The following is a 57430-nucleotide window of genomic DNA, read 5'->3' as shown; positions in this document are numbered from 1 at the left end:
CGTCCCACGGCCTCGACCCGGACGTGGCCGAGATCGTTTCGGTGGACGCGGCGGTGGTCGCCCCCGGGCAGCAGTCCCGGGAACACTCCGCCACCCTGGCGATGGGCGACGGTGTGGGACCGTTCGACTACCACCTCACCCGCAACCTGGCAGCGATCGCCCGGGAGCACGACGTGGATCTCGTCCGGGACGTCTTCGACTACTACCGTTCGGACGTGGCGGCGGCGGTGGAGGCGGGCGCACACGCCCGGGTGGCGCTGCTCGGGTTCGGCGTCGACGCCACCCACGGTCACGAGCGCACCCACCTGGAGGGGCTGCGCCACCTGGCCCAGTTGATCTGCCTCTACCTCCAGAGCGATCTGGTGTTCCCCGAATGGGACGCCGAGCCGGAGGGCGACCTGGCCGACTTCCCGTCGCTGGCGGTGCAGCCGGCCAACGCGGACGGCCCCCGCGAGGGCCCGATCGGCATCGCCCAGAGCGCCTGACAGCGGGGGCGGCCGGCGGTGTGATCGAAATCCGTTGCCGGTGGGCCGGCGGCTGGATAGCGTGGCGGTACACGGGAAAGGAGGTGGTCCAGACTTGTATAGCAATCGGACTCGTGAGGTGGCTGTCCGCTAGCCGCTGTCCTCGACAGTGACAGCTCGTCCCTCGGGACGGGCACGGTAAGAATCGTCGAGACCGTGTGGCAGCGGTGCGGCGAAACCACGACAGCCACCCGACCCCCGGGGTGCCGGCCCAGTCCAGCCGGCCCGCGCGTGAGCGCGGAAGCCCCGGGGGTCGCTTCATTCGCACCGGAGGCGGCCGTGTCCATGCGCGAGCTGGTGGTGCTCGGCACGGCGAGCCAGGCACCCACCCGGGCCCGCAACCACAACGGGTACGTGCTGCGCTGGGACGACGAGGTGATCCTCTTCGACCCCGGCGAGGGTAGCCAGCGGCAACTGCTGCACACCGGCGTCACCGCCACCGACCTGACCCGGATCTGCGTCACCCACTTCCACGGCGACCACTGCCTCGGCCTGCCCGGCACCATCCAGCGCCTGTCCCTGGACCGGGTGCCCCATCCGGTGGCGGTGCACTTCCCGGCCGGGGGTGCCGACTACTTCGCCCGGCTGCGGCACGCCAGTTCCTTCCATGAGACCGCCGAGCTGGCCGTGGAGCCGATCGAGGCGGACGGACAGCGGATCGAGTTGCGCCACGGGACGTTGGAGGCGCGCCGGCTGCGGCACCCCGTCGAGACGTACGGCTATCGGCTGCTGGAGCCGGACGGGTGCCGGATGCTGCCGGAGCGGCTGGCCGCGTACGGCATCGCCGGGCCGGCGGTCGGTGAGCTGCACCGCACCGGCCACCTCGACCTCGACGGGCGCCGCGTCACCCGGGACGAGGTGAGCGTGCGCCGACCGGGGCAGCGGTTCGCCTTCGTGATGGACACCGGGCTCTGCGACGGTGTGTACGCCCTCGCCGAGCACGCCGACCTGCTGGTCATCGAGTCGACGTTCCTGGAGTCGGAGGCCGCGCTCGCCGCCGAGGTCGGGCACCTCACCGCCGGCCAGGCCGCGCGGGTGGCGGCCGAGTCGGGGGTACGCCGACTCGTCCTCACCCACTTCTCCCAGCGGTACGCCGACTCGGTCCGCTTCGCCGACGAGGCCCGCCGGCACTTCGACGGGGATCTGGTGATCGCCGAGGATCTGGCCACGGTTCAGGTGCCGCCCCGACGGGTACCCTCGGCTGAGTGACCGTCACGCTGCGTCCGGCAGAGTCGGCCGATCTCATGCCGGTGGGCGCCCTGCACCAACGTTCCCGGGTCGCCGCGTACTCCTCGTTCCTGCCGCCGGAGGCGCTGGCCCACCCGACACCGGAGGCGATGGGCGAGTACTGGGTGCAGCGGTGGACCTGGGAGCGGGCCGACCACCTGCTCACTGTGGCCGAGCGGGACGGCACGCTCGCCGGCTTCAGCTACCTGGGCCCCGACGACGAGGGTGACCCGGCGACCGGCCTGCTCAACGCCATCCACCTGGAGCCGACCGAGCGGGGTCGCGGCGTCGGCCGGGCGCTGATGGTCGACGCCCTGGCCGGCATGCGGGCCCGCGGCTGGCGCCGCGCGGTCCTCTGGGTGCTGCGCGACAACACCCACGCCCGCCGCTTCTACGAGCGCGGCGGCTGGCACCCCACCGGCCAGAAGCGCGACGACACGATCGGCACCACCCTCACCCCCCAACTACGCTACGCCCGCCCCCTCCAACCCCTTTAACTGTGTTGATCATGAGGTTGGCGGCAGTGTTCGATCTCCACGATGCCGCCTACCTCATGATCAACGCGGGTGGGTGGGGGTGGGTTGGGGGTTAGCGGGCGCCCAGGTGGGCCAGCAGGTCCTGGCGGGTGAGGACGCCCTTGGGCTTGCCGTCGATCAGGACCAGCGCGGCGTCGGACTTCTCCAGCAGATTCACCGCCTCGCTGACCGGCTGGCCGCCGCCGATCATCGGCAGCGGGGGTGCCATGTGCCGCTCGATCGTGTCGTGCAGCTGCGCCTGGCCGGTGAATAGCGCGTCGAGCAGATCCTTCTCGGCGATCGAGCCGGCCACCTCACCGGTCACCACCGGCGGCTCGGCCTTCAGCACCGGCAGCTGCGAGACGCCGTACTCGCGCATGTAGTCGACGGCGTCGCGGACCGTCTCGGTCGGGTGCACGTGGACCAGCTCGGGCAGGCCGCCCGGCTTGCCGGCCAGGGCCTCGGAGACGGTGGGCTCCGAACCGGAGGCGTCGAGGAAGCCGTAGCGGGCCATCCAGTCGTCGTTGAAGATCTTGGAGAGGTAGCCCCGACCACCGTCCGGCAGCAGCACCACGATCACGTCGTCCGGGCCGGCGGCGCGCGCCACCTCCAACGCCGCGACGGCCGCCATTCCGCAGGAGCCACCGACCAGCAGCCCTTCCTCGCGAGCCAACCGCCGGGTCATCTCGAACGACTGCTTGTCGGAGACCTCGATGATCTCGTCGGCCACGTCCCGGTCGTACGTCTCCGGCCAGAAGTCCTCGCCGACCCCCTCGACCAGGTACGGCCGGCCGGTTCCGCCGGAGTAGACCGAGCCCTCCGGGTCGGCGCCGATGACCTTGACGGTCCCGCCGGACGCCTCCTTCAGGTAGCGCCCGATGCCGGAGATCGTGCCGCCGGTACCCACCCCGGCCACGAAGTGGGTGATCCGTCCCTCGGTCTGCTTCCACAGCTCCGGGCCGGTCGTCTCGTAGTGCGAACGCGGGTTGGCCGGGTTGGCGTACTGGTTGGGCTTCCACGCGCCGGGGATCTCCCGGGCCAGCCGGTCGGAGACGTTGTAGTACGAGCGGGGGTCCTCCGGTGCCACGGCGGTCGGGCAGACCACCACCTCGGCACCGTACGCCCGCAGCACGTCCTGCTTGTCCTGGCTGACCTTGTCCGGGCAGACGAACACGCAGCGGTAGCCCTTGAGCTGGGCCACCAGAGCCAGGCCGACGCCGGTGTTGCCGCTGGTCGGCTCGACGATGGTGCCACCCGGGCGGAGAATTCCCGCCGCCTCGGCGTCCTCCACCATGCGCAGCGCGATCCGGTCCTTCACCGACCCGCCAGGGTTGAGGTACTCCACCTTCGCCAGCACCGTCGCCTGGATGCCCTCGGCTACGTTGCGTAGCCGTACCAGCGGCGTGTTGCCGATCATTTCGACGACGTTGTCGTAGTACTGCACCTCGTTGTGCCCTTCTGCTGCGGCGCCGGCACGCCAGGCCGGGCGGGTGAGTCAGGTGGAATTCCCGCCCAGGGTACGTCGGTCAGGGCACCACGTGGCCGGGGACCACGGTGCTGCGACGTGCCTCCCACTCCAGGAAGCGCTCGGTCTCGGCGAGCACCGCACCGGCCAGCCAGGTGACCATCACCGCGTCGTCGATCAGCCCGAACACCGTGAGGAACATTTCCGGAACCGCGTCGATCGGCGAGACGATGTACGCCGTGGCCGCGGTCATCATGGCCAGCCGCAGCCCGCCGTCGTACTGGCCACGGGCGGTGGCCGAGATCATCCTGGGTAGCGCCCCGATCCGGGCGCCGAGCGACGGCCCGCCCCGGGCACCGGCGGTCATCGCCCGTGCCAGGGCCACGAACGCGGCACCTCGCTTCAACGTCTTAGCCATCGTCGTGCTCCTTTCCACGTGCAGCGTGACGCCCCGCCGCAACACCGTCCATCCAAGTACCCAGCACGGTCGTTTTCCAGGCACCGGAGCGCCGCGACGACGACAGCGGGGCGTCAGACAGGCGCGCTAGTGTCACGGTATGGGGGTCGCTGGTTCTGTCGTACCGGATCGTCCGCGCTGGCAGCGTGCCCTGCGGGTGGCCCGTGTGGCGGCCATCGGCACGGGCGCCACGGTGGCGGCCGCAGCGGCGACGACCGGTGTGCTCTTCGGTCAGGCCCGGCAGGCCCGGCGCACCATTCCGATGGCCGAGGCGCCGCCACCACGCTGCGACGGCACCTACGGCGCGAAGTTCCCCGGACCCGCGATCACCATGGTCATTCTCGGCGACTCGTCGGCCGCCGGTTACGGAGTGCACCGCCGCCGTGAGACGCCCGGCGCGTTGCTGGCCACCGGCCTGTCCCGGCGCCTCCAGCGTCCCGTCCGGCTGCACCGCTTCGCGGTGGTGGGTGCCATCTCGGCCGGCCTGAAATTCCAGGTCGAGGCGGCCCTGGAGTGCAACCCCGACGTCGCGGTCATCCTCATCGGCGGCAACGACGTCACCAACCGTACGCCGCCGACCCTGGCCGTGCGCTACCTCGTCGAGGGGGTCCGGGCGCTTCGCTCGGTCGGTGCCGAGGTGGTCGTCGGGACCTGCCCGGACCTGGGTGCGATCCGACCCATCCAACCGCCGCTGCGATGGTTGGCCCGCCGCTGGAGCCGGCAACTCGCCGCGGCGCAGACGGTCGCGGTGGTGTCCGCCGGCGGCTGGACCGTCTCCCTCGGTGACCTGCTCGGTCCCCGGTTCAACGCCGAACCGGGACGGATGTTCGCCTGGGACCGCTTCCATCCCTCCGCCGACGGATACGCGGCGGCAGCCGCCGCGCTGTTGCCGACGGTGCTCTCCGCCCTCGGGCACGGTGCCGAACGCAGGCCTTCGCCAACGCGCCTGGAAGGCGTACGGTCTTTGCCGAAGGCCGCGCAGGAGGCGGCTCGGCACCCGGGGACGGAGGTCAGCGGTACGCAGGTCCGGGGCAGCGAGAACGGTCCGGCCGGCCGTTGGGCGCAGCTGCGCCGGCGAGGGCTCTTCGGTGTCGGTCCGACGCCGCAGCCAGCGCCCACCGTCGACTCACCCGCAGTGGAAGGATTCTCATGACCGAGCGGATCAGGGGCCGGTACGGCTCCGACGCCGGCCCGAGGGTGGCGCCATGACCGGCCTCCCTCCCGGCACCCGGGTCGCCGCGCGGGTCGCCCGCACCGCCGCGTTCTCCCTGCTCGCTGGCGCGCTCGGCGGGGCCGCGGTGCTCGCCGGAGAGGCCGTGGTGGCTCGCAACCGCCGCTACGCCCAGCCGGAACTCGGCCTGGCCCTGCGGGCGACCGTCGGTCGGGCCGGTGCCCCGTCGCTGCGCCTGGTGCTGCTCGGCGACTCCTCCGCCCTCGGCGTCGGTGTGGACCGTCTCGGCGACACCATCGGCGGACAACTGGCGGAGCTGCTCGCCGAGGGACCCAGCGGGCGTCAGGTCCACCTGTCCAGCGTCGGTGTCTCCGGATCGCGCTCCACCGACCTGGCCACCCAGGTGGCCCGGGCGTTGCTCGGCGAGCGGCCGGACGTGGCGGTCATCCTGGTCGGCGCCAACGACGTCACGAGCATGCGCCGCCCGACCGAGGCCGCCGCCTACCTCGGTGCGGCCGTGCATCGGCTGCGTCAGGCCGGTGTCGAGGTGGTGGTCGGCACCTGCCCGGATCTCGGCGCCGTACGCGCGATCGCGGCACCGCTGCGGCAGGTCGTCGGATGGATGGGGCGCCGTGTCGCCCGGGCGCAGACCGGTGCGGTGCTCGACGCCGGTGGCACGGTGGTCGACCTGGCCACCGAGACGGGCCCGGTGTTCCGCGCCGACGCCGGCACCTTCTGTCACGACGGCTACCACCCCTCCGCCGACGGTTACCGGGTCTGGGCGCACGCCCTGCTGCCCTCGGTGATCGCCGCGGCAGCCGTCACCCCGCGCCGCTGACCGGTCGGCTCACCTGTCGTCGCTGCTCACCTGTCGTCCGGGTGCGCAGGGTGACATTTCCCGGCCGGCAGAAAACTTCCGCCGCAAGTTACCGGCGAGTTAACGTGACCGTATGCCGATTGAGTCGTCCCGCGACGCCGTCATCGTCGCCACCGCCCGCTCCCCCATCGGCCGAGCCCACAAGGGGTCCCTACGCGATCTCCGCCCGGACGATCTGGCCGCCACCATCGTGCAGGCGGCCCTGGACAAGGTGCCGCAGCTCGACCCGCGACAGATCGATGATCTCTATCTCGGGTGCGGCCTGCCCGGCGGCGAACAGGGCTTCAACATGGCTCGCGTGGTCGCCGTACTGATGGGCCTCGACGGCCTGCCCGGCGCCACCCTCACCCGCTACTGCGCCTCCTCGTTGCAGACCACGCGGATGGCCATGCACGCGATCCGGGCCGGCGAGGGCGACGTCTTCGTCTCGGCCGGCGTCGAGATGGTCTCCCGGTACGCGCGTGGCAGCTCCGACGGCCTGCCGCCCGAGGCTCAGGCCCTGCTCGGCGGCTGGGAGAACCCCCGCTTCGCGCAGGCACGCGAGCGGTCCCAGAACCGCACCGAGGCCGGCGCGCCGGTCTGGACCGACCCGCGCGAGAAGGACGCCCTGCCCGACGTCTACCTGGCCATGGGACAGACCGCCGAGAATCTCGCGCAGGTGTACGACGTGAGCCGCGCGGACATGGACGCCTTCGGCGTACGCAGCCAGAACCTGGCCGAGAAGGCGATCGCCGACGGCTTCTGGGCCCGTGAGATCACCCCGGTCACCACGCCGGACGGCACGGTGGTCAGCACCGACGACGGCCCCCGGGCCGGGGTCACCCTGGAGGCGGTCTCCGCGCTCAAGCCGGTCTTCCGCCCCGACGGCCGGATCACCGCCGGCAACTGCTGCCCGCTCAACGACGGGGCCGCCGCGGTGGTCGTGATGAGCGCGCAGCGGGCCGAGGAACTGGGCGTCACCCCGCTGGCGCGGATCGTTTCCACGGGCGTCACCGCGTTGTCGCCGGAGATCATGGGCCTCGGTCCGGTGGAGGCGAGCCGGCAGGCACTCGAACGCGCCGGCATGACCATCGACGACGTCGACCTGGTCGAGATCAACGAGGCGTTCGCCGCTCAGGTGATCCCCTCGTACCGCCAGCTCGGCATCCCGGAGGAGAAGCTGAACGTGATGGGCGGCGCGATCGCCGTCGGTCACCCCTTCGGGATGACCGGCGCCCGGATCACCGGCACGCTGCTCAACGCCCTGCAGTGGCATGACGCGACAATCGGCCTGGAGACCATGTGCGTCGGCGGCGGACAGGGCATGGCGATGGTCATCGAGCGCCTGAGCTGACACCGCGACCGACGGGTGTGTCGGGTCAGGAACTTGCGACGATCCTCGCGCTGCCCTGGCCCGACGCCACGACCGGCATCCGCTGGGCAGTCGCCCGGTCGAGCCGTCGTCGAGGCCTAGAGCGCGGTCCGGGTCGCGGCCACCTCGGTGGCGGCCCGGGCCAGGGCCTCCTCGCTCGGGTCCGCGGCGAGCAGGTCGGCGGTGACCACCCGGAGCTGGTCGGGCAGGGCCAGGTCGTTGTCGAGCCGGGGTACGGCTCGTCGTGGCTGCCCTTCCGCGTCCGCGGCGAGGTTGGCGACCTCCTGCACCAGCCGGTGCACCAGATCCGCCCGGGACACGTTGCCGACCGACGCGGCGGCCGACCATCGTGGCTGCTGCCAGTGGCTGACCTGCCGTACCAACAGCTCCACCCCCCGCGCGACCTCCACCCCCCGCTCGCTCCCACCTCCACCCGCCACCCCCCGCACTCTACGCACCCACTCCCAACCGACCGTCGATCATGCAGTTGTGGTCGTCGATTTCTCCGCTTACGCCCGACCTGTGCGGTGCCACAACTGCATGATCGGCGCAGAGGGAGGGTGCCGGAGGGGAGCGGCACGGTGGGGGTGGGGGTGGGGGTGGGGGTGAGACGACGGCGCCCGCCCCGGGGTGGGGCGGGCGCCGGTCGGTCGTGGGGCGGCGAGGTCAGTCGTCGCCCTGGAAGTAGCTCAGCAGGCGCAGCATCTCGATGTAGAGCCAGATCAGGCTGACCAGGATGCCGAACGCGGCCACCCAGGAGTAGCGCTGCGGCAGGCCCATCCGGACGCCGTCCTCGACCTCCTTGAAGCTGAGCACGAAGCTCAGCGAGGCCACCACGATGCAGACGATGCTGAATCCGATGGCCAGCGGGCTGCCGTCACGCAGGCCGGTGTTGACGCCGAAGAGCGCCAGCACCAGGTTGATCAGCATGACGGCGAACAGGCCCGCCATCACCGCGATCATGCCCTTGACGAACTTCGGCGTCGCCCGGATGACCCGCGCCTTGTAGAGCATGGCCATCACGAAGAAGACACCGAAGGTGGCGGTCACCGCCTGGAGCACGATGCCGTCGTACAGCGATTCGAAGAACTTGCTAAGCGCTCCGACGAGCACACCCTCGACGACGGCGTACGCGACGACGAGCGCCGGATTCGCCATCCGGGAGAACGAGATGATCAGGCCGAGCACCAGGCCGACGACGGCGGCACCGATCCAGGCGACGCCGAGCAGCGCGTCGGGCACCAGCGCCCAGGCCGCCGCGGCGGCGACGCCGAGGATGGCCAGGAGGGTGACCGTCTTGACCACCACGTCGTCGATCGACATGGGGGTGACCGCCGGCGGGGCCGACGGGAAGCCCGGCGCGCCGGGGTAACCGGCCTGCGGCGGGACCTGCTGGGGGTAGCCGGGCTGTCCGTACGGCCCGGACGGGGCGTACCCGGCGGCCCGCTCCCGCTCGGCCGCCTGACCGAGCCGGGCGAGCACCGGGTTCGAAGTCTTCACTGTCTGGCCTCCCTAAGGGGGTCGTGGCACGTCAACGCGCGCTACAAGAGTAAACGCCCGGCACAGCCCGGTGGTGATCGGAAGGCTGAGCGAACCCTGAGAGTGCCGGTTGGGGGGCGTGGGTGACGTCACCACGAGGCTTTGCGGACGCCGGGTAGTTCGCCGCGGAGCGCCATGGCCCGGAAGCGGACCCGGGACAGACCGAACCGGGACAGCACGCCCCGGGGTCGTCCGTCGACCATGTCCCGGTTACGCAGCCGTACCGGGCTGGAGTCGCGGGGCAGCCCGGCCAGGCGGCGCACCGCCTCCGCGCGCGCTGCCGGGTCGGTCTCCGGGTGGGCGATCATCCGCTTCAGCTCGGCACGCCGCTCGGCATGCCGAGCGACGAGTTCGGCCCGGCGGGCCTGCCGGTTGCTCAGACTCCTGCGTGCCATGTCAGCGCGCCTCGCGGAACTCGACGTGCCGGCGCACGATCGGGTCGTACTTGCGCAACGTCAGCCGATCCGGGTCGTTACGACGGTTCTTCCGGGTCACGTACGTGTAGCCGGTGCCGGCGGTGCTGCGTAGCCGCACGATCGGGCGTACGTCGGTCTGCCGGGCCATCAGACCGACACTCCCCGGGCACGCAACTCGGCCACGACCTTCTCGATGCCCTTACGGTCCACCGTCTTCAACGCCTTGGCCGTCAGGTTCAGCCGGACCCATCGGCGCTCCGAGGCCAGCCAGTAGCGGTGGCTCTGCAGATTCGGGTTCCACCGACGGCGGGTACGCCGATGGGAATGGGACACGGCGTTGCCGAAGCTCGGCTTCGCGCCGGTGACGTCACAGCGTCGGGACACGGTTCCTCCTCAGGGATCAGCACCAGGAGTTGTCGGTAACGGTTTTCATTCTTACATAGCCCGCACGGTCGGCTCTTCGACCGGGTCCCGGACGATCTCCACCGGTACCGTCGACCCGAGCCGGTAGCCGACGCCCCGCACGGTGCAGATCACCGGCAGGTCATCGCCGAACTTGGCGCGCACCCGCCGCACATGGACGTCGACGCTGCGCACGCCGGTGTGGAGGTGACCCCAGACGCCGTCGAGCAGTTGCGTCCTGGTGAACACCTGGCGGGGGTGCTCGGCAAGGTGCCACAGCAGGTCGAACTCCCGACGGGTGAGCACCACCTCGCGATCACCCAGGTAGACCGTCCGAGCGGTCGGCAGGATCCGCAGCACCTCCCCGCCTGACGCCGAAGGCACCCCGCGGGCGCTCGGGCTGTCCTGCCGGGGCGGGGGCACCCCACGGACGCTCCGACGCCCCTGCCGCGCCGCGAGCCGCCCGACCAGTCGCAGGAACCGAGCCACCTCGGCGTCGACCGGGCCCGCGAGCAGGGGCACCCGGACCGTGACCACCACGCCGCCGTCGTCCGGAAAGACCGATGGGGCCGTCCGGGTGGACCTCGCTCGCCACGCCTCAGTAGTCACCTGCCTATAATGACAACCGTTTTCAACTATCGTCGAGGGGGTTCTGATGTCGACGTCACCACTCGCACCGGCCGGCAGCGGCACCGCGGCGGCCCGCGTCCGCCCGTCGTTGACCGTGCTCAGTGGCTTCTGGCCCGGGGCGACGTACGCCGTTGCCCGGGCTCTGCTCGCCGCCGATCCGGCGTTGCTGCTGGTCCGGCACGACCTGGCCGACGTACGCGTCGGCGGCGTGCACCGGGTGGTCCGCGACAGTTCCGGTGTGCTTGAGGACGAGCGAATCTCACTGGCCCACGGCTGCGTCTCCTGCACACTGCGCGAGGATGTGCTGCCCACGCTCGCCCGGCTCGCCCGCGCGCACCCCGACCGGGACCTGATCCTGATGCTGCCCGAGGTGGTGGAGCCCGAGGCGGTCGCCGCCGCCTGCACGCACTGTCTCGTCGACGGCGCGCCGGTCACCGACCTGCTGCACGTCGACTCGTACGTCACGGTGGTCGACGCCGAGCACCTGCTGGACGGGCTCGCCAGCACCGACGACCTCAGGGCCCGCGACATCCACGCCGCCGAGGACGACGACAGGTCCCTCGCCGACGTCATCGTCCGCCAGATCGAGTACGCCGACACCCTGGTGCTGTGGGGGCGGTCCCGCGACGGCGACTACGACACCGGTCGGTTGGCGGTGCTGCTCGAACGGATGACGCCCTGGGCGACGCAGGTCCACGTCGGCGACGACGTCGTCGACGCGCAGGCGCTGACCCGCCAGCTACGTCGCACCCACCGGCACCGCCCCGAGACCCCCGGGGTGCTGGTACGCGGCCTGGAGGGACACGTCCTCGGGGTGCACGAACCGCACCCGGACTGCGGGGTGGTCTCGGTGGACTTCCGCGCCCGCCGCCCGTTCCATCCCCAGCGGCTGCACGATGTCCTCGAAGCCGTAAATGCTGAGGTCATCCGCTCACGCGGGCACCTGTGGCTGGCCAGCCAACCCGAGACGGTCATCGCCTGGGACTTCGCCGGCGGTGGCCTCAGCCTCGGTTCGCTGGGCCGCTGGCTGGCCTTTCTCCCCGACGCCCGGTGGGCGGAGGCGTCCGACCATCGCCGGCTCGCCGCCGCCCTCGACTGGGATCCGTACTACGGCGACCGCCACCAGCATCTCGTCTTCATCGGTCTGGACCTCGACCCGGCCGACCTGCACCGCACCCTCACCGGCTGCCTGCTCACCGATGCCGAACTCGCGGACGGCGAGCAGGCGTGGCGCGGCTACCCCGACCCGTTCGCCGGTTGCTTTCCGCTCACCGAGCTGACCGCCCGTCCGACCCAGGGAGAACCCACATGAAACCCGGCATCCACCCTGCCTACCGTCCGGTCGTCTACCGCGACCGGGACGCCGACTTCGCCTTCCTCACCCGGTCCACCGCCACCAGCGACCAGACCGTCGAATGGACCGACGGCAACACCTACCCGGTCATCGATGTCCAGATCTCCTCCGCCAGCCATCCCTTCTGGACCGGCAGGCAGCGGCTGCTCGACACCGAGGGCCGGGTGGAGAAGTTCCGCAACAAGTACGCCCGCCGCGGATCTCAGCGGCCACGCTGACCCGGAACAGCAGAGCGGCGCGCACCGACCGAGCCGGTGCGCGCCGCTTCCGTCTTTCTCGCCGGGCCGCACCCGGGCGGCCCGGCGAGCCCGGCGGGACCCGGGCCAGGCATCCGTCCGGGGTCGGTGCTGGGCAGCGCGATGAAACGCTTCCCTCGCGGGAGGGGGGTACCGGGCAGCTCAGTGACGTGGTCGGCGGCCACGGAGCGAAACCAGCACGAACGCTCCGGCGACGACCAGCAGCACGCCGGTGGCGGGAAGCTGCCAGGACATCCCGGTACGCGGCAGCTTGCCACCGCCACCGGAGTTGCCGCCCCCGTTGCCGTCACCACCGTTGCCGGACCCGCCGCCCGCGCCCGGACCGAAACCGGCGTTCGGATCGGTCGCGTCGCCGACCGCGAGCGTCAGGGTCTTCGTGTCCGTCACCCGGGTACCGGAGGTGGTGGTGCCGGTCATCTCGAACGCGAGCCGGTAGAGGCCCGGTCGGCTGAACGCCCAGTTACCGTGCGCGTGGGTGTTGGCCGGGATGTCGAGCTGTTGCGGCAGGCTCTTGCCTGAGTCGAAGAGCACCTCGGCCGCGCCGAAGGACCCGGTGAGGAAGAGGGTGAACCGGCCCGGCCCGCTGGCTCCCTTGAACCGCCACGTCACCGGGCCACGGATGCCGGAGACGACGGTCGGGTGCTGGGTGTTCCATCCCGGCCAGACGATCCCGGACCGCTGCGCCTGGGGCAGCAGCCACACCTGGTCGCCCGGCCGGCCCAGGAAGTCCGCGCCCTGCGGCACGCTGGTCCTGGCGTTGTCCTTGACGTGCAGCACCACGTCGGCGAGGTCGCGCCACACCGCGGGGGTGACCGTGTCGTCCTTGATCCGGATCGTCCAGTCGTTGCCGTTCAGCTGCGGTCCCATGTCGATGTGCCCGTCGTCGACCACCACCTGCTGTCCGGTACGCGCCGGGGCCTTCTGTTCGGCCGCTGCGGCGAGTGGCGCAGCGGCGGGTGGCGCCGGGCTGCGGGCGGCCGTGGTGCGCCCGCTCGCGCCGGGCGGAGCCGCCGGAGCCGCCTTCGGCACGGCGCCGTCGACCGCCGCCTCAGGTGCGGCCGGCGGTGCCGGCGCCGGGACCGGGATCTGTCCCGGGGTGTCGATCTCCGGCACCAGCACCCGGTAGGTGGCGTCGGCGCTCACCCGTCCGCCGCTGGTGAGGGTGGTCGCGGCGGTCACCGTCAGCCGGTACTCCCCCGCCGCGTCGAAGAGCCAGACCAGGCCGCCGGTACGGGTCGCGACCGGCACGTCGCTGGCGCGCGGCATGCCTTCCAGACTGCCGAACAGCGGGGTCGGCCGGCCCAGACCACCTATCGTGTACGCGGCGAAGCCGCCTGGCCCGTCCACCGAGTCGAGCGACAGTTCGATCCTGTCGTCCCGGACCCGCCCGCTACTCACCCTGGTGGTGTCCAGTGCGGCGAACTCGGTGTCGCCGGCGGTGAGTGCCCACATCGGGCGTCCCGGCTGGCCGAGGAAGCGGAACGCGGCCAGTTCCGGCACCCGCACCGAGCTTCCGTCGGCCGGCCCGAAGACGACAGTGGACGGGTCCGTCCCGCCCGCCGCCGGTGCGGTCCGGCCATCGGCGGGCAGCTCGCGTACCTCCAGGTCGAGCAGGTTGTTCCGCAGCACGACGGAGATCAGGTCGGCGCCGGCCGCGCTGTGCGGGGTCGCGTGCCCGGCCTCCGGCGGGTCGGCCGGTTCGGTTGCCTGGACGGGCGTCGGTGTCGCGGCGACGGCGAGTGCCGACACCGCGGCGATCGCGGCGATCCGACGTCGGGCTGTTGCGGCGCGAGCAGTGGCTGCCCGGCGTACGGCGATCATGTGGTTCTCCTCCGTGGATCAGTCGATGGAGCGGGTGGCCGGACCCGACCCGTCCGCCCCTGCGGCACCGGTGCCGGCCGGCTGTGCGGCAGGCGTGGTGGGGGCGCTTCCGGTGCCGGCCGCCTCGGCGCGGCCCTGCTCGCGGGCCTCGGCGACCGCGCGGGCGAGCTCCTGCGCACCCCGGCGCCGCCGACGGCGTCGCCGGCCGATGGCCAGCGCGGCGATGGCCGCAGCGAGCAGCAGGATCACGAGTTGCGACCAGGGCACCGCCCAGAGCCCGACCTCGCGGGTGACGGTCGCCGGAGCCGGGTCGAGCACCTCGTCGGTGACGGCGGCCGGCGTGACGGTGAGCGTGCTCCCGAGCCGCAGCAGCGGGGGCACGCCGGTGACACGCACACTGGTCCGGTAGCTGTCGCCGGGCAGGATCTCCGGCAGCACGTCGCCGTCGGTGGCGCGCCGGGCGATCCCGAACGGTCCGGCGACGGCGAGTTCCGGCTGCCCGGTGAGCCGTACGTTGCCGCTGTTGCGGACGGTGAAGGTGGCGGTGACGGTGCCGCCGCGCAGCGGATTCCAGGTGCCGTCGTGGGTCACCGTCAGGTCCTCGACGTCGAGCGCCGGCCGCAGTTCGCCGGTGACCCGGAGATGCAGGCGGGCACCGACCCGGTGGTCCACGGAGACCTGATTGCCCTGCGCGTCGGTGTCGGTGGCGGCGAGGGAGGCGACGATGCCGCCGGGGTGGTCACCGGGCGTGGCGTTGCCGGGTACGGCGAGGGTGAACGGTACGTCCAGCCGGGACGTCGCCGGCACGGTGAGGGTGCGGGTCTGGAAGGTCACCCAGGCGCCGACGTCCGTCGGCTTCTCGTCCGCGGGCAGCAGGTCGAACCCGCCCCGCTGGGTGGTGTACGCGTCACTGGCGTACACGTCGAGGGTGATCGGCCGGTCCGAATGGTTGGTGACGGCCACGTAGTCGGTGAGCTTGGCGCCGGGGGCCAGCTTGTACTCGAAGGCCGCCCGCCCGTTCGGGCCGTCCGGGCTGGACGGAGCCACCCCCCAGGTGAGCGATTCGGTGGCGGCGGCGACGTTCGCGGGCAGGGCGGACGCCGGGTTGACCGGAGTCGCTGCGGGGAGGGCGAGGCTGGCCAGGAGGGCGGCTGCGGCCAGGGCAGCGGGCGTACGCATGACGGGTGGGTCCGTTCGGGTCGGGGTGGTACGGGCCGGGCGGCCACCATCGACCGCCCGGCCCGCCGTCAAGGCGACCGCCTCAGATCGCGGTCAGGGTGAGCGTCGCGGTGTAGGTGCCGGGTGCGGTCTCCGTCGGCAGCCGCAGCCGCAGGTCGGCGGAGAGGGTGGCGGTCCCGCGTCCGACGCCCGAGGGTGCCGAGCCGAGCACCGCGCTGCTGCTGAGCCCGCCGTCGACGGACGGTTGGACAGCCGGGCCGGTGACGACGCCCTGCCCTGCGGACTGGTTGACGATCTTCGGCATCCAGCCGAGGTGGCTGGCGCTGAAGGTGGTGCCGTCAGCGCTGGCGAAGTCCCGTGGCAGCTGACCGGAGGCGCTCCAGCCGGGGGTGCCGGCGCGGGTGTCGGTGACCGTCACCGGGCGCAGGGATCCGTCGCTCTCCCAGCGGTCACCCGCGCTGGAGAGCTGCGCCGGCGGCAGGACGACGCTGCGGTCGTCCGGGTCGACGCTGATCACCAGGGCACCCTGGGTCGGGTCGATCGAGGCGGTGATGGTCTGCGAGGTGCCCGGGTCGGCCGGCGGGAAGGCCACCCAGAGCCACACCTCCTCGCTGGTGGCGACGACGCTGTGGTCGTCGTCGTAGAGCTTCACCTGGTACTCGCAGGCGTTGAGTTCCCGGGTGGCGGTGAAGCTGTAGGTCGGGCCGGCCTCGCCAGGGATGACGGCGAAGGTTTCGGTACCGGGGCAGCGGCTGAACCAGTGGTAGTGGTCCAGCTCGGTCTGCGGGGTCTGCACCGCCCGCAGGGTCACGGTGTCACCGGGCTGGTACTCCTCGGCCATCCCGCCGATGGTCAGCACCGTTCCCGGTCCGGTGCCGTCGAGTTCGCCGACGACGAAGGAGTAGTCGACCGGTCCGGTGCTGACCGTGGTCCCGTTTGTCAGCGTCGCGTCGGCCTGGAAGGTCAGGGTGTAGGCACCCTCGGCGCTGAACGCCCAGTTGGCGTGGGCGTGGGTACGGACCGGCACGTCGATGGCGTCCGGCAGGCCGTCGTCGCTGCGGAACTTGACCAGCGGGCCGCCGAAGGTGTCCTGGGTGAACGCCGACACCGCACCGGGCCCGTCGACGTCGACGAGGCTCAGCCGCACCTTGTCACCGGCGAAGGTGCCGGCCCCCAGGGTGGTGGTGTTCCAGCCCGGCCAGAGCAGGTTCTGGTTCTGGGTCATCGGGAGCAGCCAGATCTGCGATCCGGCCGCGCCGAGGAAGGCGAATCGCGGATCGTCCGGCACCGGCATGGCCGCTTCGGGCAGCACCTGGAAGATCACGTCGGCCGGGTTCCGGGTCACCGCCGGGCTGACGGTGTCGTCGTGCACCTTCAGCGACAGGGCGCCGCCGTCGTAGTGGACATCAATCGCATCGGTGTGCCCCTTGGACAGCACCACCTTCTCGGCGGCGCTGGCGGCGGGCGCCGCGAGCACTGTCCCGGCGGCGATCACCGCCCCGCCGATCAGGGCCGCGAGTACGCGGACACCTGGTGTTCTCATCTCTGTTCCTCTCCTCGCCCGCGCCGGGTCAGCAGCGGGACGTGGTCGCGATCGGGGCAACCGCCCCGCCCACAAGCTAACGGAAATGGTTTTCATTAGCTAGTGGGCTGTTCGGGCATCTCAGACGGTTGCTTCCCTGGCTCCGCCGGGACCGGTGGTCCGCCCACGTTCCGCATGACGCCTTCCGGCCCCTCGCCAGCGCCGGGCGAGCAGCCCGTGCCGGGGTGCCAACAGCCAGGCCGACAGGAACATGGCGGTGGCCACCAGCACGACCGTGCCACCGACCGGCAGGTCGTAGCTCCACGACAGATAGAGCCCCACCAGCGCCGACCCGCCGCCGATCAGTGGCGCGAGCAGCATCATCACCGGAAGCCGGTCGGTGAGCAGCCGGGCGGTGGCCGGCGGGGTGATCAGCAGCGCGAGGACCAGGATGTTGCCGATCGTCTGCAGGGAGATGACCACGGCCAGGGTGACCAGCACGTAGAGCACGATGTCCAGCCAGAACACCGGCAACCCGACCGAACGTGCCATCTCCCGGTCCAGACTCACCGCGACCAGTTCCTTGTGCAGCAGGAGGAGCACCATGAGGATGGCCAGCCCGGTGAAGCCCACGGTGTAGAGGTCCCGGTCGGGAATGCCGGTGATCGAACCGAACAGGAACTGTTGCAGCGAACCCGCGTACCCGGGGGCCCGGGAAATGATCACGATGCCGAGGGCGAAGGCGGCCACGAAGAAGACCCCGATCAGCGAGTCCTCCTTGACCCGTCGGTGCTGCGCGAACACCGCGATCAGCAGCGCGGTCAGGATGCCGGCCACCGCACCCCCCAGCACCAGGCTGCCCTGAAGCACGAAGGCGACCGCCAGGCCCGGGAAGACCGCGTGGGCGACCGCGTCGCCGATGAACGCCATCCCGCGCAGCACCACGTAGCAGCCGACCACGCCGCAGACCACACTGGACATCACCGCGATGGCCAGGGCCTTGGGCAGAAAAGCCAGATCCGGGTTGGTCAGGTCGTGGAGAAAGTCGATGATCGACATCAGCCGGCCCGGACGATCCGCAGCAGCGGCGAGCGCTCGCTCACGCCGAACGTCCGCATCCACACCTGCGGGTCGCGCAGCTCGTCGGGCCGGCCGTCGGCGATCACCCGCTGGTTCAGCAGCACCAGTCGTGCGCAGGACTCCATTGCGCCCACCAGGTCATGGGTCGTCATCAGCAGCGCTTTCCCCTCCGCGGCCAACCCGGCGAACAGCTCGTCGAGCAGTTCCTGGGTAGGTAGATCCAGCCCGGTGAACGGCTCGTCGAGCAGCAGCAGCGTCGGCTGCAACGCGAGCGCGCGGGCCACCAGCACCCGCTGCCGCTGCCCGCCGGAGAGTTCACCGACGGGGCGACGGCGCAGCTCGCCCAGGCGTACCCGGTCGATGGCCTCGGCCGCCGCCCGCCAGTCCGCCGCACCCGGGCGACGCAACAGCCCGATCCGGCCGGTACGGCCACTGAGTACCGCCTGTTCCACCGAGATCGGGAACTCCCAGGCGAACTCGTGCCGCTGTGGTACGTAGCCGATCACCGATCGTCCCGGCCGGCTCGGCACCCCACCGACCAGCACCCGACCGGCCCGTGGCCGCAGCAGGGCCAGCACCGACCGCAGCAGGGTGGTCTTGCCGGCCCCGTTGGGCCCGATCAGCCCGACCAGCTCCCCCGGCTCGACGTGTAGGCGCACCCCGCGCAGCACGGGCCGGCCGCCGAGGTCGACGTCCAGGTCCTCCACGGTGAGGGCGCTGCCGGTGGCGGTCTGCTTCCCCGTGTGCGCCGGTACGAGACCTGACGTGGTCATGAGACAGACCCCGCTGCGCGTTCCCGCTCGACCCGGCGGCGTACCGACCGGCCACGCAGCACCACCACGAGCAGTGCCACCGCCAACGCAGCCGCCACCGCGACCAGACCGACGACCAGCCGGGGCCCACCGCCACCGGCCCCGGACGCCTCGTCGGGCTCGGCCGCCGGCTGCGGCTCCGCTACCGCGCCCGGCCGCGCGGCGAGGGCCTCGTCGGTGCTTGTGGCGTCCCCGACGGCGAACCGGAGGTGCCGGGTCACCGAGGCCCGCTCACCACTGATCAGGTCGGCGCTCACCCGCACCGCCACCAGGTAGACGCCGGGCGCGGTGAAGACCCAGTTGGCGTGGGTGTGGGTGTTGACCTCCACCCACATCGGTTGGCCGGGCGGCTCGGTCGAGCGCCACAGCACCTGCGGCTCGCCGAAGGTGCCGGACTGCACGTACATGGTGACCTCGCCCGGCCCGTCGACGCCCGCGAGTTCGAGGGTCACGCCGCGATCGATCGTCCGCATGACCTGTGGGTCCTGGGTGTTCCAGCCGAGCCACACCACCTGCGGATCCTGGATCTGCGGCACCACGTGCACCGAGGTGCCGGCCGGCACCCCGAGGAACCCGTACGCCGGGTCGTCCGGCACGGTCTGCACGGCCGCGTCGCTGACCTGGAGCACGGTACGGTCCGGATCGCGCCACACCGGTTCGGCGGCGTCGTCGTGGATCAGCAGCGTCCACTCGTCGTCGACGTACCGAGGCCCGAGGTCGACGTGGCCGGCGTTCAGCACTGCCGGTTCACCGGCGACCGGCTGGTCGGCGCCGATGGACTGTTCCAGCGCCGGGTCGGGCGACGCGGGCTGCGCGGCGAGCGCCGCGCCGCCGGGGGCCAGCACCGTCAGCAGGACCACCGGTACGACGGCCCGGACGACCGCCGTCAGGCGGGTCATCTTCACGCTGTTCTCCTCATCTCGCCAGGCAGTCCCGCAGCGACCGGGCGTTGAACCGCATCATCTGGACGTAGTTGGTCACCCGGTCGTCGAAGGCGTCCCCGTAGATGTCGCAGACCCGCACGTCGAGCGCGTCGGCCACCTCGGTCAACGTCGACGAACGCGACCGCAGGCCGGGCTCCAGGAACACCGCCGGCACCCGCAGGTTGCGAATCGTCTCGGTCAGCCGGCGCCGGTCGGCCAGGCTCGGCTCGGCGGCCGGGTGCGGCGTCACGAAGCCCGAGATCTGCACGTCGTAGGCCGCACCGAGGTAGCCGAAGGCATCGTGGGTGGTGATCAGGTGTCGGCGGGCCGGCGAAATCTGGGCGATCGTGTCCCGCACCTCGCGATCGAGCGCCTCCAGCTCGGCGATGTAGGCCGTCGCGTTACGTCGGTATTCCACCGCCCCGGTCGGGTCGGCCGCGGTCAGGGTGTCCCGGATCAGCTCCACGTAGGAGATGGCGTTGCGGACGTTCTGCCACAGGTGCGGGTCGATCTCGCCGTGCACGTGCTTCCCGAGCACCGCCTGGGGCAACTGGTGGATCCGGGTGCCGGGCCGGCCGAGGAAGCGGAAGTCCCGGTCGGCCGGAACCTCGGCGAGCGCCTTGTTCGGCACCTCGACGACCGTGTGGATCGGGTCGTGGACCCGCTGGTGCGCGTCGCCGCCGCCGTGCGGGTCGGCGAGCAGGTAGAGGGCGGGCTTGCCGCGTGCGACGGCGTCCAGGTCGACTGTGACGTCGGCGTGCCCGCCGCGCAGTACGGCCGCGTCGGCCATGCCCGGCACGCCGTGCGGATCGACGCCCACCGCGAAGGTGAAGGTCTGCTCGCCGAGCGGGACGGGTCGCGCCTCGGGGGTGACGGCGAGTTGCGCCGACAGGGTCAACCGGTAGACGCCAGGCTCGGTGAACGCCCAGCTCATGTGGGTGTGTGCGTCGGGTGGCAGGGTGGCGGTGTCGTCGCGGTAACCGGTAGCCGGGTCGAAACCGTCGGCGGAGTTCAGATAGACGGTCGGGTTTCCGAACGACCCGGTGAGATAGGCCGCCAGCACCCCGGGCCCGGTGACGTTCGTGGCGCGCAGCAGCACGTCGGAGGCGCGGTTGGCACCGTGGGACGCTCCGCTGCCACGGACCCGCATGCCGAGCCAGATGGTGTCCAGAGCCATGTCCTCGACCAGCGGAATGATCTCCGCGGCGTACTTGACGGCGCCCTCGGCGAGCGAGACGTTCGGTACCCCGGTCCGCAGGTTGGCGTCGAGCGCCTTGATGACGGCCTGCTCCTCAAGGAGCAGATAGTTGCTGAAGGCCACGTCGGCGTAGACGACGTTGCGCACGTCGCGCAGCGACGGCTCGTACGCGTGCGGGTCGGCGCCGTCGGGCACCAGGGAGCCGACCGCCACCCGGTCGCCGCCGACGTTACGCACCAGGTCGCGCAGGATCCCGGTGGTCGTGACGACCTGGAGACGCTCGTCGCGGTCGCTCAGCACCTCGGCGTCGACGCAGCCACTGAGCCCGACGACCAACAGGACCGGCAGCACCAGCCAACGCACACCCCGCACTGCTCACCACCCTCCACCGGCCAACCGGCAGCAACCTATCATGAAAATGGGAACGGTTATCACATTCGGACAGACGGCGGCCATCGTCCTCCGGCGTGCCGCACCCCGCCTCGGTGATCCCGGAGGCGGGGGGCGGCACGCACAATCAGCCGACCTGGAAGGTGAACTGCTTGGTGGTGCTCACCGACTGCCCGTTTGACGCCCGCACGCCGCTGACCGTGAACGTCGCCACGTACGTGCCGGCGACGTCGAAGCCCCAGTTGAGATGGGCATGCACGTTGCGGTTCACGTTGAGACTGTCCGGCAGCCCGTTACCGCTGTCGAACAGCACAGTGGGAGTGCCACCCGAGGCGGTGAAGACACTGAACCCGCCAGGGCCCTGCACCCCGGTCAGCGCGAACGTCACCCGGTTGAGTTGCAGGGCACCGCTGGCGACGTCGGTGGTGTTCCAGCCGGCCCAGAGCAGACCGGAGGTGTTGGTCTGCGGCAGGACGTACGCGTAACCGCCGCTGCCGAGGAACGACCAGGCCGACCCGGACGGCACCGCCGTGTGCGCGGCGGACGGCACCTTGAAGACCACTGTCGACGGATCCCGCTCGACCGGGGTCGAGCCGGTGTCGTCACGGACACTGACCACGATCGGCCCGCCGGCCACGTGATTGACGTCGATGACATCGACATGGCCGCTGGTCAGCTCGACCACGGCGGCCCGCGCCGGGTCGGCCACCACGAGCGCCAGCGCTCCGGCCAGCAGCATGGAGGCGGCGCCGGCCAGCCAACGGTGGGCAGAGGCCCTGTTCATCCCGTTCTCCCCTTCCCGCGCCACGTCAGGGCAGGACGACGAATCGAAGCTGGACCGACTCGGACTCGACGACCGTCGAGGTGCCGGCCAGGGTGCCGCCGGCCTTCACCTTCAGCAGGTAGACGCCCGGCTTGCTGAATGCCCAGTTGGCGTGCAGGTGATCGCCGACCGGCAGGTCGACGACGTCCGGGAGCCCGTTTCGGCTGTTCGCCAGGACGGTCGGCTGGCCGAAGAGGTCCTCGGTGTAGATCGCCACGTGGGCGCCACCGGGGGCGCTGACCAACTGCTGCACGGTCAGGTCGACCGAGTCGCCGTCGAAGACGCCCTCCTCAAGTTCCTCGGTGGCGATCCCGGCGAAGAGCAGGTCCTCGTTCTCGACCTGGGGCAGGATCCAGACCGGCGACCCGGCGGCGCCGAGGAAGCCGAAGGCGGATCCGCTCGGCACCGTGGTCTTTGCCTGCGACTTGACCACGAAGACGACCTCGGAGTGATGGCGGTGCACACCGGGCTCGACGGTGTCGTCGTGCACACCCAGCTCCAGCTCGCCGTCCTCGTACTCCACCTCGATCACATCGACGTGGCCGGCCGATAGGACGACCGGCGGCGCCGGGACGCCGTGGGCCTGAGCCGGCGCCGCCGAGCCGACGAGGGCCGCGATCATCGCGGCTCCGGTCACCAGCGCGCCCGTGGCTCGCCCGCGGATTGCGGTCAGCATGAAACGGACTCCTTCCCGGCGGTCCCCATTGGACCACCGGCCAGTAATGATACTCATTTTCATTTAGCTGCGACAGGGGGGCCAGGAACGAGGGACCACGGGCTCAGGCCGCGTCTCGTCGGGCTCGCCCGGGCGAGCTGAGCTCAGGAGGTGGCCCGGCGCGGCCCGGAAAGGTCGGCTGCCCGGCACGGGAAGGTCGACGACCCGGCACGAACCGGCAAAGCCGCCCGGCACGGCCTGGAGAGAGTCGGCGGTCCGGCACGGCTGGGAAGGAGCGACGGTCCGGCACGGCCCGGGAAGGTGCGGCGGCGTGGCCGCCGATGACCTTGGCGGGGAGGCTTCGAGGTGCCCGGGGCGGGGGTCGAACCCGCACGCCTTGCGGCAGCCGCTTTTAAGGCGGCCGTGTCTGCCGTTCCACCACCCGGGCGGGTGACACCGACGTGCCGGCACGCACGGTGCAGTGCCACGGTAGCGGGTTCGTCGCCACTGCGGCGTCCCCCGGCGAGCACCGCCACTAGGGTCGAGGCCGTGAGCAGCCGCGCACCCATCGCCGCCATCGACGACGTGGCAACGCAGGCGGATCACTCCATCGCCCGGGTGGGCCGACAGTGGCTCAGCCGGTTGGCCCGGGCCGCCGCCCGGCACCGGAGCGACCTGCTGGCCGGGCTCTTCCTCGCGGCGTTCGCCGGCACGCTCACCCACCGGCTCTGGGCCGACCCCGGCGGGCTGGTACTCGCGCTCAACCCCGAGGACCAGGTGCTCTACGAGTGGTTTCTGGCCGTCGACGCACGGGCGCTGCTTGGCGACTTCGGCCTGTCCACCGACCTGCTCAACGCTCCCGACGGGGTCAACCTGATGGCCAACACGTCGGTCATCGCCCTCGGTGTGCTGTTCGCCCCGGTCACCCTGCTGTTCGGTGCTCCGGTGACCTTCGCCCTGCTGATGACGGTGAACCTCGCCGGCACGGCGATCGCCTGGTACCTCCTCTTCAGCCGTACGCTGCGGGCCCACCGGGCCGCCGCGACGCTGGGTGGCGCGCTGTGCGGCTTCGCCCCCGGGATGGTGTCCCAGAGCAACAGCCACCTGCACATGACGGCCCAGTGGCTGCTACCGGTAATCGTCTGGCTGGTGGTACGCCTGCTGCGGGCCGCCGATCCCGCCACCCGGTCCGGGCCGGCTGCCGGCGTGCCGAGCGGCGCTCCGGACCGGCGTCGGCTGATCACCTCCGCGATCGGGCTCGCCGCCGCCGTCTCCGCCCAGGTGTTCATCGGGGAGGAGGTGCTGTTCCTCGCCGCGCTCACCCTGCTGGTGATGGCGATGACGATGGTCGTCGTGGACCGCGATCTGGCCCGCCGCGCGCTGCCCGCCTTCGTCGGCGCGATGGCCCTCGCCACCGGGACGGCCCTGCTGGTGCTAGCCCGCCCGCTGTGGTTCCAGTTCGCCGGGCCCCTCGGCGTCGCCGACGGCATGTTCAGTCCCCACTACTTCTCGGCCGACCTGCGCAGCTGGTGGGCGATCTCACCGCTCTCCCTGGTCGGAGACGACAGGTCCGCCCGACTGAGCACCGGCGCGGCCGAGTACAACACCTTCCTGGGCTGGCCGCTGCTGGTGGTGACCGTCGGCTGCGCCAGCTGGCTGGGACGCCGTCCGCTGGTGCTGGCCTGCACCGCCGGCATCCTGGTGATGGGTGCACTCTCGCTCGGCCCCGAGGTGGTTTTCGACGGCGACAGCACCGGCCTGCCCGGGCCGTACGCACTGCTCGGCGGCCTGCCGGTGGTCGACGGCGCACTGCCGATGCGGTTCGCCCTGGCCGTACCGCCGCTGGTGGCGACGCTCCTGGTGCTGGCGGTCGACCGGGCGCTACGCGCCAGGGGCCGCACCCGCCGGCTGACCCTGGCCGCGGTCGCCGTGGCGATGGTGCCGCTGGTCCCGGCGCCACTGCCCACCGCGCAACGACCGCCGGTTCCGGAGTTCGTCACCGCCGGCCACTGGCGGACCTGTGTCGAGCCGGGCGGCGTCCTGGTGCCGGTGCCACTGGCCACGCCCAAGGAGCCCTGGCCGATGCGGTGGGCGACCGCCGCCGACGCCGAGTTCAGCATGCCGGAGGGCTTCTTCATCGGCCCGCACGGCCGGGGCGGCAGCGCGGCGATGGGGGTGGCCCCGCGACCCACCTCCGCGCTCCTGGCCGACGTGGCCCGCAGCGGCCTCCGGCCGGTCGTCGGGGACGAACAGCGTCGCCGGGCGGCTGCGGACGTCGAGCACTGGGGTGCCTCGTGCGTGGTGCTGGCGACCGGCACCCCGCACGCCGACAGTCTGCGCCTGACGTTGGAGGCGCTCTACGGGTCGTCGACCCGGATCAGCGACGCCTGGTACTGGCGGGTCTGAGGACGCGGGAGCCCTCTGCCGGAGAAGGGGGCTCCCGTTCACTCACACCTTCGACGGCGGTTGGGACGCCTCGGCGAACTCCTCGCGCGGGTCGTGCAGCTGGCCGAGGGCGACCACCTCACGCTTGAGAACGAACGCCAGCGTCCAGTCGACCACCACCCGGACCTTCCGGTTAAGCGACGGGATCCGGCTCATGTGGTACGTCCGGTGCATGAACCACGCCGGCCAGCCGGTCATCTTGATGCCGTAGACCTGGGCCACACCCTTGTGCAGGCCGAGGCTGGCCACGCTGCCGGCGTGCTTGTGCTTGTAGGGGACCGGCGCCCGGCCCCGGATCACGGCGACGATGTTGTCCGCCATCCGCTGGGCCTGGCGAACCGCGTGCTGGGCGCTCGGCGAGCAGTAGTTGCCCGGCGGCTTGGTCAGGTCCGGTACGGCGGCACAGTCGCCGGCGCTCCAGGCGCCCTCGACCACGCGGTCGCCGTCGACCACCTGCAACGTCGGCAGGCAGGTGACCCGGCGCCGCTCCTCGCGGGGGAAGTCGGTCGCGTCCAGCATCGGTGACGGCTTCACCCCGGCGGTCCAGACGATGGTGTCCGCGCTGAAGCTGTCCCCGTCGGAGAGCTTGACCACCCCGTCGACGCAGGACTCCAGCCGGGTGTCGAGGCGGATGTCCATGTCCCGCTTCAGCAACTGCTGCACCGTGTAGGCGCCCATGTCCCGGTCGACCTCCGGCAGCACCCGCTGGGTGGCCTCGACAAGCACCCACCGCATGTCCGACGTGTTCAGCTCCGGGTAGTACTTCAGCGCGTGGCGGGCCATGTCCTCCATCTCGGCCAGCGCCTCGATGCCGGCGTACCCGCCGCCGACGAAGACGAAGGTCAGCGCCCGACGGCGCACCTCCGGATCGGTGGTGGCAGCGGCCACGTCGAGCTGTTCGAGCACGTGGTTACGCAGATAGATGGCCTCACCGATGGTCTTGAAGCCGATGCCGTGCTCGTGCAGGCCGGGGATCGGCAGGGTCCGGGAGACCGAGCCGGGGGCGACCACCACGTGGTCGTAGGTGATCTCGCGGGGCGGGCCGATGATCGGCTGCACCGTGGCGGTCCGGCTCGCGTGGTCGATCCGGGTGACCGCACCGGCCACCACCGTGCACCGACGCAACTCCCGGCGCAGCGGTACCACGGAGTGCCGTGGCGAGATGTTTCCCGCCGAAGCCTCGGGCAGGAACGGCTGGTACGTCATGTGCGGCTGGGGGTCGACGACGATGACCTCAGCCTCACGGGAACTCAGCTTCTTCGACAGGCGCAGCGCCGCGTAGAGACCGACGTGCCCGGCGCCCACCACAAGGATCCGCTTCGGATTCACGCCACCATCTTTCCCCCACCGACAGCGGTAATCCCGCGCGCGGCCCCCTTCTGTGACCGAGCACAAGCCCGCTGTGACGCCGGTAACGCCGGCCCCGGCAAGCACCTTCTACCCGGCGGTACCAAGCCTCCCAGGAGCCCCCACCGCCCCTGCGTCACCTGCGTCGCAGCAGCCCGGCCAGCAACGCGGTGACCCCGACGGCGAGCAGCAGACCGGCCAGCGTGACCGCCTGCCAGCCGCCGCCACCGGCCCGGGCACCCGACAGTTCGAGCAGCAGCACGCCGAGCACCGACGTGGCGAGCAACACCCCGGCGGCACGGGTGAGCCAACGCACTATCACGTCCGGGTCCACCACGGCGTCGTACGGCAACACCGCCACGAGCGCGCAGAGCGTGTGGGTCAGGTACAGCGCCACCGCCACCGCCATCAGCCGCCACAACGCGATCGGTCGGCCGTACCCGTCGGTGGCGAGCAACCACCCGCCGACCGTGACCAGGGCGGCGAAGGTCGGCCAGAGCCGGCGCGGCATCAGGGCCGGCAACACCGCGACCACCACCAGCGGGCCCAGTGCCTCCCCGACCACGACCTCGGCGGGGTACGCCAGCAGCAGCCCCACCAGGGCGCTGAGGAAGATCCCCACCCGGACCAGTACCGGAGCCAGGGAGATCCGCGCCGCGACCATTCGCAACGCCCGGACCCGCCCGACGACCGACCCCATCATCACGCTCACCGGCCACCCACCCGGGGGGCGGTGGCCAGCCTCGCCACGTCGCGCAGCACCTGGTCGAGGCTGCCGGCACCGGCCCACGGCACCACCGGCACCCCGTGCTCGCGCAACTGCGCGATCATCGTGTCCCGATCCAGCCGCCACAGCCGGTACGCCACCTCGACCCAGCCCCGATCCTTCGGTGGTGACAGATCCGCCGGAAGCGTGTCGACGGCCACCACGAAGCGTCCCGAACGGGCCAACCGGGCCAGCATCTGCGCCGACCGCTCCTCAAGCAGCGGGGTGAGCACCACCACAAGCGCGTCCGCGGAGAGCAGGTGAGGCCCGAACACCTGGTCGTACGGCTCGTGCGGGGAGGCCTGTGCCTTGACGTCCAGCAGCCACTCCAGCACGGTCAGGTACTGCCGACGTCCGGTCGCCGGGCGCAGCCGCCGGGCACTCGGGCCGTACTCCAGCAGCGCCACCCGGTCACCCCGGTGCAGGTAGTGCTCGGCGATGGCGGCCGCCGCCCGGACCGTGGTGTCCAACACCGACGCCGTACCGGTGACCCCACCGGAGCGACCCGCCTCGGCCAGCACGTCGAGCAGCACGACCACCTCGGCGTCCCGGTCCGAGAGGGTGGCCGCCACGTGCAGTTGCCGGGCCCGTAGCGACACCCGCCAGTCGATCCGGCGCAACCGGTCACCGGGGGCGAAGACCCGCACCCCGGCCAGTTCGCCGCCCTCACCGGGGCGACGCGAGTGGTGCGCCCCGACCAGGCCGGCGGCCCGGGGCATCACCTCGACCGCCTCGAACGGCTCGGTCTTCGGGTACACCTTGGATCGGACCGGTTCGACGATCACCGCGCGCGAGACCAGCAGACCCTGCGCGGCGGCGACCCGGGCGCCCGCCGGGCCCAGCGGATGCCGGCCCCAACGCAGCGCGGTGCCGGCCAGCTCCAGGTCGACGGCGGTGTCCGGGGCGACCGACGTGACGAACGGCCGGTCCGCCACCGTCGGTTGACCGGCACCGGTGGAGCGACCGGACCCGACGACGGCGCTGCCGGCGAGTCCCGCGCGTTCGACCCGCAGCCACGGCGAAACCCGGGTACGCAGCACCGCCACGTCGTAGGGCACCGCACCCGGGTTGCCGACGGTGACCGTCCCGGCCAGCTCACCGCCTTCCACCAGGTGATCCTCGGCGGCGCTGATCCACACCTGGGGCAGCTCGACGGGCCGGCGTCGCAACGCGTACGCGGTTCCGAGCGCGAACGGGACGGCCAGCACGATCAGGTCCACCCGCCCCAGCAGCACCGCGGCGACCAGGAGCAGGCCGGTGAGCAGCACCGCCCGGCCGAACGCCCAGGTGGGCGTCCAGTTGGGAGGTGCCGTTCGCTCGCCCCGCTCGCTCACGCCGGGTCAGTCCCCCTGCCGGCCGGCTGCGTAGCTCGGCAGCGCGCCACTGGCCGGCGCGGGGGTACCGTCGAGGACCTCACCGACCACGAAGGACGGATCGACCCGACGCAGCCACATCTCCGGCCGTAGCGTGATCCGGTGCGCCAGCGCCGGGGCCGCGACGTCCTTGACATCCTCGGGAATCACGTAGTCCCGCCCGGAGAGCACCGCCCGCACCCGGGACAGCAGCAGCAGCGCCAGCGAACCGCGGGGCGAGGCGCCGACCAGCACCGACGGGTGCTCCCGGGTGGCCGCGGTCAGCGCCACGATGTACCGGCCCACTGAGTCCTCCACCACGACGTCCTCCAACGCCGCCTGCATGGCGCGCAGCGTGCCGGCGTCGACCACCGGCTTGATGTCGGCCTCCTCCCGGCGGCGCGCCATCCGCCGACGCAGCACCTCCCACTCCTCGTCCTGCGTCGGGTAGCCGAACGACACCCGCAGCAGGAACCGGTCCAGCTGCGCCTCCGGCAACGGATAGGTGCCCTCGTACTCGATCGGGTTGGCGGTGGCGAGCACGTGGAACGGCTCATCCAGCCGGTACGTCACACCCTCCACCGAGACCTGCTTCTCCTGCATCGCCTCCAGCAGGGCCGACTGGGTCTTCGGCGGGGTCCGGTTGATCTCGTCGGCGAGCAGCAGGTTGGTGAAGACCGGCCCGGCCCGGAAGGTGAAGTCGCCGCTGCGCTGGTCGTAGAGAAAGGAACCGGTGACGTCGGCGGGCAGCAGGTCGGGGGTGAACTGGAGACGCCGGAAGTCCAGCCCCAGCGCCTGGGCGAAGGACCGCGCGGTGAGCGTCTTGCCCAACCCCGGCAGGTCCTCCAACAGCACGTGCCCACCGGCGAGGATGCCGGCGAGAACCAGTTCCAGGGCGTCCCGCTTGCCGACCACGACCTGGCCCACCGCGTCCAGCACCGCCCGCGCGAGGCGACCTACCTCGGTGGGGGGCATCGTGCGGCCGACGTCGTTCATCAGATCTTCTCCAGTTCGGCGACGATCGCCGCGAGGTCGCGCGGCGAGGGGGTGCGGCGGGGTGGCGTTTCCAGGAACGTCGACAGGTGGTCGCCCAGCAGGGCCCGGGCACGGGCCGGATCCGACTCCCGGGTGACGCCGTGTCTCAGGCGCAGCCGTTCGTCCGCCAGCTCGGCCAGCCGGGGCAGGATCACTGTGGTGAACCGTTCCGGACGCGTCTTGGACCACTCCAACGGGACCGCCCAGCCGTTGATCGCGACACGCAACGCGTCCCGGGCGTCCCAGTTGTAGGTGCCCGGTTCCTCGCCGCCCCGCGACGACGATCCGCCCTGGCTGGACTTCGGTGGTGGGGCGAGCGCGGCGACGATCCGGCGTACCACAAGCAGCGCGACCACGGCGGCGACGAGCACCAGCAGCGAGACCCGCAGCCCGACCGCGCGCAGCCCGGCGACGGCGACGACTGTCACGGCTGCGGTGACACCGAGCACGCCGGCGACGGTACGCAGCCGCCCACCCCGACGCGGCTCGGACTGGACCGTCCGCTCCTCGGAGAAGCTGAGCAGGTCGTCGATGCTTGTGCTGCTCACGGCGTCTCCGGCTCGACCACTGCGGTGAGTTCGCCACGCAGCCGGCGCAGCGCCGCCCGGGCCTGGTCCCGGGTCCGTTCGCCCACCGGTCGGGTGGCGTACCGGGCCTCGCGGTAGACGTCCGCGAACTCGGCCAGCACGTCGGCGCTCACGATCGCCGGCACGCCTGTGGACGGGTCACCGCGGAGCAGCCGGGTGACCAGGTCGGTGGGGGTGTCGCCGGTCAGTCGGGGCACCCCGGCGGCGGCCGCGGCCTCTTCGAGGCGTACCCAGCAGGCGATCACCGCGGTTCGTGGGTCGGTGGCCCGGTCGTCCAGGTCGACCAGGCCCGCGTCGACGGCCGCCACCACCTCGGCGGCGGTGCCCTCGGCGCTGCGTCGGGTCGGCCGGGCGGGCAGCGCCCGGGTGACCCGACGCGCCACCCCCCGCGCCACGGTCCAGATCAGATAACTGAGGGCGGCCAGCAGCGCCAGCCCGAGCACCGCCACCGCCACCGTGCCGAGCCAGGACGGAATCCGGGTACGGGTCTCCTCGGCGGCCTCGCGGGGCTCGGCCGGGATCGACGGACGCGGCTCCCCGCTCGGGTACTCCAGCACGAAGGGCGCGTCCTTGACGGCGGGCGGTATCCGGCTCGCACCGATCGACGAATGCGCGGTGGCCAGGGTGACGGCGGCGAGCAGGGCAACGATCGCCGTCACCGGCCACCACCTGCGAAGCACATCCATCGGTCACCTCAGTCCACCCCGGCCAGCAGTTTCGCCCGGGCGAACACATCGTCAAGCATCTCTGGTGTCAGCCGACCGGTGAAGGTGTTCTGCTGGCTGACGTGGTAGCAACCGAGCAGTTCCGGTACGGCCGTGCCGGACCAGTGTGCCCCATGCCCGAACGACGGTCGCGGGCTGGGCGGACGGACGCCGTACCCGGCGCGCAACGCCGGCCACCACGCGGCCCAGGCGAAGGCCCCCAGCGCCACCACCACCCGCAGCGTCGGCCGGATCAGCTCGATCTCCCGGCGCAGCCAGGGCGCACAGGTGTCCCGCTCGCCCGGGGTGGGCTTGTTGTCCGGTGGGGCGCAGCGTACGGCGGCGAAAATTCTCGTGTCGCGCAGCGTCAGGCCGTCGGCGGCGGACACGCTTGTCGGCTGATTGGCCAGGCCGGCCCGGTGCAGGGCGGCGAAGAGCACGTCACCGGACCGGTCGCCGGTGAAGATCCGACCGGTCCGGTTGCCGCCGTGCGCGGCGGGGGCCAGACCGAGGATGCCGATCCGGGCCGCCGGATCGCCGTAACCGGGCACCGGCCGTCCCCAGTACTCCTGATCGCGGAAGGCCGCCCGCTTGGTACGGGCGACCTCCTCCCGCCACTCGACAAGCCGGGGGCAGGCGAAGCAGTCGGCGACGCCCGCGTCCAGATCGGCCAGATCCGCCGCCCGCGCGGCGCGGGCGACGACCTCGGCGGGGGTACGCGACTCAGCCAAGCTTGGCCCGGAAGAGTTCCAGGGTGCGCGCCCAGGCGCTGGTGGCCGCCCGCTGGTCGAACTTCTCCGGCCGGTCCTCGTTGAAGAAGGCGTGCGCGGTGCCCGGATAGTCGTGCAGCTGGCAGCTGCCACCGGAGTTCTCGATGGCCCGACGTACCGCCTGCACACCCGGGTCCGCGGAGGTGCCGTCCGCCTCCGAGCAGTGCACAAGCGCGTCCTTGCCGGCGTAGTCGCCCCACTCGGTACGCATGCCCTCCCAGGGCAACCGGGGGTAGAAGGCGGCGGTGGCGACGATCCGCTCGGAGAAGTTCGCCGCCCACAGCGCCAGACTGGCCCCGGCGCAGAAGCCGGCGCAGCCCACCTTGCCGGTGACCTCGGTGCGGCCGGCGAGATAATCGGCGGCGGCGGCGATCTCCCGCGCCGTCTCGTCCATCTGCGGCCCGTTGAGCAGCCGCCGGGGCTCGCTCGGCTTCCCGGCCGGCTCGCCGTGCCGGAAGTCCGGAGCGAGGGCGACGAAACCCGCCTCAGCGAAGCGGTCCACCACCGACCTGATGTGCGGCACGAGGCCCCACCAGTCCTGAATCACGATCACTGCCGGGCTTGCCGCGCCGGTGGCGGGTATCGCGAGATATCCCTCACCCGTACCGCCATCGCCACGGTAGGTCACCATCTCGCCCATCGGCCCGTCCTCCTAGCGGTCAGTCATCGTTGGCTGGTCGCCCAGTGGTCCTACGTGCCGGTAGCCTGCCACGCGGTGACCACCGCCGGGAAGATGCCGGAACAGTGGCATTCACCTCCCGTTCGCGTTTGCCAGGCTCCAGGCGATGCCGTCGAGGATGTCGTGCTCGGAGGCGATCACGTCGGTCATGCCCGCCCGTTCCATGGCCACGCGGAGCACCAACGCGCCGGCACCGATCACGTCCGCGCGACCGGGATGCATCACGGGGATCGCCAACCGCTGCTCACGCGTCATGGTCAGCAGGTCGGCGGTCACCTCCGCCACCCGGTCGTACGACACCCGGGCGTGGTGGATGCGGTCCGGGTCGTACCCGGTGAGGCCCTGAGCGATCGCGACCACTGTGGTGACCGAACCGGCGAGCCCGACAAGCGTGGCCGCCTGCCGCCCCGGCACGGCCGTCAGCGCGCGGTCCACCGCGACCGCGATGTCGGCCTGGGCGGCGGCGATCTCGTCCAGGCCGGGCGGGTCTCCGTGCAGGTGCCGCTCGGTCATCCGCACGCAGCCGATGTCCATGGAGATCGCGGCGTCGACACCACCGTCCCGGGTGCCCACGACGAACTCGGTCGAGCCGCCACCGATGTCCAGCACCAGGTACGGCGACGGCGCGTCGGCGGGCAGGCCGCGCACCGCCCCGGTGAACGACAGCCGCGCCTCCTCGTCACCGCTGACCACCTCGGGCGCGACGCCGAGCGTCCGCTCCACCATGGCGCGGAACTCGGCCGCGTTCTCCGCGTCCCGACTGGCCGACGTGGCGCACATCCGCACCCGCTCGGCACCCAGCTTCCCGATCTCTTCGGCGTAGCCGGCTAGGGCGACCCGGGTCCGCTCGATCGCCTCCGGAGCGAGCCGACCGGTGGCGTCCACCCCCTGGCCGAGCCGGACGATCTCCATCCGCCGGCTCCGGTCCACAAGTGGTGCGTCCGGCCCGGCCGACGGGTCCGGCAGGTCGGCCACCAGCAACCGGATCGAGTTGGTGCCACAGTCGATGGCCGCCACGCGCGTCGTCACGACGGAAACCCTACCGCCACCCTCGCCCCACCCATCCGGCCACCACACTCACGGACGGTAGCCAAGCCCCGGGTAACTCTCCGAAGTCGAGCAGTCGAGCCACCCACCTTGCCCCTTCCATCCTTTGCTCTGCTTACCTATACGCACAACCGCAATGAGCAGGGGTTGTCCGCGCTTCCGATCAGTCCGCTCCGATCCAGCAATCACCGAGAGTAAGCTTGTGCGTATAGGTAAGCAGAGCAAAGGCGGCGGGGTGGAGAGTGGACCCGGCGGGGGGCGACCACAGCGAGTGAGGGCGTCAGTGGGCAGGGCGTGGGCGGGTGAGGCCTGAGCGGGTGAGCGTGGGCGGGTACGGCGCGGTCAGAGGCGCAGCAGCATGCGGGTGTTGCCCAGGGTGTTCGGCTTGACCCGCTCCAGGTCAAGGAACTCGGCGACACCCTCGTCGTACGAGCGCAGCAGCTGCTCGTAGACCGGGTGCGGCACCGGGGCGCCGTCGATCTCGGTGAAGCCGAACGAACCGAAGAACCGGGTCTCGAAGGTGAGCACGAAGATGCGGGCCACTCCCAGGTCCCGCGCCGCGTCGATCAGCTCCGCGACGATCCGGTGCCCGATCTGCTGGCCCCGGCAACTGGGATCGACCGCCACCGTGCGGATCTCGGCCAGGTCCTCCCACATCACGTGCAGCGCGCCGCAGCCCACCACCGCACCGTCGGAGACCCGGCTGGCGACCCGGAACTCCTGCACATCCTCGTACAGCGTCACCGTGGCCTTGCTGAGCAGTCGGCGATCATCGGTGTAGGTGTCGACCAGTCGTCGGATCGCCCGCACATCGGCGGTCCGGGCCCGCCGGACCACGACGCCGCCGTCGCTCACCCGGCCTCCGGCACGTCGACACAACGTCCGGCCACCCACCAGGGCTCGACCAGGTCGAGCGTCTCGTCGCCGAACGGGTTCACCCCCGGCCCGGCCGCGAGCGCATGGCCGAGATGGACGTGCAGGCACTTCACCCGGCCCGGCATTCCGCCGGCCGAGATGCCGGCGATCTCGGGCACCTCGGCGATGGCGTCCCGGCGGGTCAGGTAGTCCTCGTGCGCCGCGCGGTACCGGGCGGCCAGCTCCGGGTCGGCGGCCAGCCGCTCCGCCATCTCCTTCATCAGACCTGCCGACTCCAGCCGGCTGCACACCGCTGTCGCCCGGGGACAGGTCAGGTAGAACAGCGTCGGGAAGGGCGTGCCGTCGGCCAGCCGGGGGGTCGTCTCCACCACGTCCGGCAGGCCACACGGGCAGCGGTGGGCCACCGCCCGGGTCCCCCGGGGCGGGCGTCCGAGCTGCGCGGCCACCGCGGCAAGGTCGGCCTCCGTGGCCGGCTCCCGCTTCGGCGGCGGTACGGAAGCCGCCGCCGGCTCCTGCGGTGGTACGACAGTCACGATGCCATCTCTCGTCGGTGCTTACTCGTCGGTCTGGTGAGCGTCGGCCGCCCGCACGCTCGACCACAGGGTGTCGTACCAGGGATCCGGCGCGGTCGGATCCGCCGGGTCGCCACCCCCGCCGGTTTCCCGGGCGGCACCGGCGGGATCGTCGAGCAGGATCACCATCTTCTCGCCCGGCCGCTTCATGAAGAACCGCTCCCGCGCCTTGGCCTCGATGTACGCGTCATCCTGCCACTTCTCCGCCTCGGTGGTCAGCTCGGCGATCAGCTTCCGCTGGGCGGCCTGCGAGGCTTCCATCCGCTCGATGTCCGCCTGCTGGTCGAGGTAGACCCGGACCGGATAGGTGTAGGCGAGGGCGAGCGCGATCAACACCGCGAACAGCACTGTGGCCCGGCCGGTGAGACCTCGGGAACGGGGTGCGGACAGCCGCGTCACCGCGCCGCCGGCCGCCGTGCGCCGGGCGGCGGCGGGGCGCTTGGCGGAGCGTACGCCCTCGGCGCCGCGGTTGGCCGACGGCGCCCGGCCGGCGGCGGACCGCGACTCGGCGCGGACACCGCCGTCACGGGCCGTGCCGGGCCGGCCGGCGCGCGCGGGCCGGCGGACCGGACGCTGACCACCCGGCGTGCGGCGCTGCTGCATCACACCCCTCCCCCGAGGTCCGGCATCCGTCAGGCGGAACGGTAGCGCGGGAAGGCGCCCGCCCCGGCGTACCGCGCCGCGTCGGCCAGCTCCTCCTCGATGCGCAGGAGCTGGTTGTACTTCGCGACCCGGTCCGACCGGGCCGGAGCACCGGTCTTGATCTGCCCGCAACCGGTGGCCACCGCCAGGTCGGCGATGGTGGTGTCCTCGGTCTCGCCGGAACGGTGGCTCATCATGCACTTGAAGCCGGCCCGGTGGGCCAGGTCCACCGCGTCCAGCGTCTCGGTGAGCGAGCCGATCTGGTTGACCTTGACCAGCACCGCGTTTGCCGCCTTCTCGGCGATGCCCCGGGCGATGCGCTGCGGGTTGGTGACGAACAGGTCGTCACCGACGATCTGGACCCGGTCGCCGATCGCTGCGGTGAGCGTCTGCCAGCCGGTCCAGTCGTCCTCGGCCAGCGGGTCCTCGATCGAGACGATCGGGTACGCGTCGGCCAGCTTGGTGTAGTACTCGCTCATCTCCGCGGCGCTCTTGGCCGCGCCCTCGAAGGTGTAGCTGCCGTCGGCGAAGAACTCGGTGGCGGCCACGTCCAGGGCGAAGACGATGTCGGTGCCGAGCCGGTAGCCGGCCTTCTCCACCGCCTCCGCGATCAGGTCCAGCGCGGCGGCGTTCGTCGGCAGGTTCGGCGCGAAGCCACCCTCGTCGCCGAGCCCGGTGGACAGGTCCTTCTTCTTCAGTACCGACTTGAGCGCGTGGTAGACCTCGGCACCGGAGCGCAGCGCCTCGCGGAAGCTGGGCGCCCCGATCGGCGCGATCATGAACTCCTGGATGTCGACGTTGCTGTCGGCGTGCGCCCCACCGTTGAGGATGTTCATCATCGGCACCGGCAGCAGGTGGGCGTTCGGCCCGCCCAGGTAGCGGAAGAGGCTCAGGTCGGCGCTGCCGGCCGCGGCCTTGGCCACCGCCAGGGAGACCCCGAGGATCGCGTTGGCGCCCAGCTCGGCCTTGTTGTCGGTGCCGTCGATGTCGAGCATCTTCTGGTCGATCGCCCGCTGCTCGCTGGCCTCGTAGCCGATGAGCTGGTCGACGATCCGGTCCTCGATGTTGGCGACCGCCTTCTCCACTCCCTTGCCCAGGTAGCGGCCCTTGTCACCGTCGCGCAGCTCGATCGCCTCGAAGGCGCCGGTCGAGGCGCCGGAGGGCACCGCCGCCCGGGAGATCGTGCCGTCGTCGAGCCCGACCTCGACCTCGACCGTCGGGTTGCCCCGCGAGTCCAGGATCTCCCGAGCCTCGATTACCTCGATGGTTGCCACTGAGTTGCTCCTCGTTCGTGTGGTCTCGTCCGGTATCGGCCGCGACGGTGCGGCAGAGGCAGGTGTTGAACGCAGCGTATCGGTCCCCGCCCGTCGGCACGGCGACCGGGCGGGTCAACGGCACCGCTGGGGTTCCCGACGGGTCGGACATTCCCGGATTCTCGTACCTCAACCGGCAACCGGTTTGCACGAGCGGGACCCGATCGACAAGGCTGGTCGCCATGCCCGCCGCCTCGACCACTCTCCGTACGCTCGCTGTGTCGGTCATCGCGTTGCTCACCGTCACCGGCTGTCAGGCTCTGGACGATGCCGGGCGGGCCATGGGTCGAGCCGACATCGTCAACGACCTCGCCGCCCGGATGGACCGGGCGTTGGAGCTGACCTATTCGGCGGAGTACCAGATGGCCGGCGGGCAGAGCGCCTCGTTCGTCCAGTCGCAGGACCCGGCCCGGTCCAGCTACACCTGGCCCGGCGGCAAGCTGACAGTCACCGACGAGGCGACCACCAGGTGCGACACCGACGGCGACCGGACCGTCTGCACCGTGGAGGCACCGCCCGCCCCGAACAGCAAGCCCTCGGTCGTGGTCTTCGCCGAGGCCGAGCTGCAGGGGCTGGTCACGCCCCCGATGGTGATGGGCCGGCTGACCTCCGCGGCGCTGGATCCGGACGCGGTCATCACCGAACGCAGCAGCACGGTCGTCGGCCACCACGCCACCTGCGTCGACGTACGCCAGAACGCGGAGAGCTTCACCGCCTGCGTGACCGGGGAGGGCGCGCTGGGCAGCTTCACCGGACAGCTCGACGGGCAGCCGGTCGAGTTGGCGCTGAGCCGCTACCGCGGACAGGTCGACGGCGGCGCCTTCGACCTGCCGGCCGGGGCCGACGTGGTGGACCGGCGGACCGCCGGCCCCTGATCCACTCCGACGTCACTACAGGTCCAGCAGGGTGCGGAGGTGGCGCGGCGGCGGGCTGCCGTGGGCGAGCATCTCGTCGTGCCAGTCGCGCAGCGGTACGTCGGCCGGGCGGGCGGCGGCGATCTCGGCCATCTCGCTGTAGCCGACGAAATACGTCGACAGCTGCGCCGAGGTCAGCAGCGCGCGGCGCCACTTGCCCGCCGCCTCGCCCTCCTCCTGGAAGCCGCGTCCGGTCAGCAGCGCCATCGCCTCGGCCTCGGGCAGTTCCTCGGCGTGCGTCAGCTGATCGAGCAACGCGTTGAGTGTCATCCGTAGCTGCATCTTGAGCTGCTGCAACCGCACCGGCAGACCGCCGAAGTCGCGGCCGACCATCAACTCCTCGGCGTACACCGCCCAACCCTCGACGAAGGGGCCGGACCGGACCAGCGCCCGTACCCGGGTGGAGCCGGCGTAGCGCCGGGCGTGGGCGAGCTGGAGGAAGTGACCGGGCATCGCCTCGTGCACGGTGAGGTTACGGATCATGTGGTCGTTGTACTCGCGGTAGAACGATTCCACCCGGCCAGCCGGCCAGTCCACAGGCGTCGGCGCGATGCAGTAGAACGTCGGCACCGGCGCTGTCTCCAGACCGCCGGGCGCATCGCAGTAGGCCACTGCCACGCCCCGGGCGAACTGCGGCATGACCTGGATGACGCACGGATCCTCCGGCACGCTCACCAGGTCGTGCGCCCGGACGAAGTCGCTCGCCTCGTCCAACGTGATCGAGGCCAGGTCGACGATCGTGTGGTCGTCGGGATGCTCGGCCGCGAGCAGGTCCAGTGCCCGGCGTACGGTCTCGTCGTCGGCTGGACCACCGACCAGCTCGACCGCCGCCGCGCGGATCTCGTCAGTGACCCGGTCGAGGTTCGCCCAGGCCCGGCGTTGGATCTCAGCGGCACCCAGCTCGGTGTCCAGCTCATGCCACAGGCGTGCCTCCCAGCGCCGCCGACCCAGCCGGGGATCGCGGCCCGGCCCGGCGTCGGCCGCCAGGCCGGTGCGCAGCCAGGCGACGAACTCGTCGAGCGCGGCCAGCGCGGCGGTGGCGGCCGGCTCGATCCGGTCGACGGCGGTGGGAACCTGCGCGAGCAGCGCGGGCACCTCGTCGCGGATCAGTGCCGCCACACCGGTGAACTGCCCGACCGCCGTCTCGGCGTGGACCCGGGGCGTGTCGCGCAGCGTCGCGCGCGCGGTGGCCAGCGCATCCGGTACGGCGGTGAGCCGGCCGGCGACGGCTGTCAACCGCTCCTCGACCGGCGCGTACGGGCGGGACAGCAGGGCGTGCAGCAGTGGACCGGGGTTGTGTGCGAGCGGATCCCACTCGTGCCCCCGGATCTCGGTCAGCTCGAACAGTTCCCGGTCGACCAGGGCGGAGAGCAGGGCGTGGTCGACGCGCTCCTCGACGTCGAGGGCGTCGGGGTCGATCTCGACGAGCGCGCTCGCCGCATCGACGAGCATCGCCCGGTCCCCCGCGACCGCGTCGGCCGAGAAATCCGGCAACCGGTCGTCAACGCGATGGTCCCCCGCCGTGGCGGCGAGTGCCGGTCGACTCCCCAGCAACGCCTCGACAACCCGCTCCCCCACCACCTGAAACCGCTCCACCCCCCGACCCTAACCACCCCCACCCAAAACCCCCGCCCCGGCTCACCCCACCCCCGACCCGCGTTGATCATGAGGTTCGCGGCACGAAATGTCGGATTCGACGCCGCCAACCTCATGATCAACGCGGCGAGGTAGGGGGTGGGGAGGTGGGGGGTGGGGTGGGGGGCTCGGCGGTGCGGAGGGTTTGGGCGTGGGCCAGGGTGGTGCGGCGGAGGGCGGCTTCGGGGTCCAGGTCAGCCGTGCGGGCCTGGGCGACGATCGCGAGCAGGTGGGCGCCGAGGGCGGTCTCGGGGTCGGGTTGCGCCTCCGGTGACGGCAGCGGCGCGGTGACGCCGGCCCGGGCGGCCCGCTCCAGGATCTTCGCCGCCAGGGCGAGCGCCGGTTGGCTCACGGCGATGCCGTCGAGCACCGAGCCACGGGCCTTCTCCGCCCGCTTGATCCGCTCCCAGTTGGCGGTGATCTCCTCCAGGGTGCCCGCCTCGGCACCGGCGAATACGTGCGGGTTGCGCCGGATCATCTTGTCCACCAGCCCACCGGCCACGTCGTCGATGGTCCAGCGTTCGTCCTCGAGCAACTCCTCGGCCAGCCGGGCGTGCAGCAGCACCTGGAGCAGCACGTCGCCCAACTCCTCGCGCAGCGCGTCGGTGTCCCCGGCGCTCATCGCGTCGTACGCCTCGTAGCTTTCCTCAAGCAGGAACCCGGCCAGGCTCCGGTGGGTCTGCGCCCGCTTCCACGGATCCCCGCCGGGCGACAGCAGCCGGTCGAGCACCGCCACCGCGTCCAGCAACCGCGCGCCCGGTGGATCCCACGAGCCGTACATCAGCTCCAGCTCGGCCAGCCCCGGCTCGCGGGCCAGGCGCAGCCCCAGCTCCCGGGCCACCGACTCGTCCCCGGCCGGGCCGGCCAGCCAGACCACCGTGTCCTGCGCCGCCACCGCGTCCAGCAGCGCCGGCACCGGCGGCCCGTCGAGCACGCGCACCTCGGCGCCCGCCGACCGCAGCGCCGTGGTCAGCTCACTCTCCTCGGCGACAAGCACCGGAGCCGCGCGTACGACATCCCAGGCGGCTGCCGTCAGCAGGCCGGCCGGCAACCGGGGTGAGGTCACCAGCAGGACGATCCGGGGCATGCTCAGCCGTCGGTCGGTACGGACGGCTCGGGCCGCGGCCGCGGGGTGGAGATGTCGTTCACCGCGTCGGAGGCCGGCTCGCCCAGCGGCACGCCCACCGCGATGGCCTGCCCGGTGAAGCTCAGCACCGGGAACACCAGCGGCCGGTACCGGGGGTTGACCGTCACGTCGTACGTCTCGACGGCCTCACGCAGCGAGTCGCGGTTGGCCAGGGCCTGGCGCAGCTGCTCGCCGTCGAGCTGGGCGGCGGCCTGCTCGACGGTCACCTCGGGCGGCACCGCGCCGGCCCGCTTGCCGGCCGCGACCAGGTCGATCAGCTCCTGCTCGGTGGGGGCCACCGGAGCGCCGATCGGGATGCCGGAGAGGCAGGTGTACAGCTCGGCGACCTGCCGCACGTACCCGGTCTCCGGGCTCAGGCCGAGGCCCTGGGCCACCTGCGCCGGGTCGACCTGACTCTGCGAACGGTAGCCCTCGGCGGCGGAGATCCGCTCGCAGACCTCGCTGAGCACCAGGGTGCTCACCACCTGGCTGCGCCCGGGCAACTGGGGCTCCTGGCCGGGCAGCTGGGGCTCCTGCCCGGGCGGCACCTCGTCCGCCTCGGTCGGGATCGGGTTCTTCGCCTGAGCGTCCTCGATGACCTCGGTGACCGCGTCCTCGGTGATCCGGTGGTCACCGACGTAGGCGGCGACACCAGGCTCGGAACGGCAACCGGCGAGGGCGATGAGGCCGACCGCCACGCTGGCGACGGCGACAAGACGGCGAGCACGCATGCCCGTCACTCTCTCATGCCCCCTACCCACCTGTGACACCGGCGGGTACGCCGAGCACGTCGGAGAGCAACTGCGCGCACCACTCCAGCAGTGCCTGGTCGCGCAGCGGCTCACCACCGACCCGACGGGTGGTCGGTCGGGGCACGCTCACCTGGTCGAGGGCCGCCTTGTAGACCGAGTCGGGGTGGTAGCGCTTGAGCCGCAGCTGCTTGGAATCGGGCAGCGGCAGCGGCCCGAAGCGGAGGTGTTTGCCCTGCATGCTGACGTCGGTCAGGCCGTACTGGCGGGCCAGCAGGCGGAACCGGGCCACCGCGATCAGGTTCTGCACCGGCGCGGGCGGCTCGCCGTACCTGTCGGTCATCTCGGCGGCCACCTCGCGCAGCCGCTCCTCGTCGCGCGCCTCCGCCAGCTTGCGGTACATCTCCAGACGCAGCCGCTCCACCGCCACGTAGTCGTGCGGCAGGTGTGCGTCCACCGGGAGATCGATCTTGATGTCGGCCTCCTCCTCGGGGCGCTCGCCCTTGAACGCCTGCACCGCCTCGCCGACCATCCGCACGTACAGGTCGAACCCGACGCCCTCGATGTGCCCGGACTGCTCACCGCCGAGCAGGTTGCCGGCGCCCCGGATCTCCAGGTCCTTCATCGCGACGTACATGCCGGCGCCAAGCTCGGTGTGCTGGGCGATGGTGGCCAGCCGTTCGTGGGCGTGCTCGGTGAGCGGCTTGTCCCCCGGATAGAGGAAGTACGCGTACGCCCGCTCCCGGCCCCGACCGACCCGGCCCCGGATCTGGTGCAGCTGGGCCAGGCCGAGCAGGTCGGCCCGCTCCACGATAAGCGTGTTGGCGTTCGGGATGTCGATGCCGGACTCCACGATCGTGGTGCAGACCAGGACGTCGTACTCCTTCTCCCAGAAGCCGACCATCACCTTCTCCAGGGCGTCCTCACCCATCTGCCCGTGCGCCACCGCCACCCGCGCCTCGGGTATCAGTTCCCGCAACCGGCGGGCGGTCCGCTCGATCGACTCGACCCGGTTGTGCAGGTAGAAGACCTGGCCGTCGCGGAGCAGCTCACGGTGGATCGCGGCGGCCACCTGCCGGTCGTCCTGCGCCCCGACCGCGGTGAGCACCGGGTGCCGCTCCTCCGGCGGGGTGGCGATCGTCGACATCTCCCGGATGCCGGTGATCGCCATCTCCAGGGTGCGCGGGATCGGGGTGGCCGACATGCTCAGCACGTCGACCGCGGCCCGCATCGACTTGAGATGCTCCTTGTGTTCGACGCCGAAGCGCTGCTCCTCGTCGACGATGACCAGCCCGAGCGACTTGAACCGGGTGGCCGACGCCAGCAGCCGGTGGGTGCCGATGACGATGTCCGCGGTGCCGTCACCGACCATGGCGAGGGTCTGCTCGGCCTCCTTCGGCGTCTGGAAGCGGGACAGCTGCCGGATGGCCACCGGGAACTGACTCATCCGCTCGGCGAAGGTGTTGTAGTGCTGCTGCACCAGCAGCGTGGTCGGCACCAGCACCGCTACCTGCTTGCCGTCCTGCACCGCCTTGAACGCCGCGCGTACCGCGATCTCGGTCTTGCCGTAGCCGACGTCGCCACAGATCAGCCGGTCCATCGGGACGCTCTGCTCCATGTCCCGCTTGACCTCTTCGATGGCGGCGAGCTGGTCGGGCGTCTCCTGCCAGGGGAAGGCGTCCTCCAACTCCCGCTGCCACGGGGTGTCCGGCCCGAAGTTGTGCCCCTTCGACGCCTTGCGGGCGGCGTAGAGCTGGATCAGCTGGGCGGCGATCTCCTTGACCGCCTTGCGGGCCCGGGCCTTGGACTTCTGCCAGTCCGAGCCGCCCATCTTGTGCAGGGTCGGTTGCTCACCGCCGACGTAGCGGGAGAGTTGGTCGAGCTGGTCGGTGGGGACGAAGAGCCGGTCACCGGGCTGACCACGCTTGCTCGGGGCGTACTCGATGACGAGATATTCCCGGGAGGCGCCGTTGACGGTGCGCTGCACCAGCTCGACGTACCGGCCGATGCCGTGCTGCTCGTGCACCACATGGTCACCGGCGCGCAGCTCGAGCGGGTCGATGGTGTTGCGCCGCCGGCTCGGCATCTTCCGCATGTCGCGGGTCGACACGCCCCGCCCACCTGTCACGTCGCTGCCGGTGAGCAGCACGAACCGGGCCGCCTCGTCGACGAAGCCACCGGTCAGGCTGCCGCAGGTGACAAGCAGCTCACCCGGGGCGGGCGCGGCGGGCACCTCCTCGGTCATCCGGGCACCGAGACCGCCGTCGCGGAGCACCTCGACGGCCCGCTGGGCGGGACCGTGCCCCTCGAAGACAAGCGCGATCGAGAAGCCCTCGCCGGCCCACCGCTTCAGGTCGTCGACCACCCGGGCGGTCTCGCCGTGGTAGAGCGGGGCGGGCTGGGCGGTCAGGGCCACCGCGATGGCGTCGTCGGGAGTGACGTCGACCGCCTCCGGCTCGTCCTCCCACGGCTGCCGGGTCGGGGCGGTGCCGGGCTCGGCGAGGCCGAACGGAGACAGCGTCCACCAGGGCTGGCGCAGGGTCGCGGCGTGCGCGCGTACGTCGGCCAGGGTGTGGAAGGCGGCCGCGCCCAGGTCGACCGGGGCCTGGCCACCGACGGCGGCCGCGGCCCAGCTGGCCTGGAGAAACTCCTCCGAGGTACGGACCAGGTCGTGCGCCCGGGTGCGGATCCGCTCCGGATCGCAGAGCAGTACGTGGGTGCCGGCCGGCATGCAGTCCAGCAGCAGCTCCATCGAGTCGTTGCCGATCAGCGCCGGTGCCAGGGACTCCATCCCCTCCACCGGGATGCCACCGGCCAGCTTGTCGAGGATCTCGGCCAGCTCCGGGTGCTGCTGCGCGAGCGTGGCGGCCCGCTCCCGGATGTCGGGGGTGAGCAGCAGTTCCCGGCAGGGCGGTGCCCAGAGCTGGGCGATCTGCTCGATGGTGCGCTGGTCGGCGACGGCGAAGGTGCGGATCTCCTCCACCTCGTCGCCCCAGAACTCGACCCGGGACGGGTGCTCGTCGGTGGGCGGGAAGACGTCGAGGATGCCGCCGCGCACGGCGAACTCGCCCCGCTTGGTGACCAGGTCGACGCGGGCGTAAGCCATGTCGGTCAGCCGGCGGGCCACCTGCTCCAGGTCGGCCTCGTCACCGGCGGCGAGTCGCACCGGCTCAAGGTCGCCGAGCCCCTTGAGCTGCGGTTGCAGCACCGAGCGGACGGGGGCTACCACCACCCGCAGCGGGCCGGTGCGCCCGTGCGCGTCAGCCGAGTCCGGATGCGCGAGTCGACGCAGCACGGCCAGCCGCCGACCGACCGTGTCGGAGCGGGGGGAGAGCCGCTCGTGTGGCAGCGTCTCCCAGCTCGGGAAGATCGCCACCTGCTCGGGCGGCAGCAGGCTGCCCAGCGCGGCGACGAGGTCCTCGGCCTCGCGGCTGGTGGCGGTGACCGCCAGCACCGGCCGCCCCGCTCCGCCGGTTGTCGGGTGGCCGTTGCCGGGATCCGCCGCGACTGCGGCGACCGCGAACGGGCGCAGCGCCGGCGGGGCGGTCAGGTCGAGCCCGTCGACCTGGGCCGCACCGGAGCGCGCCAGGTCACGGACGCGGGCCAGGCCCGGGTCGGCCAGGGCGGCGGCGAACAGTCCGGTGAGCGCAGTCATGATCACTTCCGAGATGGGGACACGACGATCACCCCGCGTCCGGACCGGACGGGGGGTCGTTACCGATTGACACTATCTCTCCGGACCGACGAATCACCGCCGCCCACGGCCACCGCCGCCCAGGCGAGCACGGCGGGCGGCCGACGCCAGGATGCTGGTTGCCGTGCCCTGTCGGGCTGACCGCACAGACGGTTCACCGGCACCGGCCCCGTGTCGGGGGAAACCGGGTGGTGGCCCCCGGCCGGCGCACCGAACGAGATTGACGCCCGTGCCCGGCTGTGGTCGGCTGCCCGAATGAACGGGGAATTTCGTGCGCAGTTCGACGCCGACGTCGCCTTCGCCAACGGCGGCGGCCTGACCACCGAGGGGTTCCGGCTGGACATACCCGGCGACCGGATCGACGACGCCGACCTGGCGGCCTTGTTCGTCCGACATCTCGGCCTGCTGATGGTGTCCGAGGTACGGATCACCAACAAGACGATCATCGAGGAGCCGCACAAGGGCGGTCGCGCCGTCCCGAATGCCGCAGACGGCACCACCGGTCGGCGGCTGATCGAGCTGAGTCACCTGGTCACCGACGGGATGACCACCCTGCCCGGCTGGCCGGCGCCGCGGATCACCGAGTGGCTGACCCGCGAGGCTTCCCGGAAGCACTACGCCCCGGGCACCGAGTTCCACGTGGCGCGGATCGACATGATCGCCAACACCGGCACCTACCTGGACACCCCCGCCCACCGGTACGCCGACGGTGCCGACCTGTCCGGCTTCCCGCTGGACCGTCTCGCCGACCTGCCCGGCCTCGTCGTCCGGCTGCCCGCCGGCACCCGCGCGGTGGACCGGCTGCTGCTGGCGCCGTACGACGTCACCGGCAAGGCCGTGTTGCTGCACACCGGCTGGGACGCGCACTTCGGCACCGACGGGTACGGCGCCCCGGAGGCACCCCACCTGACCGGCGACGGGGCGCAGGCGCTTGTGGACGCGGGTGCCGCCCTGGTCGGCATCGACTCGATCAACATCGACGACATGGGTCCGGCAGCCGGCGGTGAGCGGCCCGCGCACAGCACTCTGCTGGCCGCCGGCATCCCGATCGTGGAGCACCTGACCGGGCTGGCCGCCCTCCCGCCGGACGGTTTCCGGTTCACCGCCGCCCCGCCGAGGGTGGCCGGCATGGGCACCTTCCCCGTCCGTGCCTTCGCCGTCATCGACTGACGGACAGGCCGACTCCAGATGCGGGATGTCGCGGCTTCCGCTGCGGGCGGACACCGCAACATCCCGCACGTCGAGTGGACGTTGCGCCTCGGGGCCTTGGCCCGACAGTCAGTAGCGGACCGAGATGCGACGCTGGACCGCGTCCACCCGGACCGCACCGCCGTACGGAATGATCAGTTGCGGGTCGGTGTGCCCGAAGTCGACGTCGAAGACCAGGACCGCGTCGGGGGCGTACTCGGCGAAGGCCCGGGTGACGGCGGCGCGCTGGTCCCGGGCGTACTCCGTCTTCTCCTGCGGGGTGAGCCGGCGGCCGAACTCCCACGCCTTGGCCCGACCGACGAGCGCGGCGGGGAAGCCACCGAGCAGGCCGCGCTCGCCGAGATTACGCAGCATCCGGTAGACCTCGACGGCCGGCGGAAGTTCCTCCGACGTCTCCATCAGGAAGATCGAACCGGCGAGCGTGGCGGTGGGGGCCACCCGGTCGGCGGCGAGCAACCAGTGCAGCACCTCCAGGTTGCCGCCCCAGGTCCGGCCCTCGACCACCGTCGCCGGGCCCTGCCAGTGCCAGCCGGTGCCGGGAAACATCACCGGCTCGTCCGCCAGGCAACCGCTGTCGTTCCAGTCGTTCGGCTGGTCGCCCCACTCGGGTGCCGGGACGAGTTCGAACCAGTCGGAACTGAACAGCGCCGCGCGCAGCGAGTCGGCGGTCACCGGGTGCAGTGCGCCGGGGCGGCCGAGATGCACGAGCACCGAACCGCCGTGGTAGCTGACGACGCCCAGCCGGTGCAGGTGGTTGAGCACGTTCGTGTTGTCGGAGTACCCGAAGTAGGGCTTCGGGTTGGCCCGCAGCACCTCGTCGTCCAGGTGCGGCGTCACGGTGATCAGGTCGTCGCCACCGACGGTGGCCAGCACGGCGGTGATCGTCGGGTCGGCGAAGGCGGCGGTCAGGTCCCGGGCCCGGTCGCGCGGGTCGGCACCCATGATCCGGGTGGTCGGGTACTCGACCGGCTCCAGGGCGTACTCCTCGCGCAGTCGGCGCAGCCCCAGCTCGTACACGTGCGGGAAGAGACCCGGCAGGCCGGCGGAGGGTGAGACGACCGCCACCCGGTCGCCCGGGCGAGGTTTCGGAGGGTGGCGCAGCGCTGTCATGTGCCGACGCTATCGCCGGCCACCAGCGGTTTTCGGGCCTCCCGACGAGGGGTGCCGGCACCGGTACGACCCCGCGATGATCGACCTCACATCCGGCCGCCACCGTCAACGCCCTCCGAACATGATGAAGGCGACAACCTGGGGCCCCTCCTTTCCGGCGGGTTCACGCGGATACGATCGGGGGAGTCGGACAGCGCTGTCCTTCGTACTTGACGTGAGGAGCGCATGGTGACCGACCAGCACGATCACGACGGCCCCGACGCCGCCCTGCGCGCCGACATCCGCAGATTGGGCACCTTGCTCGGGCAGACCCTGGCCCGGCAGGAGGGGCGCCCGCTGCTCGACCTCGTCGAGGAGATCCGGGCCCAGGTCCGCACCGACGCCCCGGCCGCCGCCCGGCGGCTCGGCGGGCTCGATGTGACCACCGGCACCAAGCTGGCCCGCGCCTTCTCCACCTACTTCCACCTGGCCAACATCACCGAACAGGTGCACCGGGCCCGCGACCTGCGCCGCCGCCGCGCCGTCCAGGGCGGCTGGCTGGACCAGGCGGCCAAGATGATCGCCGAGCGTGGGGTGCCGGCCGAGGAGATCGCCTCGGTGGCCCGCCGGTTGGCGGTACGTCCGGTCTTCACCGCCCACCCGACCGAGGCGGCCCGCCGGTCGATCCTGTCGAAGCTGCGCGCGATCGCCGACGAGCTGGACGCCGAGACGGCGAACGCGATCCTGTACGGCGCCAGCGACGAGGCTCCGGCGAACCGGCGGCTGGCCGAGTTGCTCGACCTGATGTGGCAGACCGACGAGTTGCGGCTGGACCGGCCGGACCCGACCGACGAGGCGCGTAACGCCATCTACTACCTGCGTGACCTGTACGCCGAGGCGGCTCCGCAGGTGCTCGACGACCTCGCCGAGACGCTGCGCACGCTCGGCGTGGAGACCTCACCGACGGCCCGGCCGTTGACCTTCGGCACCTGGATCGGCGGTGACCGGGACGGCAATCCGTTCGTCACCCCGGCGGTGACCCGCGAGGTGCTGGCCATCCAGCACGAGCACGGCCTGACCGCCACCGAGGCGGCCATGGAGGAGCTGATCAACGAGGTGTCGGTCTCCCGCCGACTGCGCGGGGTGTCGCTCGACCTCTCCGCCAGCCTCGCCGCCGACCTCGACGCGCTGCCCGAGGTGGCACCCCGGTTCCGCCGGGTCAACGCCGAGGAGCCGTACCGGCTCAAGGCCCGCTGTGTACGCGCCAAGCTGGCCAACACCCGGGCCCGGCTGCGGCAGGGCACCCCGCACGTACCCGGTCGGGACTACCGGGGTTCGGCCGAGCTGATCGCCGACCTGGACCTGCTGCGCGCCTCACTGGCCCGCAACTCCGGTCAGCTCACCGCCGTCGGCCGGCTCGCCTCGACCATCCGTACCGTCTCCGCGTTCGGCCTGCACCTGGCGACGATGGACGTCCGCGAGCACGCCGAGAAGCACCACGAGGTGCTCAGCCAGCTGTACGCGGCGGTGGGCGAGGTGGACGACTACCCGTCCCTGAGCCGGTTGGAGCGCACCAAGCTGCTCGCCGACGAGCTGGCCAGCCGCCGTCCGCTGTCGACGACGGACACTCCGCTCAGCGAGTCGGCGCGCAAGACGTTCGACGTGTTCGCCACCATCCGTGAGGCGCAGGACCGGTTCGGCTCCGAGGTGATCGAGTCGTACATCATCTCGATGACCCTCGGCGTGGACGACGTGCTCGCCGCGGTGGTGCTCGCCCGCGAGGCCGGGCTGGTGGACGTGCACAGCGGCCGGGCCCGGATCGGCATCGTCCCGCTGCTGGAGACGCCGGCCGAGCTGAACTCCGGCGGCGAGCTGCTCGATGAGCTGCTGTCGCTGCCGGCGTACCGGGCGCTGGTGGCGGCCCGCGGCGACGTTCAGGAGGTGATGCTTGGCTACTCCGACTCCAACAAGGAGGCCGGCATCACCACCAGCCAGTGGTCCATCCACCGGGCTCAGCGTGCACTGCGTGACGTGGCCGCCCGGCACGGGGTGCACCTGCGGCTCTTCCACGGCCGGGGCGGCACCGTCGGGCGCGGCGGCGGCCCCACGCACGACGCGATCCTGGCCCAGCCGTACGGCACCCTGGACGGCGCGATCAAGGTGACCGAGCAGGGTGAGGTGATCTCCGACAAGTACACCCTGCCGGCGCTGGCCCGGGAGAACCTGGAGCTGAGCGTGGCCGCCGTGCTCCAGGCGACGCTGCTGCACACCGCGCCCCGGCAACCCGCCGAGATGCTGGAACGCTGGGACGCGGCGATGGACGTGGTGTCCGAGTCGGCGTTCCGGTCGTACCGCTCGCTGGTCGAGGACCCGGACCTGCCCGCGTACTTCTGGGCGTCCACCCCGACCGAGCTGCTCGGTGCGCTGAACATAGGCTCCCGGCCGGCGAAGCGACCGAACACCGGTGCCGGGCTGTCCGGGCTGCGGGCCATCCCGTGGGTGTTCGGCTGGACCCAGACCCGGCAGATCGTGCCCGGTTGGTTCGGGGTCGGTTCCGGCCTGGCCGCCGCCCGGGAGGCCGGTCTGGCCGACGTGCTGGCCGAGATGCACCGCAACTGGCACTTCTTCCGCACGTTCCTGTCCAACGTGGAGATGATGCTGACCAAGACCGACCTCGGCATCGCCCGCCGGTACGTGGAGACCCTGGTCCCGAAGAAGCTGCACCCGATCTTCGACCAGATCGAGCAGGAGTACGAGCTGACCCGGCGCGAGGTGCTCGCGGTCACCGACTCGCCGGACCTGCTGGAGAACTCCCCGGTGCTGCAACGCACCCTCGCCGTACGCGACACCTACCTGGAGCCGTTGCACCATCTCCAGGTGGCGCTGCTACGGCAGTACCGCGAATCGGGGGCGGCCGGACGGGCGGTGGCCACCGCCCCCGGTGGCCGGCGCGCACCGAGCGACGGCACGGCCCTGGAGCGGGCCCTGCTCACCACGGTGAACGGCATCGCGGCCGGCATGCGCAACACCGGCTGAGGTGTACGGAGGGGCCCCTCGTCACGCCCTCGGCGCAGGAGGGGCCCTCGTCGACCACAGGGCGGCCGGCTGATTCGCAGTGGCCCTGGTCCGCCTGACCTGGGCCCGGATCGTCGAATTGGGCGGCGGGAGGGTCAGGGCCGTGCTGCGACGTCCCGGCGGACCCGGTAGCGCAGGTGCGTCACGTGCGGTGACTCGACGACGGCCAGCCGCTCCAACTCGATGTGCTCGTCGCCCAGGTGCTCGAAGAGCCGACGGCCCGTGCCGAGCAGTACGGGTGCGAGTTGGAGCCGGATCTCGTCAACCAGACCGGCGGTCAGGAAATGCTGGCCGACCTCTGCACCCATCAGCCGGACATCGCGCTCGCCGGCGGCGGCGGTGGCGCGGTCGTAGGCCTCGCGCACGTCGGTGACGAAGGTGAACGTGCCGCTCTTCTCCACCCGCTCGGCCAGCGGGTCGTGGGTCAGGACGAAGCAGGGCACCGGGTAGGGGGTGTCGTTCCAGACGTTGACACCTACGTCGAACGTCCGGCGGCCGAGCACCACCGCGCCGGTGGTCTCCGACATTTCCCGTTCGATCTCGGCGTCCACCTCACTGGTCGAGGTGTGGAAAATCCACTTGTGCAGGCGAAGGCCACCCTCGCCCATCGGGTGTTCGACGCTGATGTTGGGGCCGGCCATGAAGCCGTCCAGTGACATGGTGACATCCAATAGAATTCGCGCCATTCGGAACCTTCCTGAGTGGACACGGTGACGTCAGGACCGAGACGTGTGGTGGACCCCGCACATACCGTGGTGAGCTGCCCGGATGTCACCCCCGCAGGCTCGGTCACGGTAATCGATCTCCACCGGTAGGGTTTCCCTGCGCCGACCGTAGCGAACGGGTGTGTCAGAAGTCCCCGCCACCGAAGCCACCACCGAAATCACCGCCGCCGAAATCACCGCCGAAATCACCGCCGCCGAAGTCCGCACCGGCGTCGCCCGGATCGTCGAAGCCGCCCGCGGCGGCGTCGTAGCCAGGATCGCCGAAGGACGGCGAGAACAGCGCGTCGGCGATCAGCATGCCGCCGAGCACTCCGACGCCGGCACCGAGCGCCGTCTTCCACCAGGGGGTGGAGTACCAGCCGGCCGGAACCGGCCGGCCCCGCAGCCGGCCACCCGGGTAGTAGTAAGGCGTGTCCTGGCCCGGCTGCGGGCCGGCCTTGAACGTCTGACCCTGCACCTCGACCTGACGCGGCACGGTCAGCTCCCCGGCACCACTGGCGGCGGCCAACGGCGGCAGGGGCGGACCCGGGTCGATGCCGAGCGCCAGCCGGGCCGCCCGAATGTAGGTGAGGCCCTCCACCGCGGTCTCCCGGGCGAGCCGGTACTGGGCGATGCTCCTGGCCTGCTCCAACTGGGAGCCGGCGGCGTGGTAGCGCTCGGCGGCATCGGCCAGCGCCTGGCGTACCGCCGGGTCCTCGCCGCTGAGGTTCATCACCTGCCCGCCGAGGCGTTCGTACCACCGCCGCGCGTCGGCCTGCACATCGGCGAGATTGCGGGCCTCACGGGCGGCGCGTTCCCGTCGCCACCAGAGCAGGGCACCGCCGAACAGCACCACGAGAAGAACGAGCAGCAGAGGTTCCACCACCTCAACGTACCCAGCCTGGGCCAACGATCCCCGGTGTGACGAGCCCGGCGCGGAAATCGGGACGCACCCGTCCGGGCGTGGAGGGCCTGCCTTTGGCAAGCTCGTGAGGATGGAGCTCTCGACCCTCGCGGTTGTCGTGGTCTGTCTCGGTGCCGGCGGCGCGGTCGGCTGGTTCGCCGCCCGGTCCCGCTCGACGACCGAGATCGCCAGACTGGACGCCACGCTGCGCGCCACCCGTGAGGGCGAAGGGCGGCTGGAGCAGTCGATGCGGGCGTTGAGCTACGAGGCGACGGCCCAGTCGCAGGAGGCGGTCGCCCGGGCGGTGGCCCCGCTGCACGAGACGCTGCGCCGCTACGAGCAGCGGGTCACCGACCTCGAACGGGAGCGGGTCGACGCGTACGCCGAGCTGCGCGAGCAGGTCCGCTCGATGAGCGCGGTCTCCGGCGAGTTGCGGACGGAGACGAAACAGCTGGTGGCAGCGTTGCGCGCGCCACAGGTACGCGGCCGGTGGGGCGAGCACCAGCTGCGCCGCATCGTCGAGGCCGCCGGCATGTTGGAGCACTGCGACTTCACCGAGCAGGTCACCGCCGCCACCGACCAGCAGACGGTACGCCCCGACCTGGTGGTCCGCCTGCACGGCGGCCGGAGCGTGGTGGTGGACGCCAAGGCGCCGTTCGACGCGTACCTCACCGCCATGGAGGCGCGCGACGAGCGGGGTCGGGACACCCACCTCGACGCGCACGCGAAGCATCTCCGGGCACACGTCGACGCGTTGGCCGCCAAGTCGTACTGGTCGGCGTTCGAGTCCACTCCGGAGTTCGTGGTGCTCTTCGTGCCGGCCGACCCGTTCCTGGACGTCGCCCTGCAACGCGATCCGACGCTGTTGGAGCACGCCTTCGCCCGCAACGTGGTGCTGGCCACCCCGGCCACCCTCGTCGCGCTGCTGCGTACGGTCGCCTGGTCGTGGCGGCAGGAACAGCTCACCCGCAACGCGATGGCCGTGCACACGCTGGCGCGGGAACTGTACGGACGGTTGTCGACGCTCGGTGACCACGTCGGCAAGCTCGGTGCCTCACTCGGCGGCGCGGTGACCGCGTACAACCGGGCGGTGGGCTCGTTGGAGGCACGGGTGCTGGTGAGCGCCCGCAAACTGGCCGAGCTGGGTGTGTCGGATCAGGAACTGCCCACCCCGGGGCAGGTGGAGCTGGCTCCACGGCAGCCGCAAGCGCCGGAACTGCTCCCGGATTCCACTTCAGATGATCGAACTCGGTCTAACTGAAAACAGCCCTATCATCTTCGATGTGACAATGAGCGTCTCGCATATCACGAGATGGTCACAACGTACCTGGCGGTAGTGACATCGACGGTCGGCACCACGAAGGATTTCGCTCACGCGTGCCCTGCATCTGAGGGCGCCCTGTTCTCTGGAGGAAAGAGAACGTGAGTAAACCCCGAAACCTGAGCCGGCGAACCTCGGCCGCGCTCTTCGCCTCGGTGATGGCGGCCAGCGCCGTGACCGTGGCGGGCGGTGCCGCCACCGCGAGCGCCGCTCCTGCCGGACCCGACGCCGCGCAGGCCACCCCCGCCGAGGCGTTGAGCCAGCACGACGCCAAGCTGCTCGCCGAGGCGGAGGCGAAGAAGGCCCCCACCGTCACGATGATCGTCGCCACCGAGAAGGGCAAGGCGAAGGACGTCGCCGACGAACTCAAGGACCTCGGCGCGGCCGTCACCGAGCGCTACGACACCATCGGTTACGTGCTCGCCAAGGTGCCGACCGGCAAGGCGGTCAAGGCCGCCACCCTGCCCGGTGTCGCCGCGATCGACCTGGACGAGAAGATCCAGCTACCCGACCCGACGCCCGAGGTCGCCCCGGGCGGCAAAAAGGCCGACAAGCAGGGCAGCACGCTTGCCGGCCCCGGCGCCAACACGCCTGCCGACAACCCGTACATGCCGACGAACGAGACCGGCGCGGTCAAGTTCGTCAAGCAGAACAAGGCGTGGGACGGCCGCGGCGTCACCATCGGCGTCATGGACTCCGGTGTGGACCTGGAGCACCCGGCGCTGCAGAAGACCACCACCGGCGAGCGCAAGATCGTCGACTGGGTGACCGCGACGGACCCGTTCGAGGACGCCACCTGGCGGCCGATGCTCAACCAGGTGACCGGGCCGACGTTCACCCTGGCCGGCCGCACCTGGACCGCGCCGGCCGGCACCTACCGGTTCAACCTGTTCAACGAGAACACCACGAACAACAGCGACCCGGCCGGTGACGTCAACCGCGACGGCGACAACACCGACCAGTTCGGCATCCTGTTCGACCCGGCCACCAACAACATCTGGGTCGACACCGACCAGGACGGCGACTTCACCGACGAGGCCGTGATGCGGCCGTACAAGGAGAAGTTCGACGTCGGCTACTTCGGCACCGACAACCCGGCGACGCCCGTCAAGGAGCGGATGTCGTTCGTCGTCGAGTACCGCAAGAACGTCGACACCACTCCGGTCGGCGGCCCCGGCCTGGTCGACTACGTGAACATCGGCATCATCGAGAGCGCGCACGGCACGCACGTCGCCGGCATCACCGCCGCCAACGACATGCTCGGCAACGGCGCGTTCGACGGTGCCGCCCCCGGTGCCAAGATCGTTTCCTCCCGTGCCTGCTCCTGGGGCGGTGGCTGCACGGCCGCCGCACTCACCACCGGCATGGCCGATCTGGTGATCAACCGCGGGGTCGACGTCATCAACATGTCGATCGGCGGCCTGCCCGCGCTCAACGACGGCAACAACGCCCGCGCCACCCTCTACAACAACCTGATCACCACGTACGGGGTGCAGATGTTCATCTCGGCCGGCAACTCCGGCCCGGGTGTGAACACCATCGGCGACCCGTCGGCGTCGACGAACGTGGTGAGTGTCGCCGCCAGCGTCAGCAAGGACACCTGGCTGGCCAACTACGGCTCGGTGGTCAAGAAGAAGAACGCCCTGTTCAACTTCTCCTCGCGCGGCCCGCGTGAGGACGGTGGCGCCAAGCCGAACATCGCGGCACCGGGTTCGGCCATCTCCACCACCCCGGTGTGGCAGGCCGGCAGCCCCGTCGCCGAGGCCGGCTACGCGCTGCCGCCGGGCTACGGCATGTTCAACGGTACGTCGATGGCCTCTCCGCAGGCCGCCGGTGCCGCCGCGCTGCTGCTCTCGGCCGCCAAGGCGACCGACAAGGGCATCACGCCGGAGATGCTGCGCCGGGCGATCTACACCTCGGCCAAGCCGATCGCCGACACCCCGACCTACGGGCAGGGCTACGGCATGTTCGACGTGCCGGGCGCCTGGAAGCTGCTGAAGAAGGGTGTGCAGACCCGCTCGTACACCTCCGACGCTCCGGTCTGCACGCCGCTGTCCGGCATGCTGGCCACCCCGCACCGCGGCACCGGCGTCTACAACCGCTGCGGCTCCGCCGACGGCGGTCACAAGGCCAACCAGTCGAAGTCGTACCAGGTCAAGCTGACCCGGACCAGCGGCCCGGCCGGCAACGTCAAGCACGACGTCGGCCTGCGCGGCAACAACGGCACCTTCTCGGCGCCGAAGAGCGTCACGCTGCCGCTGAACAAGACCGTCACCATCACCGTCACCGCCAAGCCCAAGACGGTTGGCGCGCACAGCACGATCGTGACGGTCGACGACCCCGCCACCAACACGATCGACTTCGAGTTCTCCGCCGTGGTGGTGGTCTCGAACGACGTCAGCAAGCCCAACTTCGCCTACTCGGCGCAGGGCTCGGTGGACCGGAACAGCACCACGTCGTACTTCGTGACGGTTCCCCCGGGTGCCGGTGCGCTGCAGGTGAACCTCTCCGGCATCGCCACCGGGTCGCAGACCCGCTTCATCGCGTTCAACCCGTGGGGTGTTCCGGTGGAGAGCACCTCCAGCCTGACCTGCTACACCAATTTCGCCAGCGCCTGCAGCGCTTTCGAGCGTGACTACCAGAACCCGATGCCGGGTGTCTGGGAGATCGAGGTCGAGTCCCGGCGGACCTCGCCGTCACTGAACAACCCGTACCAGATCCAGGCACGGGTGCAGGGCGTCACGGTCGAGCCGGCCGTGGTCGAGCTGCCGTCGGTCACCGCCGGCACCCCGACCCCGGTCACCTGGACGCTGAAGAACACCTTCGGTCCGGTCTCCGTGACCGGCCAGGGTGGCGCGCTGTCCAGCTCGCACGCCGAGCGGCCGACAATCGTCGAGTACGCGACGCAGGAGTTCACCGTCGAGGTGCCGGCGGGCGCCACCAGCTTCACCGCCCGCATCGGCAACACCTCGAACGCCGGCGCCGACCTCGACCTGTTCGTCTACCGGGGCGGCGCCCTGGTCGGCTACAACGCGGACGGCGACTCCGAGGAGTTTGTGACCATCGCCAACCCGCCGGCGGGCACCTACACCATCGTCGTCGAGGCGTACTCGGTCGACGGTGCCGGTGGCAGCACCGAGTACGACTACCGGGACTCGTTCTCCTCCCCGGCGCTCGGCACCCTCGCGGCGTCGGGCGGCACCCTCACCCTGGCGCACGGTGCCACCGGCACCATCTCGGGCACCGTGACGGCGCAGTCCGCGCCGGCCGCGGGCCGGGCGCTCTACGGTGAGCTGGCCGTGGTGACCACCGAAGGCGCGGTCGTCGGCCGCGGCGCGGTCTCCGTCGGCGCGGTGAACTGACACCACCACCCGCACCACCAGGAAGCCCGTCTCCGGCGAACCGGAGACGGGCTTCCGTCTGTCTGCTCCACCAGCAGGTTGATCATGAGGTTGGCGGCACTCTGAAGATCAACCACTGCCGCCAAACCTCATGATCAACGGGTCGTTGGACGACCGGAGGGAGGGGGGAGGGAGGGGTGGGCTCGGCGGGGGGTCAGGTGCGCTTGGCGGAGGTTACGACGAACGGGGTGCCCTGTTGGCAGGTGGACATCATGGTGGGGTCGGGGCGTCCGGTCACCGTCACCGAGGCGCCCGCGGTGAGCACCTCGCGGGGACCGCCGAGCAGCAGGTAGCCGTCGAGCAGCAGGCAGCCGGGCTCGACACCGGACTCGATCCGACCGGTGAGGGTCATCTCGCCGGTCGTCGGCGGCTTCGACGGGGCACTCGGCCTGACCGTCGGTCGGGTGGTCGGCGCCGTCGGGTCCACCGGATCGGAGGGCGAGGGCGCGGGCGCGGAGAGGGTCGGGTCCGGGGTCGGCAGCTCGGTCACGGGTGACGCTCCCGTCGGGGTCGGGGTGGTGGTGCCGTCCCCCGCATCCTGGCCGCCGCAGGCGGCGAGCGCCGTGCAGACGATCAGCGCGGTGGCGGCGATCCGAAGGGTCCTCATGCCAAGCTCTGACGCGCCGGGGCGGTGAACAGTTCCATCTGTCCTGCCCGGTGTGCTCAGTCGCGGGCCGCCGCGGCGGCGGCCTTCATGTCGCGCTTGAGTTCCTGCGGCAGTGAGAAGGTGAGCCGCTCGTTCGCGGTCACCACCTCCTCCACGTCGGTGAAGCCGCGCTCGGCGAGGTGCGCCAGCACCTCCTGCACCAGCTCCTCCGGCACGCTCGCACCCGAGGTCAGGCCCACCGTCCGCGCGTCGGCGAGCCAGGCGTCCTCGATCTCGTGA

At 71.7% G+C, this 57430-nt stretch carries 53 protein-coding genes and 1 tRNA gene (2 of these 54 cut by a window edge); 14 read left to right on the top strand and 40 right to left on the bottom strand.

Annotated elements, in window-relative coordinates; all coding sequences use genetic code 11:
- The 3 genes from AB0I71_RS03275 to AB0I71_RS03265 form a co-directional block, all read left to right on the top strand.
- A protein-coding gene (locus tag AB0I71_RS03275) for an osmoprotectant NAGGN system M42 family peptidase (protein ID WP_357581588.1) crosses the window boundary here: on the top strand, positions 1 to 485 show its 3' portion. The gene continues 709 nt to the left of window position 1, outside the view; 485 of the gene's 1194 nt are visible here — the last part of the coding sequence; its start codon lies off the left edge, out of view; its stop codon occupies positions 483 to 485.
- A 318-nt stretch (positions 486 to 803) separates the two neighbouring features.
- The gene (locus tag AB0I71_RS03270) at positions 804 to 1733 is read left to right on the top strand and encodes a ribonuclease Z (protein ID WP_357581587.1); all 930 of its coding nucleotides are present in this window, start codon (positions 804 to 806) and stop codon (positions 1731 to 1733) included.
- Complete coding sequence (locus AB0I71_RS03265; protein ID WP_357581586.1) at positions 1730 to 2248, top strand: GNAT family N-acetyltransferase; 519 nt, start codon at positions 1730 to 1732, stop codon at positions 2246 to 2248. The genes AB0I71_RS03270 and AB0I71_RS03265 overlap by 4 nt, the downstream gene beginning before the upstream one ends.
- A 91-nt stretch (positions 2249 to 2339) precedes the next feature.
- Here AB0I71_RS03265 and AB0I71_RS03260 read toward each other — a convergent pair whose 3' ends face one another.
- Both AB0I71_RS03260 and AB0I71_RS03255 read right to left on the bottom strand, forming a co-directional pair.
- Complete coding sequence (locus AB0I71_RS03260; protein WP_357581585.1) at positions 2340 to 3710, bottom strand: cystathionine beta-synthase; 1371 nt, start codon at positions 3708 to 3710, stop codon at positions 2340 to 2342.
- Between the two features lie 82 nt (positions 3711 to 3792).
- Positions 3793 to 4149: a YkvA family protein gene (locus tag AB0I71_RS03255; RefSeq protein WP_357581584.1), complete on the bottom strand. Its 357-nt coding sequence runs from the start codon at positions 4147 to 4149 to the stop codon at positions 3793 to 3795.
- A gap of 139 nt (positions 4150 to 4288) precedes the next feature.
- Here AB0I71_RS03255 and AB0I71_RS03250 point away from each other — a divergent pair, with 139 nt between their 5' ends.
- The 3 genes from AB0I71_RS03250 to AB0I71_RS03240 all read left to right on the top strand — a co-directional run bounded on the left by AB0I71_RS03250 (position 4289) and on the right by AB0I71_RS03240 (position 7569).
- Entirely contained in the window at positions 4289 to 5341 is a 1053-nt protein-coding gene (locus AB0I71_RS03250) for an SGNH/GDSL hydrolase family protein (protein ID WP_357581583.1), read from the top strand.
- 52 nt (positions 5342 to 5393) lie between these two features.
- Positions 5394 to 6197, top strand: a complete 804-nt coding sequence (locus AB0I71_RS03245) for an SGNH/GDSL hydrolase family protein (RefSeq protein WP_357581582.1) — start codon at positions 5394 to 5396, stop codon at positions 6195 to 6197.
- A 112-nt stretch (positions 6198 to 6309) separates the two neighbouring features.
- Positions 6310 to 7569, top strand: a complete 1260-nt coding sequence (locus AB0I71_RS03240) for an acetyl-CoA C-acetyltransferase (RefSeq protein ID WP_357581581.1) — start codon at positions 6310 to 6312, stop codon at positions 7567 to 7569.
- A gap of 116 nt (positions 7570 to 7685) precedes the next feature.
- Here the strand turns inward: AB0I71_RS03240 and AB0I71_RS03235 are convergent, their stop codons facing one another.
- The 6 genes from AB0I71_RS03235 to AB0I71_RS03210 form a co-directional block, all read right to left on the bottom strand.
- On the bottom strand, positions 7686 to 8027 hold the full coding sequence (locus AB0I71_RS03235; RefSeq protein WP_357581580.1) for a hypothetical protein: 342 nt from the start codon (positions 8025 to 8027) through the stop codon (positions 7686 to 7688).
- Between the two features lie 226 nt (positions 8028 to 8253).
- Positions 8254 to 9087 (bottom strand): Bax inhibitor-1/YccA family protein, encoded by an 834-nt coding sequence (locus AB0I71_RS03230; protein WP_357581579.1) that lies wholly within the window; start codon positions 9085 to 9087, stop codon positions 8254 to 8256.
- A 128-nt stretch (positions 9088 to 9215) separates the two neighbouring features.
- Complete coding sequence (gene rpsN / locus AB0I71_RS03225; RefSeq protein ID WP_357581578.1) at positions 9216 to 9521, bottom strand: 30S ribosomal protein S14; 306 nt, start codon at positions 9519 to 9521, stop codon at positions 9216 to 9218.
- A 1-nt stretch (position 9522) separates the two neighbouring features.
- Entirely contained in the window at positions 9523 to 9690 is a 168-nt protein-coding gene (gene rpmG / locus AB0I71_RS03220; RefSeq protein ID WP_093410686.1) for a 50S ribosomal protein L33, read from the bottom strand.
- A complete protein-coding gene (gene rpmB / locus AB0I71_RS03215) occupies positions 9690 to 9926 on the bottom strand; it encodes a 50S ribosomal protein L28 (RefSeq protein WP_357581577.1) in 237 nt (78 codons plus the stop codon). The genes rpmG and rpmB overlap by 1 nt, the downstream gene beginning before the upstream one ends.
- Positions 9927 to 9977: 51 nt before the next feature.
- Positions 9978 to 10553, bottom strand: coding sequence for a winged helix-turn-helix domain-containing protein (locus AB0I71_RS03210; protein WP_357581576.1), 576 nt, complete (start codon positions 10551 to 10553; stop codon positions 9978 to 9980).
- A gap of 46 nt (positions 10554 to 10599) precedes the next feature.
- Here AB0I71_RS03210 and AB0I71_RS03205 point away from each other — a divergent pair, with 46 nt between their 5' ends.
- Both AB0I71_RS03205 and AB0I71_RS03200 read left to right on the top strand, forming a co-directional pair.
- Positions 10600 to 11886: a GTP-binding protein gene (locus AB0I71_RS03205; RefSeq protein ID WP_357581575.1), complete on the top strand. Its 1287-nt coding sequence runs from the start codon at positions 10600 to 10602 to the stop codon at positions 11884 to 11886.
- A complete protein-coding gene (locus AB0I71_RS03200) occupies positions 11883 to 12146 on the top strand; it encodes a type B 50S ribosomal protein L31 (RefSeq protein ID WP_357581574.1) in 264 nt (87 codons plus the stop codon). The genes AB0I71_RS03205 and AB0I71_RS03200 overlap by 4 nt, the downstream gene beginning before the upstream one ends.
- 180 nt (positions 12147 to 12326) lie before the next feature.
- Here AB0I71_RS03200 and AB0I71_RS03195 read toward each other — a convergent pair whose 3' ends face one another.
- From AB0I71_RS03195 to AB0I71_RS03150, 10 genes are all read right to left on the bottom strand, one after another.
- A complete protein-coding gene (locus AB0I71_RS03195) occupies positions 12327 to 14006 on the bottom strand; it encodes a TIGR03773 family transporter-associated surface protein (RefSeq protein ID WP_357581573.1) in 1680 nt (559 codons plus the stop codon).
- Between the two features lie 18 nt (positions 14007 to 14024).
- Positions 14025 to 15185, bottom strand: coding sequence for a DUF916 domain-containing protein (locus tag AB0I71_RS03190; protein WP_357581572.1), 1161 nt, complete (start codon positions 15183 to 15185; stop codon positions 14025 to 14027).
- Positions 15186 to 15267: 82 nt separating this feature from the next.
- Complete coding sequence (locus tag AB0I71_RS03185) at positions 15268 to 16728, bottom strand: choice-of-anchor M domain-containing protein (RefSeq protein WP_357581571.1); 1461 nt, start codon at positions 16726 to 16728, stop codon at positions 15268 to 15270.
- Between the two features lie 120 nt (positions 16729 to 16848).
- A complete protein-coding gene (locus AB0I71_RS03180; protein ID WP_357581570.1) occupies positions 16849 to 17766 on the bottom strand; it encodes an anchored repeat-type ABC transporter permease subunit in 918 nt (305 codons plus the stop codon).
- Positions 17766 to 18560 carry an anchored repeat-type ABC transporter ATP-binding subunit gene (locus AB0I71_RS03175; protein ID WP_357581569.1) on the bottom strand — a complete coding sequence of 265 codons (795 nt, stop codon included), beginning with the start codon at positions 18558 to 18560 and terminating at the stop codon, positions 17766 to 17768. The genes AB0I71_RS03180 and AB0I71_RS03175 overlap by 1 nt, the downstream gene beginning before the upstream one ends.
- Positions 18557 to 19498 (bottom strand): choice-of-anchor M domain-containing protein, encoded by a 942-nt coding sequence (locus tag AB0I71_RS03170; RefSeq protein ID WP_357581626.1) that lies wholly within the window; start codon positions 19496 to 19498, stop codon positions 18557 to 18559. The genes AB0I71_RS03175 and AB0I71_RS03170 overlap by 4 nt, the downstream gene beginning before the upstream one ends.
- A gap of 16 nt (positions 19499 to 19514) precedes the next feature.
- Positions 19515 to 21092, bottom strand: a complete 1578-nt coding sequence (locus tag AB0I71_RS03165) for an anchored repeat ABC transporter, substrate-binding protein (RefSeq protein WP_357581568.1) — start codon at positions 21090 to 21092, stop codon at positions 19515 to 19517.
- A 145-nt stretch (positions 21093 to 21237) separates the two neighbouring features.
- Positions 21238 to 21849: a choice-of-anchor M domain-containing protein gene (locus AB0I71_RS03160; protein WP_357581625.1), complete on the bottom strand. Its 612-nt coding sequence runs from the start codon at positions 21847 to 21849 to the stop codon at positions 21238 to 21240.
- Positions 21850 to 21919: 70 nt separating this feature from the next.
- Positions 21920 to 22609, bottom strand: coding sequence for a choice-of-anchor M domain-containing protein (locus AB0I71_RS03155; RefSeq protein ID WP_357581567.1), 690 nt, complete (start codon positions 22607 to 22609; stop codon positions 21920 to 21922).
- 346 nt (positions 22610 to 22955) lie between these two features.
- Positions 22956 to 23036: transfer RNA gene (locus AB0I71_RS03150), tRNA-Leu, on the bottom strand.
- 101 nt (positions 23037 to 23137) lie between these two features.
- On the opposite strand from AB0I71_RS03150, the gene AB0I71_RS03145 reads away from it, so the two are divergent.
- On the top strand, positions 23138 to 24994 hold the full coding sequence (locus AB0I71_RS03145; RefSeq protein WP_357581566.1) for a hypothetical protein: 1857 nt from the start codon (positions 23138 to 23140) through the stop codon (positions 24992 to 24994).
- A gap of 42 nt (positions 24995 to 25036) precedes the next feature.
- Here AB0I71_RS03145 and AB0I71_RS03140 read toward each other — a convergent pair whose 3' ends face one another.
- The 13 genes from AB0I71_RS03140 to eno all read right to left on the bottom strand — a co-directional run bounded on the left by AB0I71_RS03140 (position 25037) and on the right by eno (position 36684).
- Positions 25037 to 26362, bottom strand: a complete 1326-nt coding sequence (locus AB0I71_RS03140; RefSeq protein WP_357581565.1) for an NAD(P)/FAD-dependent oxidoreductase — start codon at positions 26360 to 26362, stop codon at positions 25037 to 25039.
- A 154-nt stretch (positions 26363 to 26516) separates the two neighbouring features.
- On the bottom strand, positions 26517 to 27080 hold the full coding sequence (locus tag AB0I71_RS03135) for a hypothetical protein (protein WP_357581624.1): 564 nt from the start codon (positions 27078 to 27080) through the stop codon (positions 26517 to 26519).
- Positions 27081 to 27088: 8 nt separating this feature from the next.
- Positions 27089 to 28480, bottom strand: a complete 1392-nt coding sequence (locus AB0I71_RS03130; protein WP_357581564.1) for a DUF58 domain-containing protein — start codon at positions 28478 to 28480, stop codon at positions 27089 to 27091.
- A gap of 6 nt (positions 28481 to 28486) precedes the next feature.
- The gene (locus tag AB0I71_RS03125; protein WP_357581563.1) at positions 28487 to 29494 is read right to left on the bottom strand and encodes a MoxR family ATPase; all 1008 of its coding nucleotides are present in this window, start codon (positions 29492 to 29494) and stop codon (positions 28487 to 28489) included.
- Positions 29494 to 30081, bottom strand: coding sequence for a hypothetical protein (locus AB0I71_RS03120; protein WP_357581562.1), 588 nt, complete (start codon positions 30079 to 30081; stop codon positions 29494 to 29496). The genes AB0I71_RS03125 and AB0I71_RS03120 overlap by 1 nt, the downstream gene beginning before the upstream one ends.
- A complete protein-coding gene (locus AB0I71_RS03115) occupies positions 30078 to 30806 on the bottom strand; it encodes a DUF4129 domain-containing protein (RefSeq protein ID WP_357581561.1) in 729 nt (242 codons plus the stop codon). Before AB0I71_RS03115 ends, AB0I71_RS03120 begins: the two co-directional genes overlap by 4 nt.
- An 8-nt stretch (positions 30807 to 30814) precedes the next feature.
- Positions 30815 to 31555 carry a uracil-DNA glycosylase gene (locus AB0I71_RS03110; protein WP_357581560.1) on the bottom strand — a complete coding sequence of 247 codons (741 nt, stop codon included), beginning with the start codon at positions 31553 to 31555 and terminating at the stop codon, positions 30815 to 30817.
- Entirely contained in the window at positions 31548 to 32234 is a 687-nt protein-coding gene (locus AB0I71_RS03105) for a dienelactone hydrolase family protein (protein ID WP_357581559.1), read from the bottom strand. The genes AB0I71_RS03110 and AB0I71_RS03105 overlap by 8 nt, the downstream gene beginning before the upstream one ends.
- A 111-nt stretch (positions 32235 to 32345) precedes the next feature.
- Positions 32346 to 33290, bottom strand: a complete 945-nt coding sequence (locus AB0I71_RS03100; protein WP_357581623.1) for a Ppx/GppA phosphatase family protein — start codon at positions 33288 to 33290, stop codon at positions 32346 to 32348.
- 372 nt (positions 33291 to 33662) lie between these two features.
- Positions 33663 to 34175, bottom strand: coding sequence for an amino-acid N-acetyltransferase (locus AB0I71_RS03095; RefSeq protein WP_357581558.1), 513 nt, complete (start codon positions 34173 to 34175; stop codon positions 33663 to 33665).
- Positions 34172 to 34729, bottom strand: coding sequence for a DUF501 domain-containing protein (locus AB0I71_RS03090; protein WP_357581557.1), 558 nt, complete (start codon positions 34727 to 34729; stop codon positions 34172 to 34174). Before AB0I71_RS03090 ends, AB0I71_RS03095 begins: the two co-directional genes overlap by 4 nt.
- A 21-nt stretch (positions 34730 to 34750) precedes the next feature.
- Positions 34751 to 35371, bottom strand: a complete 621-nt coding sequence (locus tag AB0I71_RS03085) for a septum formation initiator family protein (RefSeq protein ID WP_357581556.1) — start codon at positions 35369 to 35371, stop codon at positions 34751 to 34753.
- A gap of 29 nt (positions 35372 to 35400) precedes the next feature.
- Positions 35401 to 36684 (bottom strand): phosphopyruvate hydratase, encoded by a 1284-nt coding sequence (eno, locus tag AB0I71_RS03080; RefSeq protein ID WP_093406354.1) that lies wholly within the window; start codon positions 36682 to 36684, stop codon positions 35401 to 35403.
- A 221-nt stretch (positions 36685 to 36905) separates the two neighbouring features.
- Between eno and AB0I71_RS03075 the strand changes: the two genes are divergently transcribed.
- Positions 36906 to 37598, top strand: a complete 693-nt coding sequence (locus AB0I71_RS03075; RefSeq protein WP_357581555.1) for a hypothetical protein — start codon at positions 36906 to 36908, stop codon at positions 37596 to 37598.
- 15 nt (positions 37599 to 37613) lie between these two features.
- Here AB0I71_RS03075 and AB0I71_RS03070 read toward each other — a convergent pair whose 3' ends face one another.
- From AB0I71_RS03070 to mfd, 4 genes are all read right to left on the bottom strand, one after another.
- A complete protein-coding gene (locus tag AB0I71_RS03070) occupies positions 37614 to 39233 on the bottom strand; it encodes a DUF885 domain-containing protein (protein ID WP_357581554.1) in 1620 nt (539 codons plus the stop codon).
- A 118-nt stretch (positions 39234 to 39351) separates the two neighbouring features.
- A complete protein-coding gene (locus AB0I71_RS03065; protein WP_357581553.1) occupies positions 39352 to 40359 on the bottom strand; it encodes a nucleoside triphosphate pyrophosphohydrolase in 1008 nt (335 codons plus the stop codon).
- Positions 40360 to 40361: 2 nt separating this feature from the next.
- On the bottom strand, positions 40362 to 41129 hold the full coding sequence (locus AB0I71_RS03060) for a hypothetical protein (RefSeq protein ID WP_357581552.1): 768 nt from the start codon (positions 41127 to 41129) through the stop codon (positions 40362 to 40364).
- Positions 41130 to 41151: 22 nt separating this feature from the next.
- Positions 41152 to 44802, bottom strand: coding sequence for a transcription-repair coupling factor (gene mfd / locus AB0I71_RS03055; protein ID WP_357581551.1), 3651 nt, complete (start codon positions 44800 to 44802; stop codon positions 41152 to 41154).
- A 294-nt stretch (positions 44803 to 45096) separates the two neighbouring features.
- Here mfd and AB0I71_RS03050 point away from each other — a divergent pair, with 294 nt between their 5' ends.
- Positions 45097 to 46011 (top strand): cyclase family protein, encoded by a 915-nt coding sequence (locus AB0I71_RS03050; protein ID WP_357581550.1) that lies wholly within the window; start codon positions 45097 to 45099, stop codon positions 46009 to 46011.
- Between the two features lie 108 nt (positions 46012 to 46119).
- Here the strand turns inward: AB0I71_RS03050 and AB0I71_RS03045 are convergent, their stop codons facing one another.
- The gene (locus AB0I71_RS03045; RefSeq protein WP_357581549.1) at positions 46120 to 47160 is read right to left on the bottom strand and encodes a S66 peptidase family protein; all 1041 of its coding nucleotides are present in this window, start codon (positions 47158 to 47160) and stop codon (positions 46120 to 46122) included.
- 228 nt (positions 47161 to 47388) lie between these two features.
- Between AB0I71_RS03045 and ppc the strand changes: the two genes are divergently transcribed.
- Positions 47389 to 50175 (top strand): phosphoenolpyruvate carboxylase, encoded by a 2787-nt coding sequence (gene ppc, locus AB0I71_RS03040; RefSeq protein WP_357581548.1) that lies wholly within the window; start codon positions 47389 to 47391, stop codon positions 50173 to 50175.
- 134 nt (positions 50176 to 50309) lie between these two features.
- Here the strand turns inward: ppc and AB0I71_RS03035 are convergent, their stop codons facing one another.
- Together AB0I71_RS03035 and AB0I71_RS03030 are read right to left on the bottom strand one after the other, a co-directional pair.
- A complete protein-coding gene (locus AB0I71_RS03035) occupies positions 50310 to 50900 on the bottom strand; it encodes a dihydrofolate reductase family protein (protein ID WP_357581547.1) in 591 nt (196 codons plus the stop codon).
- A 163-nt stretch (positions 50901 to 51063) separates the two neighbouring features.
- Entirely contained in the window at positions 51064 to 51801 is a 738-nt protein-coding gene (locus AB0I71_RS03030) for a hypothetical protein (RefSeq protein ID WP_357581546.1), read from the bottom strand.
- 112 nt (positions 51802 to 51913) lie between these two features.
- Between AB0I71_RS03030 and AB0I71_RS03025 the strand changes: the two genes are divergently transcribed.
- On the top strand, positions 51914 to 53083 hold the full coding sequence (locus tag AB0I71_RS03025) for a DNA recombination protein RmuC (protein ID WP_357581545.1): 1170 nt from the start codon (positions 51914 to 51916) through the stop codon (positions 53081 to 53083).
- A 161-nt stretch (positions 53084 to 53244) separates the two neighbouring features.
- Positions 53245 to 56505: a S8 family serine peptidase gene (locus AB0I71_RS03020; protein WP_357581544.1), complete on the top strand. Its 3261-nt coding sequence runs from the start codon at positions 53245 to 53247 to the stop codon at positions 56503 to 56505.
- 193 nt (positions 56506 to 56698) lie between these two features.
- Here AB0I71_RS03020 and AB0I71_RS03015 read toward each other — a convergent pair whose 3' ends face one another.
- Positions 56699 to 57151: a hypothetical protein gene (locus tag AB0I71_RS03015; protein WP_357581543.1), complete on the bottom strand. Its 453-nt coding sequence runs from the start codon at positions 57149 to 57151 to the stop codon at positions 56699 to 56701.
- 56 nt (positions 57152 to 57207) lie between these two features.
- Positions 57208 to 57430: the 3' portion of a 4-hydroxy-3-methylbut-2-enyl diphosphate reductase gene (locus AB0I71_RS03010; protein ID WP_357581542.1), read on the bottom strand. 770 nt of this gene lie beyond the right edge of the window; 223 of the gene's 993 nt are visible here — the last part of the coding sequence; its start codon lies off the right edge, out of view; its stop codon occupies positions 57208 to 57210.

Origin of the sequence: Micromonospora sp. NPDC049891 (assembly GCF_040660295.1) — a bacterium.
Lineage (GTDB): Bacteria > Actinomycetota > Actinomycetes > Mycobacteriales > Micromonosporaceae > Micromonospora.
This window is presented reverse-complemented; position numbering and strand designations above follow the sequence as displayed.

Coding starts and splice junctions, on each gene's coding strand:
- AB0I71_RS03255 (WP_357581584.1), bottom strand. CDS start 4,149: ATGGCTAAGACGTTGAAGCGAGGTGCCGCGTTCGTGGCCCTGGCACGG.
- AB0I71_RS03250 (WP_357581583.1), top strand. CDS start 4,289: ATGGGGGTCGCTGGTTCTGTCGTACCGGATCGTCCGCGCTGGCAGCGT.
- AB0I71_RS03245 (WP_357581582.1), top strand. CDS start 5,394: ATGACCGGCCTCCCTCCCGGCACCCGGGTCGCCGCGCGGGTCGCCCGC.
- AB0I71_RS03240 (WP_357581581.1), top strand. CDS start 6,310: ATGCCGATTGAGTCGTCCCGCGACGCCGTCATCGTCGCCACCGCCCGC.
- rpsN (WP_357581578.1), bottom strand. CDS start 9,521: ATGGCACGCAGGAGTCTGAGCAACCGGCAGGCCCGCCGGGCCGAACTC.
- rpmG (WP_093410686.1), bottom strand. CDS start 9,690: ATGGCCCGGCAGACCGACGTACGCCCGATCGTGCGGCTACGCAGCACC.
- AB0I71_RS03205 (WP_357581575.1), top strand. CDS start 10,600: ATGTCGACGTCACCACTCGCACCGGCCGGCAGCGGCACCGCGGCGGCC.
- AB0I71_RS03200 (WP_357581574.1), top strand. CDS start 11,883: ATGAAACCCGGCATCCACCCTGCCTACCGTCCGGTCGTCTACCGCGAC.
- AB0I71_RS03195 (WP_357581573.1), bottom strand. CDS start 14,006: ATGATCGCCGTACGCCGGGCAGCCACTGCTCGCGCCGCAACAGCCCGA.
- AB0I71_RS03190 (WP_357581572.1), bottom strand. CDS start 15,185: ATGCGTACGCCCGCTGCCCTGGCCGCAGCCGCCCTCCTGGCCAGCCTC.
- AB0I71_RS03185 (WP_357581571.1), bottom strand. CDS start 16,728: ATGAGAACACCAGGTGTCCGCGTACTCGCGGCCCTGATCGGCGGGGCG.
- AB0I71_RS03180 (WP_357581570.1), bottom strand. CDS start 17,766: ATGTCGATCATCGACTTTCTCCACGACCTGACCAACCCGGATCTGGCT.
- AB0I71_RS03175 (WP_357581569.1), bottom strand. CDS start 18,560: ATGACCACGTCAGGTCTCGTACCGGCGCACACGGGGAAGCAGACCGCC.
- AB0I71_RS03170 (WP_357581626.1), bottom strand. CDS start 19,498: ATGACCCGCCTGACGGCGGTCGTCCGGGCCGTCGTACCGGTGGTCCTG.
- AB0I71_RS03160 (WP_357581625.1), bottom strand. CDS start 21,849: ATGCTGCTGGCCGGAGCGCTGGCGCTCGTGGTGGCCGACCCGGCGCGG.
- AB0I71_RS03155 (WP_357581567.1), bottom strand. CDS start 22,609: ATGCTGACCGCAATCCGCGGGCGAGCCACGGGCGCGCTGGTGACCGGA.
- AB0I71_RS03135 (WP_357581624.1), bottom strand. CDS start 27,080: ATGGGGTCGGTCGTCGGGCGGGTCCGGGCGTTGCGAATGGTCGCGGCG.
- AB0I71_RS03125 (WP_357581563.1), bottom strand. CDS start 29,494: ATGAACGACGTCGGCCGCACGATGCCCCCCACCGAGGTAGGTCGCCTC.
- AB0I71_RS03115 (WP_357581561.1), bottom strand. CDS start 30,806: ATGGATGTGCTTCGCAGGTGGTGGCCGGTGACGGCGATCGTTGCCCTG.
- AB0I71_RS03105 (WP_357581559.1), bottom strand. CDS start 32,234: ATGGGCGAGATGGTGACCTACCGTGGCGATGGCGGTACGGGTGAGGGA.
- AB0I71_RS03085 (WP_357581556.1), bottom strand. CDS start 35,371: ATGCAGCAGCGCCGCACGCCGGGTGGTCAGCGTCCGGTCCGCCGGCCC.
- AB0I71_RS03075 (WP_357581555.1), top strand. CDS start 36,906: ATGCCCGCCGCCTCGACCACTCTCCGTACGCTCGCTGTGTCGGTCATC.
- AB0I71_RS03065 (WP_357581553.1), bottom strand. CDS start 40,359: ATGCCCCGGATCGTCCTGCTGGTGACCTCACCCCGGTTGCCGGCCGGC.
- AB0I71_RS03060 (WP_357581552.1), bottom strand. CDS start 41,129: ATGCGTGCTCGCCGTCTTGTCGCCGTCGCCAGCGTGGCGGTCGGCCTC.
- mfd (WP_357581551.1), bottom strand. CDS start 44,802: ATGACTGCGCTCACCGGACTGTTCGCCGCCGCCCTGGCCGACCCGGGC.
- AB0I71_RS03050 (WP_357581550.1), top strand. CDS start 45,097: ATGAACGGGGAATTTCGTGCGCAGTTCGACGCCGACGTCGCCTTCGCC.
- AB0I71_RS03045 (WP_357581549.1), bottom strand. CDS start 47,160: ATGACAGCGCTGCGCCACCCTCCGAAACCTCGCCCGGGCGACCGGGTG.
- AB0I71_RS03035 (WP_357581547.1), bottom strand. CDS start 50,900: ATGGCGCGAATTCTATTGGATGTCACCATGTCACTGGACGGCTTCATG.
- AB0I71_RS03025 (WP_357581545.1), top strand. CDS start 51,914: ATGGAGCTCTCGACCCTCGCGGTTGTCGTGGTCTGTCTCGGTGCCGGC.
- AB0I71_RS03015 (WP_357581543.1), bottom strand. CDS start 57,151: ATGAGGACCCTTCGGATCGCCGCCACCGCGCTGATCGTCTGCACGGCG.